Origin of the sequence: Bacillus safensis (genome assembly GCF_039619585.1) — a bacterium.
GTDB lineage: Bacteria > Bacillota > Bacilli > Bacillales > Bacillaceae > Bacillus > Bacillus safensis.
On record NZ_CP154909.1, the window covers coordinates 574,135 to 631,133 of the forward strand.

The window sequence follows — 56,999 nt, forward strand, 5'->3', positions numbered from 1 at the left end:
ATTTTTTTCTTAAGCGTCATAAAATGCCTCAGCCTCATATTGCTGCTGGACACATTTGTTCAAGTTTCCCGCGTGTGACCTTGAATGATGTGAGTGATGGATTAGCGAGTGAGTTGAATGAGATAGCCGAAGCGAGCTGTGTGATGATCGAGATAGAAGCTGATAAGCTTCCAATTCATCCAGATTTACAGGTGCTGCGCAAAGACTGGCTTGAATGGGTTTTGTTTGGAGGAGAAGACTTTGTTTTAACTGGTACGATACCAGAATCTGATTGGGAAAGCTTTGAATCGCAATGTCAAAAAGAAGGCATTCAGATCACACGTATTGGACAAGTCAAAGATGATCAAGCAGCCAGTGTTATGTTAAAAGACAATGATCAACAAACAATGTTAATGAAAAAAGGATATAATCATTTTAAGAAATGAGGTGACATCAACGGTGAAATTAACATGGACGACAAAAGGTGCGGATGAGACGAAACGAATTGCCGCTGCTTTGGCCAAACTTGTGATGCCAGGCGATGTATTGACATTAGAAGGAGATTTAGGTGCAGGCAAAACCACTTTTTCAAAAGGTTTTGCGGAAGGCTTAGGAATTACCCGTATCGTCAACAGCCCCACCTTTACAATTATTAAAGAATATACTGATGGCAGACTGCCACTTTATCATATGGACGTGTATCGCATGGAAGATGCAGATGAAGAGATCGGACTCGAAGAATATTTTGAGGGTGAAGGTATATGCTTGGTTGAATGGGCACATCTTATTGAGCCTCAATTGCCTTCTTCCTATTTAAAAATAGAAATGCTGAGAACAGAACGTGAAGAAGAACGGCATCTCACGTTTGATGCAAAAGGGGAGCGTTATGAGACCCTTTGTAAGGAGATGAAAGAATTTGACCATACTGGCCATTGATACATCAAACCATACACTAGGAATTGCTCTTGTAAGAGATTTCACTGTGATTGGCGAGAGCATTACGTATTTAAAAAAGAACCATTCCGTCCGAGCGATGCCTACTGTTGAAGCATTGATGAAAGAATGTGGTGTATCACCAAGCGAACTAAGCAAAATCGTTGTAGCAAAAGGACCTGGTTCTTACACTGGCGTCAGAATCGGTGTTACCATCGCAAAAACACTTGCGTGGACGCTGTCTATCCCGATATCAGCTGTTTCGAGTTTAGAAACACTTGCGGTAAATGGCCAATATTTTGATGGATATATCTCACCTCTATTTGATGCGAGAAGAGGCCAAGTTTATACCGGACTATATATGTTTGAAAAAGGTAAGATCAAAGAAGTCGAACCAGATCAAAATATCTTGCTCACGGATTGGCTTCATGAACTGAAGCAGACAGGAAAGCCTGTTCTATTTCTTGGACAAGATGTGCATCTTCATGAAGAGAGCATTCGCTCCATTTTAGGAGAAACGGCTGTACTGGCAGAGGGGACATTTCATAACCCAAGACCTGCAGTGCTTGCATTTTTAGGCGCAGATCGTCCTGCTGAAGATGTCCATCAGCTTGTTCCTAACTATATTCGTTTGGCAGAAGCGGAAGTGAAATGGCTTGAAGGACAAAAATAATCTTAACCTAGCAGAGATTCGACAAATGACAGTAACAGACATTCCAGAGGTGTATACGATTGAAGTGCATTCGTTTACAGCACCCTGGAAAAAGGAATCGTTTGTGTATGAGATTCTCCATAACCAATACAGCCATTATTTCCTCATTGAAGAAGATAAGAAGCCTGTTGGGTATTGCGGGGTCTGGATTGTCATGGACGATGCACAAATTACGAACATTGCCATTCTCCCTGAGCATAGAGGAAAAGGCTACGGGGAAGCATTGCTTCGACATGTCATGGAATTTTGCAAAGAAAAAAAGACAGATCATCTTTCTTTAGAGGTGCGGGTTTCGAATACACCAGCACAATCCCTCTATGAAAAGCTCGGTTTCAGACCAGCTTCAATTCGAAAGAATTATTATACGGATAATGGAGAAGATGCATTAGTCATGTGGGTGAATATAAATGAGTGAACAAACAGATCGATTCATATTAGGTATAGAAACAAGCTGCGATGAAACAGCTGCGTCCATTGTCAAAAATGGAAAGGAAATCGTGGCAAATGTGGTGGCCTCGCAAATAGACAGTCATAAACGATTTGGCGGAGTTGTACCCGAAATTGCTTCAAGGCATCACGTGGAGCAAGTCACCATCGTATTAGAAGAAGTGATGGCACAGGCGGGTATGAGCTTTAAGGATTTAGATGCGATTGCTGTCACAGAAGGACCTGGCCTCGTGGGTGCTTTGCTGATTGGTGTCAATGCAGCAAAGGCACTGAGCTTTGCCCATCAAATTCCTCTTGTTGGTGTTCATCATATTGCAGGGCATATTTATGCAAACCAGCTTGTTGATGAATTGGAGTTCCCATGTTTAGCTCTTGTTGTCTCCGGCGGACATACTGAGCTTGTTTTAATGAAGGAGCATGGATCTTTTGAGGTCATCGGAGAAACTTTAGATGATGCAGCTGGAGAAGCGTACGATAAAGTGGCCCGGACGATGGGTCTCCCGTACCCAGGCGGACCTCATATTGATCGGTTAGCACATGAAGGAGAGCCGACAATTAAGCTTCCTCGTGCATGGCTTGAAGAAGGGTCTTATCACTTTAGCTTCAGTGGTTTAAAATCAGCTGTGATCAACACGTTACACAATGCGTCACAAAAGGGAGAAACGATTGCCCCAGAGAATTTGGCCGCAAGTTTTCAAGCAAGCGTCATTGAGGTGCTTGTTGGGAAAACATTGAAAGCGGCTGAAGCCTATGGCGTGAAGCAGGTCGTTCTAGCTGGAGGAGTCGCTGCCAATAAAGGACTAAGAAAAGCTTTAACCTCAGCATTTACGAAGCTGCCAGAAGTGAAAGTCATTATTCCGCCATTATCTCTTTGCACAGACAATGCAGCCATGATCGCTGCCGCTGGAACCATTGCGTTTGAAAAAGGAATCAGAGGCGATATGGCGATGAATGGCCAGCCAGGGCTACCGCTAGTCTCATATGAATGAAAACTCCTGTGGATTACAGGGGTTTTTATTTTTTATGAAAGCGATTTATTCACATGTAAACGTTATATATCCACAATTGTTAGAAAATTTTGTTTTAAAATGAAGAGGATGTGTATAAATATGATCTTTTTTGTGGATATGTGATTAAAACTCTGTGGATAAAGTGGATAAGTCTAATGTATTTAAGAATAATCAAGAAGTTATTGTGGGTATCATTGTGGATAATAAATTTTCTTTGAAAGAAAAAAGAGTACCTTTTAGGGCACTCTTTAAGCTTCTGAAAGCTCTTCCCACTCCGCAAAAAGTGATTCCAGCTCTTGATTGAGCGTATCATTTTCTGTTTGAATGGATTGGACCTTCTCGTGATCTTGAAAAATATTAGGATCACATAGCAGCTGTTCATTTTCACCGAGCTTGTCTTCGACGACAGCAATGCGTTCTTCAATTTCTTCGATTCTGCGCTGCTTTTGTCTTTCTTTCTTTTTCAGTTCTTTTTCTTCCGCATAAGAAAGCTTTGCCTTTTCTGCTGGCTGTGCAGCTTGTTTTTTAAGCGGCTCATTTTCTTGAAGTGCTTCCAGCTCTAATTGTTCATTTTTCTTTTCAAGATAGTAGTCATAATCACCGAGATATTCTCTTGTTTCTGTAGGCGACAGCTCAAATACTTTCGTAGCAAGACGATTGATAAAATAACGATCATGCGAGACAAATAAGATGGTTCCTGGATAATCGATTAGTGCATTCTCTAAAATTTCCTTACTATCTAAGTCCAGATGGTTTGTCGGCTCATCAAGAATAAGAAAATTGGCTTTTTGGAGCATCAGCTTTGCCAGTGCAAGGCGTGCTTTTTCTCCACCGCTTAATGCATGGACAGGCTTTAAAACGTCATCACCGGAAAAAAGGAAGTTTCCTAAACATGTCCGAATTTCTTTTTCATTCATATGAGGATAGTCATCCCAAAGCTCATTGAGCACTTTTTTCGAGGATGTCAGTTTGGCTTGCTCTTGGTCATAGTAGCCGATCGTGACATGAGATCCAAAAGTGATGTCGCCTTTTACTGGTGTTAATGTGTTCGTTAACGTTTTTAAAAGGGTTGATTTCCCGATCCCGTTAGGACCAATGAGTGCCACACTATCCTCGCGTTTAATCTGAAAAGAAAGAGAGGATAGGAGCGGTGTTTTTTCATCATAACGAATATCGAGATCATGTACCTTCAGCACATCATTGCCGCTTTGTCTCGTAATATCAAAATGAAAGTTTGCGGATTTTTCGTCACCTAAAGGCTTATCTAAACGATCCATCCGTTCGAGCTGCTTGCGCCTGCTTTGAGCGCGCTTTGTGGTTGAAGCTCTTGCTAGGTTGCGATCCACGAAATCCTGAAGCTTTGAGATCTCTTCTTGCTGCTTTTCGTATAGTTTCATATCCCGCTCGAGCTGCTCTGCTTTCAGCTCAAGATACTTACTATAGTTCCCTGCAAACTTTTTCATCGAAGTTCTTGAGACTTCATAGACGTGGTTTACGACTTTGTCTAAGAAATAGCGGTCATGGGACACGATGAGAATGGCACCTGTATAATTTTGCAAATACTGCTCCAGCCATGATAAGGTATCAATATCTAAATGGTTGGTCGGCTCATCCAGAATTAAGAGTTCTGGTTTCATTAATAAGAGCTTTCCAAGCGCTAGACGGGTTTTCTGACCGCCGCTTAAGGATTGGACGGTTGTCTCATCTTCAAAATGACTAAAGCCGAGTCCATGTAGAATGGAGCGGACATCTGCTTCATATTGATAGCCGCCTTGATCTTTAAATTCCTGCTGCAGCCTGTCATAGGTTTTCATCAAGACATCCAGCTCAGAACCTGTGGAAGAAGCCATTTTCTCCTCAATGGTTCTCATCTCTTGTTCCATCACTTTTAAATGATCAAAAACCGATAATAATTCGTCCTTTAACGTACGTGTAGACGTCACATCGGTATGCTGTGCTAAATAGCCGATCGATAGGTCTTTTGGTTTGATGATCTCACCTTGCTCGTAAGACATTTGACCGGCAATGATTTTCAAAAGCGTGGATTTGCCTGCGCCGTTACGACCTACAATGGCAATGCGATCCCTTGCTTTGACTTCCAATTTTATATTCGTTAAAACGGTATCAGCGCCAAACGATTTGGACAGCTGATTCACTTGTAGAATCATCATGTAACTTCACCTCTGCTATAATATGTTAAGTGTAGCTTATCAGCAGTAAACCGGCAAATGTTACATACAATCGCCATATTCAAATGAAAGACAGATAGGAAAAAATAGTGTATCATTTGAGTGAGGGAGCGTTGAAAGATGAGTCAATTTAGCCACTTTAACGAACAGGGAAGAGCAAAGATGGTCGACATTAGTGACAAATCGTCTACAGTGAGAACCGCCGTTGCTGTTTCAAGTGTTCGTATGATAAAAGAAGTGTTTCATAAAATAGAGCAACGTGAAATTGGAAAAGGGGATGTGCTGTCTGTTGCACAGGTTGCTGGCATCATGGCAGCAAAGCAAACATCTACCATCATTCCAATGTGTCATCCGCTTGCACTAAAAGGCGTGGATATCTCCTTTCATTGGGAGGAAGACGGAAATGCGCACATCCTGAACATACAAGTGCAGGTAAAAACAAAAGGAAGTACGGGTGTGGAGATGGAAGCGCTCACTTCTGCTTCAGTATGTGCACTGACCGTTTACGACATGTGCAAAGCGATTGATAAAGGCATGATCATCGGTCCTACCTATCTAATTGAAAAGACAGGCGGGAAAAACGGTGATTTTCACAGAGCATCTGATATTTAAGTTGGAGGACCTTATATGAATATAGATCAGTCAAAAATTCCACAAGCGACAGCCAAACGTTTGCCGCTATACTACCGTTTTTTAAAAAATCTGCATGCATCAGGAAAACAAAGGGTGTCATCAGCAGAGCTTAGTGATGCAGTCAAAGTGGATTCTGCTACCATTCGCCGAGATTTTTCGTACTTTGGTGCACTTGGGAAGAAAGGGTACGGCTATAATGTCGATTATCTCTTGACCTTCTTCAGAAAGACCCTTGACCAAGATGAAATGACCAATGTCATGCTCATCGGTGTCGGGAATTTAGGGACTGCCTTTTTACACTATAATTTCATAAAAAATAATAATACAAAAATTTCAATGGCTTTTGACGTCAATGAGAGTAAAATAGGAAGTGAGATAGGCGGCGTGCCTGTCTATGATTTGGATAAGCTTGAAGAGCATGTTCAAGAGGTAGGAGATATCCCTGTTGCGATTTTGACAGTACCTGCCGTAGCAGCTCAATCCATTACAGATCGTTTGATTGCCCTTGGCATCAAAGGAATCCTTAACTTTACGCCGGCTCGATTGAATGTGCCGGAACACATTCGAATTCATCATATAGATTTGGCGGTTGAACTTCAGTCTCTTGTGTATTTCTTAAAGCATTACTCTGTTACGCAGGAGGACTGACGAAAAGGGGTAAAGGGGGTGGAGCAAATGGGTCCGATCGGTCCTGGGAGTTTGATTCTGATTGCGATTGTAGCGCTCATTATTTTTGGGCCGAAAAAGCTTCCTGAATTAGGAAGAGCAGCAGGAGATACATTACGTGAATTCAAAAATGCCACAAAAGGCTTAGCTGATGATCAGGAAGAAAAAAAGAAAAAAGAAGATCAGTAGAATAGGATGAGCTTCATGAATGTCAAAGATATGCCGCTTATGGAGCATATTGTGGAACTGCGAAAACGTTTAGTGATCATTGCGATGTTTTTTGTCGCCTTTATGGTGGCTGGTTTTTTTCTCGCTAAGCCGGTCATTGTGTATTTACAAAATACCGATGAAGCGGCAACACTTACGCTGAACGCATTTAAGCTTACAGATCCACTGTACGTGTTTATGCAGTTCGCATTTGTCATTGCTTTGGTTTTGACGTGTCCCGTTATTTTATATCAGCTGTGGGCGTTTGTGAGTCCAGGCTTATATGAGAAAGAAAGAAAGGTGACACTTGCTTACATTCCGATTGCACTGCTTTTATTTTTGAGCGGTGTGGCTTTCTCTTATTTTATTTTGTTTCCGTTTGTCGTCGACTTTATGATGCGAATGTCGAATGATTTAAATGTAGAGCAAGTCATTGGGATTCATGAGTATTTTACATTTCTGATGCAGTTAACACTTCCATTTGGCTTTTTGTTTCAGATGCCCGTCGTGTTGATGTTTCTCACAAGACTTGGCATCATCACACCGATGTTTTTATCAAAAATACGGAAGTATGCCTATTTTGTCCTCCTTGTCATTGCCGCACTCATTACACCGCCAGAGCTTGTTTCTCACCTCATGGTCACCTTGCCAATGCTCGTTTTATATGAAGTGAGCATTATCATTTCAAGAGTGACCTACCGCAAAATGCAGCAAACAGAGGAGAAAGAAAGTCATTATGTCTCATAAAAAAGCATCATGATCCAATGAGGATCACGATGCTTTTTCTATTGTGAAAGAAATTGATTGATCGCATGAAAGAGGTGCTCATAATAGGCGTGCTCATGCTGGACAAAATCATGAACACCCACTTCGATGCTTTCTTCACGTCGTTCTTCGTTTGCATCAACTTGAAAGCCCTCGATTCGAATTCTTTCACAAGTTCCTGTCAACAGCTGCTGTGCATCAAGCAGCTTGGCTCTGTACAGACCAGCGACTTCTTCTTTCTGTAGATAAACTTCCATGTACTTTTCTTGATACATATAAAGGTACACATGGCAGAACTCACGGTCGATAAACGGAGGCATATGGATTTCATCCTGTATGACACCTGCAAAGGTGAGGTCCTCAAAATGGATGGAAAGACCAAGCTCTTCTTCTACCTCTCTTAAGCCACCAGAAGGCTGTTCATCTGCGAGAAGATGGCCCGCTGCGGTGATATCAAACAGAGAAGGAAAATCCTTTTTTGCGGGACTTCTTAGCTGAAAATAGAGATATACGGTGCCATGCTCTTTTTTAAGAAGCCAGAAATGAAATGTTTCATGCCAAAGACCTTGGGCGTGGACATCTGAACGAGCGGCAGCTCCAATCGTTTCATGTTGATCATTGAAGATGCGAAGTTTTTCATGTTCCATAAAGATACATCCTCCATAAAAAAACCATTTTCCAACCGCGGAAAATGGTTTTTGATTTATTTTTGCTGCTGTTTTTTGAGTTTGACAGAGAAGGCAAACATTTTAAGCGCGATATTGATATTATAGGCCGCAAACACCATCAGCAAAATGCTGTAAAATGACCACATGTCACCTGGGTTTTGAATGGCCATATAGGTGAAAGCGACACCTACGGCAAAATAAATGATGCCCCATACGACTGGGTTTCTCATGAGAAAAAGCCTCCAATAATCATTTGCATGGTTTGAGATTGTTCTTCAATCATTTTTTTCACTGGCTCAATCTGCACAAGAACAACAAGTGAATTCATCAGCATATGAGCGCCGATTGGAACAATGATTCGTTTTGTTTTCGCATATAAAAAGGCAAAGGTAAAGCCCATTGCGGTATAGAGCAAGATATGGGGAAAATCATAGTGTACAGCAGCGAAAACCACTGAACTGGCAAGTGCTCCAATGAAGAAATTCGTTTTTTCATAAATCACACCAAAGATGATTTTACGGAAAATGATTTCCTCTAAGATTGGACCAATCAGGGCGATGACGATCACAAGCCAAGGAACGGCATCCATAATGGATAAAATGGTTTGCGTATTTTCTGACTCACGGCCAATGCCGAATGCATATTGTTCAATCGCCCCCGCAATCGATTGTGCAAAGAGAGAAAGAAAGAAACCGCCAATGATCCATGCGATAGCAGAACCGATTGAAACTGGCGCTTCATTTCGCAGTGAAGCTTTTGGGACGGTTCGAAGGATGAGCAGAATAATGATCAATCCGATACAAAAACTGATGATTGTCCACGTTCCTGATAATTTTGAAAGCTCTGTTTGAGTCATCGGTGATTGAATGAATCCCAGCCATTTCATAATGAGCACATAAGGAAACGCAGAAACCTGCACCAATATATACGTTAAGATGATGTACCAATATTGTTTTTTCAAGTAACGAAAACCCCTTTACTAAAAGAACTAGATTTATTGTAACACAAGTCTCCTTTTTCGATGAAAAGGAAAGAATCTGAGACCAAAAAAGAATCGTGAAAGCGTAAAAATTTTTAAAGGTTTTCACTTGAAATTGCAGAAGACATTCTTTATTATAATAAATGTGTTAGCACTCGCTGGTGATGAGTGCTAAAAAAGACTACATATAAAAATTGAGGAGGTTGTTTCTTATGTTAAAGCCATTAGGCGATCGCGTAATCATTGAACTCGTTGAATCTGAGGAAAAAACCGCTAGCGGTATTGTTTTACCGGATTCTGCAAAAGAAAAACCGCAAGAAGGTAAAATTGTTGCAGCAGGTTCAGGGCGTGTACTTGAAAGTGGTGAGCGCGTTGCGTTAGAAGTAAGCACAGGCGACCGCATTATCTTCTCAAAATATGCAGGCACTGAAGTGAAATATGAAGGCAAAGAATATTTAATCCTTCGTGAGAGCGACATTTTAGCTGTCATTGGTTAATCACATAAAAAACATTGAGATAAATTTTTAAAAAGACTGAGGAGGTTTCGTAATTATGGCAAAAGATATTAAGTTCAGTGAAGAAGCACGTCGCGCGATGTTACGCGGTGTAGATGCACTTGCAGATGCTGTAAAAGTAACTTTAGGACCTAAAGGACGTAACGTGGTTCTTGAGAAAAAATTCGGTTCTCCACTTATCACAAATGATGGTGTAACGATCGCAAAAGAAATCGAATTAGAAGATGCATTTGAAAACATGGGTGCAAAACTTGTGGCTGAAGTTGCAAGCAAAACAAACGACGTAGCTGGTGACGGTACTACGACTGCAACAGTTCTAGCTCAAGCGATGATCCGTGAAGGTCTGAAAAACGTAACAGCTGGTGCAAACCCTGTTGGCGTTCGTAAAGGGATCGAAGAAGCAGTGAAAGTAGCACTTGAAGGCTTGCACGAGATTTCTAAACCAATTGAAGGCAAAGAATCAATTGCTCAAGTTGCAGCTATTTCTGCAGCAGACGAAGAAGTTGGAAGCCTAATCGCAGAAGCAATGGAACGCGTAGGTAACGACGGAGTTATCACAATTGAAGAATCTAAAGGATTCACAACTGAGCTAGAAGTGGTTGAAGGTATGCAATTTGACCGCGGATATGCTTCACCATACATGGTGACTGATTCTGATAAGATGGAAGCAGTTCTTGAAAATCCTTACATCTTAATCACTGATAAAAAAATCACAAACATTCAAGAAATCCTTCCTGTACTTGAGCAAGTTGTACAACAAGGAAAACCATTATTGCTTATTGCTGAAGATGTAGAAGGCGAAGCACTTGCAACTCTTGTTGTGAACAAACTTCGTGGTACATTCAACGCAGTAGCAGTAAAAGCTCCTGGATTCGGTGATCGTCGTAAAGCAATGCTTGAAGACATCTCTGTTCTAACTGGCGGAGAATTAATCACAGAAGACCTAGGACTTGACCTGAAATCAACTGAAATCGGTCAGCTTGGCCGCGCTTCTAAAGTCGTTGTGACAAAAGAAAACACAACAATCGTAGAGGGCTCAGGAGATTCTGCTCAAATCGCAGCACGTGTGAACCAAATCCGTGCTCAAGTAGAAGAAACAACTTCTGAATTCGATAAAGAAAAATTACAAGAACGTCTTGCAAAACTAGCTGGCGGCGTCGCTGTCATCAAAGTTGGTGCTGCAACTGAAACAGAACTTAAAGAGCGTAAACTACGCATCGAGGATGCACTGAACTCAACTCGTGCAGCAGTTGAAGAAGGTATCGTATCTGGTGGTGGTACAGCACTTGTGAATGTATACAACAAAGTCGCTTCAATCGAAGCTGATGGTGACGTTCAAACAGGTGTGAACATCGTTCTACGTTCTCTTGAAGAGCCAATTCGTCAAATTGCTCACAACGCAGGTCTTGAAGGATCCGTTATCGTTGAGCGCTTGAAAAACGAAGAAATTGGCGTAGGCTTCAACGCAGCAACAAACGAATGGGTAAACATGATCGAAAAAGGAATCGTTGACCCAACAAAAGTAACTCGCTCTGCACTTCAAAACGCAGCTTCTGTAGCAGCAATGCTTCTAACAACTGAAGCAGTCGTTGCTGACAAACCAGAAGAAGGCGGCTCAGGCGGCGGAATGCCGGATATGGGCGGCATGGGTGGAATGGGCGGCATGATGTAATCAGGGTTTCAAAACCTTGTTATATCAACGTCTGAAATTAACTATAGGAGAAGGCCTTTCATCAGTTTGCAAAACTGTTGGAAGGCCTTTTCTTCCATATTAACAGTCATTTGAGTATAGATATTCCTCATAGTATGACTAACCTTGTTGATTAAATAGAAACTTTGAACGGGGGAAAATCCGTCTTGATGCTGCATTTGCAAGGACTATAATAGAGAAAAAACCACTGGTTAGTTGCTATCAATGTTTACACAACCTATAGTAATAGGAGCTTTTAAATCTGAGGAAGATATTTTTAGGTATATTAAAGGAATTGATCTTCTATTGCTGATGATGTTGGCTCAAAGGCAATCGATGGGAATGGCAAAAAATAGTGACTGTAGAGAGAATGAAGGAGAGTTCAATTTGTAGAAAGTTTAAAGATTAGCAAGAAAAAGAGTAAACCCTAAAGCGTCTACTCTTTCATGTTTAATCATCTTATGATTAACAATCTTCTGCTTTGCTATGATGAAGAGGTGGTGGAATTAACCATCCTTTTTCTTTGTTAAGTCTAAGGACTTTTGCTCCAAGTGCTGCCTTTTGAATATGAAACTGTCCAAACATCATAGCAATGTCTTCTCGAATTGATTGACCCATAATTGTGCTACACGATACTAATCCTGACGCAATGTTAGCCGAAAGACCAGCGGCTATTTCTGGATCTTGAAAACGTGCCCCTACTGGAATATCGTCTATACAAGCTTTAGGTCGTTCAGGAGGTGTTGGAGGTAAGCCAATTCCATTTTCTTTTAATAAAGTTTCAATTTCTTTGATTTCTTGTTGCCCACCCTGAATAGCTTCTTCAATTAATTTTTGTAAGTCTTCGTCACCTGCATGGTTTAAGTGGGTTTGATAACCAGCAATTAAACCTTTAGCTACCATCAAGTAAGACCATGTACCAAACACTTCACCATAGTGCATAGGTTCATCCGTTGGATTTCCACTTAAAATTCCCATTGTCATCCTCCCTAATTGTAAAATATTCATTAAGCGACCTCCCTTTCTTGACGATTGGTCACCTTTTTATAGTTCCTACATTAAACCAATATATTCATCATTTTAATGATGGTTGTTAAAGGTAAAATTCTAATTTTAAACTATGTGGACTCTAACGAATAATGGCTAATAAAACTGGAGAGGTTATGTTATAAAAAGAGGCAGCTTGCATAAAGGGAAATTATCTTCTAGCAACGAATATATCGTTATTTTTGTAACGATTACCACTATTATAGGAACGAGGGAAATAAAGAAAATGAAAAGAACACTTTCTAAATGAAGGTGTTTTTTTATTGTGTTTACAACAAAAATAAACTATAATGTTGTTGTGTATTATGTTGTAAATGCAATAAAAGGAGTCATGATAAATGAGAGAGATTTTACGAGAGATTGGCGTCATCGCTCGGGCGCTTGATTCTATAAGTAATATTGAATTTAGAGAGTACGATTTAACGAAGGGGCAGTATTTGTATCTTGTGCGTATTTGTGAGGAGCCTGGTATCATTCAGGAAAAGCTGGCGGAAATGATTAAAGTGGATCGAACTACGGCGGCTCGGGCTATCAAAAAATTAGAACTGAATGGGTTTATTGAGAAAAAAGATGATCGTGTGAATAAAAAAATCAAAAAGCTGTTTCCAACTGAAAAAGGGGAAGCGGTCTACCCAATGATTAAACGAGAACATGATTATTCGAATCAAGTGGCGCTGGATGGGTTTTCTAAGGAAGAAGCGGAACAGATTTATGAGTATCTTCTCAGGGTGCGAAAGAATATAGAAAAGGACTGGGAAGGTGTGAAAAAAGGGATAAAGAGAGACTACTAATAAATAAGGAGGGACGACTTTATGACCGTCACTTTCATTCGGTGCAATGAACAACATGTAAAGGAGCTTCAGAAAATTGGAACCGATACATTTATAGAAACCTTTCTGGATCAAAACAAAGTGGAACATATCGAAGCGTACGTGAAGACAGCTTTTCACCTAAACCAGCTGTTAAAGGAATTACAGCACCCTTCTTCACAGTTTTATTTTGTTCAAGTGAATGGGGAAGTAGCTGGTTATTTGAAGATCAATATGGATGATGCCCAATCAGAAGAGATGGGGAGTGAAGCGTTAGAGATTGAAAGAATTTATATCAAGCAGTCCTTTCAAAAGCAAGGATTAGGCAGATATTTAATCGATCAAGCCATTGAAATTGCGAAAAATCATCATAAACAGGATGTTTGGCTTGGGGTGTGGGAGCACAATAAAGCGGCCATCGCTTTCTATCAAAAGCTTGGGTTTGTTCGAACAGGGGTGCACGCCTTTCTCATGGGGGACGAAGAGCAAATGGATTTCATTATGACCAAAACATTGAGCTGATCAAAAAGGAGGAAGGGTACATGCATATCCCATCATTTTTTCGAGTGAAAGATATGGAGAAAATCAAATCATTTATTCAATCTCATTCATTTGCTACAGTTGTGACGACAATGAATGAAAAGCCCATTGCGACACATATTCCAGTGAGTTTTCATCAAGTTGGAGACTCGTATGTGATCTCGGGGCATATGGCGATTGGGAATCCTCAGTGGAAAACGTTTGAAGAGAGCGAGAAGACGCTCGTCATCTTTCAAGGGCCGCATGCCTACATATCTTCTTCATGGTATGAAAAAGAAGCAGTACCAACATGGAATTACCAGGCTGTTCATGTTTATGGAAAGGCGGAACTGCTTGAAAGATCGGAACTGGTTAAGGAATTAACCACAATGCTGGAGACATACGAAAGTCACAGAGAACAGCCGGTGCTATGGGATACGTTGTCTGAGGAACTGTTAGAGAAGCAAATGAAAGGCATTGTAGGCTTTAAGATCATCATTGATGAAGTTCAAGCTGCTTTCAAATTAAGCCAAAATCGCCACGAAAGGGATTATATCCGCATCATTGAACAGCTGGAAGCAGAGGGTGAAGTGGAAATGGCTGAGGAGATGAAAAAGAGTTCCATTTAAGAGACTTCTCGAAAGATTAGTTAATAAAAAGAATGAAACGTTATTTATAAACAAAAACACTTTCTTCTAGGAAAGTGTTTTTTAGTGGTGATAAAAAAGCCCTCATCATTCAAGGGCATGAGTGAAAGTTTATTTTACTTTTACTGTGAAAGTCACGTCTTTACTATTCATGTAATCGTCAGTTGTGACATTTCCAAATTTCAGCTTTAATTCTTTGATGTTTTTGATGTTGATCTCTTTGCCTTCAGGAGCTAAGAATTGAATAACACCATCTTGTTTAACGCCACCTTCAACTTCGCCACCAATATCACCATCAGTCATAAACATATTCGCATCTAATTGCATGCTTCCAGCTACAACTTTACCTTGATCTGGATAGAAGTTTAGAACTTTATCTGTCGTATTTTCGATATTCATTCCAACATTGATTCTATCCTTCATAATTTTAATTTCGCCAAGGTTTACTTTCATTCCTTGAGCAGTTGTTTTGTGTTTGCTCGCATTTATTTTCTTTGAACCATCGTCTTTTTTGTTTTTTGATTGTGTTTTTGTGCTTGTAGACTCTTTTTCTTTAGATGCACCTGTAGACACATCTTCTGTTGAGCCGCAAGCAGCCAGTGTAAATGTTAGCCCTAAAGCTAAAAATAAAGCATAGAATTTCTTCAAAATGAAAATCCCCTTTTGTTTAATTTATATAAGCGCCATGTGCTTATACATTGACCACGACTATTATAATAGGACAAAAGTACTTTCAAATCAACAAAAAATGATAAAAATAGAAAATAATTGTTTTGGAGTGTTTTTTTATAAACCAGTTAGCTTAAAATTACATAAAATCCACTTCTTGTGACTTAAAACGAACTTGAATTTCCTTATAATAGAATTATTATAAGGGATTGGGAGTGATTGAGATGGAAGGTTCGTCAATCAAGACGGTTAATAGAGAGGATCAACATGAATTCTTGTTTCTGAATATATCTTCAAATACAGTTGGAGCTCTTTCAAAGGAATCTGCTGAGAGGATTCTAAGTGATAGGGATACCGATGAAATACACCAATTGATGTATGTTCCTATTGAAAATCATGAAGACCTCAAATGGCTGATTCATTCTTTGCATAAAGCCATCATGGATGAAAAAGATGTACGTGTCGTTCTTGAATTGGCTGATCTACTCTATTTCTTTGTTGTCCCTGCTTACAAAGAAGAATTGATGAGCCAAGAAGATTTGTCACACATGGTGAATGATATATTATTTATGTTGGATCTTTGGACAGATGAAAACATAATAGAGTTAGTTGATGCGATTCAATATGAATTACAAAGAGTAGAGAGAAAAGGCTTGTAGAGCAATCTCTACAAGCTTTATTCTCTATTCTTATGCAGTTGTGTTATTGACGACAGGCTCTTTTCTAAACACGCCCATGCAGCCTGCAATGATGATTAATACAGCTGGAAGGATGAAGAACATAGAAATAGAAATAATGCCGCCTACAGCAGATACTAATAATAAAATTCCACCAAGCTTTGCTTTTTTCTTTACGATGACAGATGCGACAATGGCAAGAATAGAGAAAAGCATTGCTGCCCAGCCTAATCCTGTAATTTCACTCGTACCTGAATCGCTAAATGCTGCATCGATTCCTCCGAAAGCAAGAGCAAACATTGCGCCGAAAAATCCAAAAATACCTCCAATTAAACCTAAAACAAATTCTGTCGTTCTTTTCATCATACTTTCCTCCGATATGTAAATAAGAATTATTGGTACTTAAGAACCAACACAATCTTACTAATCGGCATTCTTTTCATAAAGTTAATAGTTTTGTTAAAAAAAACAAGAAAATCCATAAAGGATTTTCTTGTCCAGTTATTGGGCTCTTTCCCAAGTGATTTTTGTTTCATTTGTTGTTTTCTTTCCTTTTGCTAGTACCTTGCCGTTTTCTTGTTTCACGGTGATGTTTAGGTCATAAAAGGAATAGAGGGCGCCGAGGCTGTCATTTTCCGGTTTATGAAGATTGTTTTCTTTTTCAGTTGATGCTCCAATGGCCAGCGTTTTTGCAAAGTTTAAACCGATGACTTCAGCGTAATCACTATTGGTATCAGAGGAAGCCGTTACGTTTAAAGAAATGACTTTTTTCTTTTGATCCACGGTGATGTCAGTGTTTTTGATGAGCTTAGACTGCTCCATTACTTCTTTTGTTTCTTTTTGAATGCGCTCATTAATCGTAGGAAGTGCCTTAGATTCTGGTTTTTGTTCTTTTGTCGTATTTGAGCAAGCTGCTAGAATGGAGAGACTTGCAACTAGACTCATGAAAACAAGTAGACTTTTTTTCACGTTCGTTCTCCTTTTTTCTTCGAATGATGTATGTTTATGTTACCACGAATCTTTGTTTTGATTAAAAGAGAAGTGTTGATAAGCTGTGAACAATAAAAAGCACCCAATGGAGGGTGCTTTATTTCTTATTGTGCTGAAAGGCTTGTACTTAATGGGATAGAAGAAATGACGGTGAATTTAGGAGCTGCGGCACCGGATTCTAAATTTTTACGTAAAAGTGACGATTTGATTGACCCGTCCCAATTTTTATAGACACTTCCTGATGTATTTGCACGAAGCTGTACATTCGAAAAGCTTGCTTGTGAATAGCTGTTTGTTCCATTATCCTGTACGCCATGTACCATTTTGACAACATCAAGGTTTTTCAGACGGCTAGGGTTGTAAACAGGCTGCTTATAGCGCAGTTTCCCGTTGACATATAGTGACACCGTACCATCACCATTGTTGATGAGCTTTAGGTTGACACGTGCGCCATCTTTAATGCTTGTATCGTATTCGCTGTTCCAGTATTTACTGCCGCCTTGTGAGCCGCTGCCTAGAAACACCTTATAGCCAGAAGACGTTTTTGAAATACCGCTCTCTACTACAGCAGAGCCGAGACCGAGATACCAGTCCGCATAGCCGTTTTTAATGGTGGCTGTTTTCGGCAGGACAATATCAGCAGAGATACCTGACCATTTGGCTTCATCTGTTTGCGTCACAATGGCGCCGTGACGAGGACTAGCCGCTGAGGCAGGAAGACTTGAAAACATCAAAACGAAGGCCAAACTTACAATCAAAACGGTGAAACACTTTTTCATGAAAATTCCCCCTTAAATTTGATTCACTTTTATTATATAAAATGAAAGAGGGGGGCTGCTTACAATGTTCTGACTGTTTTTGGTAGTATTTATGAACTTTATCGGTCATAAAGTGGTCAACTTGTATTTGAATTGTAATGTGTCTGTAAAATAACTGGGTTCATCTTCATGTATAATGAGTGCAGAAACCAAAAACGGAGGATTTCTTAATGAATAAAAAGCTTATCACGACAATCGTAACAGTAGCTAGTTTATTTTTAGCATTCAGTTTCTCACATGGAGCAAGTGCAAAAAAAGTAAGCGGCAATATTACTTGGTATAATGGTGTCGGCAAAAAAGGCGCAGATGGAAAAAAACTCGGTCATTGGGATGCAGCAACTAAAATGGGCTTTGACGTACCGAAAAAAGGTACAAAACTAAGAGTGACAACAAAAGCGAAACCACATAAAGTGATTACAGTATATAAATATGATGTAGGCAGAATGCCAAATGCTGTATTAGACGTAAGTCCAAAAGCATTCAAAGCACTTGGGTATAAAACAAGTAAAGGTGTCGTAAAAGGGCATTACACTTATTAATACATAGGCATGCAAAGAAGCGGGAAAAGTTCATTTTCTGGCTTCTTTTCTTGTAGAGAGGGTCTGAAAGGCAATGAAAAAATCAACATGGTGGATCATCACAGTCATTGGCGTCGCAGTGATTGCGGCAGTTATTTTCTTCATGATGAAGCCTGAGCAAGAGGCGAAACATACAGGAAAAGTCAAAACAAATCAAGATGCAAAAGACGAATTGCTCGTTTCATTTACAGATCAAAAGTTAAACAATACTTATTACTTGCATGATCGGGCGCTTCATACGGAGAAACTGACAGCATATCCTTCGATTGCTTATGATTCTACGAAACAAGTTTTATATTACACGTATACGGATGAAGACACGCAAAAGGTGAGTATTCGGGAATTAAATGTGAAATCTGACGAAGAAAAAACACTGTTTACGAGTGACGATTCTATCGACAGTATGAGGCTGTCTGGTGACGGAAAGAAGTTATTTCTAAGGTATAACAAGGATTCTGGAGAGCAATTTTATGTCGCATCTTTTGATTTGAAAACACACAAAATGAAAGAGCTGTATCCGGAAAAAAGCAAGGATGATACGGTGAGTTCTTTTGCATATGATCCGACTTCAAATGATTTGGCGATCCAGCATTATTCTTTAAAAGAAGATTATCAAAAAACCGATGAAGCGAATGAAAAGGGCAGAGATCCTGAACCAACAACCATGAAAATCACCCTTCAAACAGGTGAGAAGGGAAAACGCATTGCACGTATCTCACAAACGATCAATGATATTTCATTTTCTCCAGATCATAAGAAATTGATTTATACAGAAGTAAAGGTTCGTAAAGAAAAAGAAATATCCTCGATTAAGTTGCTTGATGTAGAAACTGGGAAAACGACGACACTCGTTAAAAACAGCCAGAATGTCCATATTTTAAGTGCTGCACAGCCGCAATTTTCTACGGACGGGTCGTCTGTTTATTTCTTAGGTGTTGCAAAAAACGCAGAAGAATTAAAGGATGACACCGGACGAAAGGCGAAGGTAAGAACGATTTTTGAATACAATATGAAGAAGAAAACGGTGGAAGCCGCTTGGGAGAAGGATGGCGGAATTGTTAACAATTTCACTGTCAATCGATAAAGGAAACGTTCAGTTATTTATATAACTGGACGTTTTTTTATTTTGTCACTTGAAATGCTGGAGAAATGGTGGATTTATAGATGGAAAATCAATTTTTAAGCAGTGATACGAGGGCTATTTTCATATTTTGCTTATGTGACAGAGGAAAAGAAAAAGAGTAATATGAGTGAACATAAAAAAACGAGAGGACTGATGACATCTCGTTTTCTCTGTTTTATTTGTTTTTATCTAATAAGTTTTGAAAGATAAACAGGGCATTAATGGAGTGAGGAAAGCCAGCAACCTTTGTACAGTGTTTAATAATCTCCATAATCTCTATAACAGAAAGTCCGATATGTAATGCTTGTTCAAAATGAGTCTTTAACTCTTCATCACAATTGCCTTTTGTGATGAGGGAAGATAATGTGCTGATGGCCTTTTGTTTTTCATCTAATATGAAGTGATTGAATTCTTTTTGTTCACTGAGTTCAATGGTTAGTTGTTCAATGTTTGACCGAATGCTCTCGTTTTCATAAATTGAAAGCTTCTCTCTGTTACCTGCCGCTGTTTCTTGTTTGACCTGGCAAGTCTCTTTTTCTTCATTCAAATTGAACTCCTCCGTTTTTTATCGCAATTTTCCATTTGTTCGTTCATTATGGCTTATGTGCCTTTTGATAGATGTAATGGGTATATAGTAGTATTATCGGTTGCTGCGTCAACTTTTTAAGTATGGAACGCTCTTCAAAGGAATGATTCATGCGATTTATTTTTCCATGTTGAAATGGATCATAAAAGGGCTAATGACTGGATGTCCGTTAGCCCCTTTGTAATCAGCAGTTTCATACAAGTTATACGCATTTGGCGGAAGAGTGGTTTCATTTTTACTGAATGATATCCATCGGCCTCATCATGTCATAATCTTCATGTTCTAAAATATGACAATGCCACACATACCGGCCGCTGTATGGAACAAAACGAGCAACGATCCGAATGACTTCACCTGCATGCGCCTGAATGGTGTCCTTGTAGCCTTGTTCATGTAAAGGAGGCGCTTCGTTTGGTCCTGTATACACGATTTCTCCTGTCGATTGATAGACTTCTGTATCAAATGGTCTTCTGTCTAAAACCCTAAATTGAACAAGATGCAAATGAATAGGGTGTGTACCCCTGGTTGGATTGACGATAGACCATACCTCTAGACTGCCAAGACGAGGATTTTCAGTGACAGGATCATTCCAAAAATGGTTATCGAGCAATAGGATAGGGCGGCCGTATTTATCCTGTGTGCCGGTAAGTGTGAGTTTACGCTCTCTATCAGCTCGACTTGGCCGAAGCGGTGGCAGCGGTTTGAAAATCGGACGTAATGTCTTAGGTACTCTCCCTTTTAGTGGACGTGTGACTTTGAATTGCATAATGTTCGCATCTGTTTCAGGGTTCACATCCTGTCCGCAGCCGGCTGTATTTTTGAGAGTGATCGTTTTGTTTTCGTAAGCTGAAAAGTCGATGATGACATCGAAACGTTCAGCAGGCGCGATGCTAAAGGATTGATGGCGAACGGGTCTTGGCAAAAAGCCCCCATCGGAACCGATTTGCAAGATTGTAGCGTCGTTATCTAGATGCAGCTCGTAAGTTCTAGTATTGGACGCATTTAAAATACGAAAACGGTATTTTCGCGGCTCTACTTCTAAATACGGCCATACTTTTCCATTGACTAAAATTGTTTCTCCACAAAAAAAGGGCACGATGGATGGGTCTGGTATGTCACTGTCCTCTGGTGTGTCGTTTGGTCTGCTAGGATAAAACAGTGAACCATCTTCCTGAAACGTCCGGTCCATAATCATTAAAGGAATGTCGTAGTCATCTTTCGGCAGCTCTAAAGACTTTTCAAATGCATCTGAGATCAAATAAAACCCAGCTAAACCGGCATACACATTTAGTCGTGTCAATGCCATGGCATGATCGTGATACCACAATGTGCAGGCTTGCTGATGATTTGGGTAGACGTAAGTCTCCCTTTCAAAAAAAGGACCGGTTGCTTCAAAGTCCCGTGAAAACCAGGCCTCTGGGTAGCCGTCACTGCTTGCTGGTGTGACGCCGCCATGCAGATGAACGACTGTTTTCACCTCTGGTTCATCGTGATGACCGGAGTGGATGGTGTGATCGACAGGCAGAAAATGTTTCAATGGCAATTTGTTCATCCATTTCACTTTGACCTTTTCATTTCGATTAGCTTTAATGGTTGGTCCAGGCAAGCTGCCATTATAGGTCCATAGCTTGGTTGGGGGCAGGTCTCTATGAACTTTTAAGAATACCTCCTCCATAGCAATTTCATAATACGTTTGTCTTGGGTTCTTTTTGACGGGCTCCGCGACTTCTGGAATTGGAAGCTCGTCAACAAATTTTTCTAGGTTCATGTTGACTAATCCTCACTTAAATTCAATTTGATACAGTATAAGTGCGGACATCCAAATAGGTGAATAAAATAAAAAAACCCGCTTTTCAGCGGGAGAATTAAGGGTGTTTATTTTCAAGCGCCGCATTTGCAGGCACTTTTTTATTCGGTTTAAAGATGAAATAAGCAGCCAGTACGCCAAAGGTAATGATACTCGTCAAAATGAGCTGTGGCCGCATGGATTCGATAAACAGCATCGATGCCAAGATGGCGCAAATGACCAAAATGGTAAAGTACGTGAGGTATGGGAACAGCCACATTTTGATTTTGAGCTGTTCTGGATTTTCTTTTTCGATTTTGCGTCGCATTCTTAATTGTGAAACGGCAATGACCAAGTAAACAAGAAGGGCAATGGCACCAGATGCGTTGACTAAGAACAAAAAGATGGTTTCAGGATAAAAGTAGTTCATCATGACGGCAATGTAGGAAAAGAAGGTACCTGCGACTGTAGCCGCTACAGGAACACCACGTTTGCTGATTTTCATAAAGCGTTTTGGCGCTTCGCCTCTTTCTGCTAATGAATAAAGCATTCTGGACGTTGTGTACAAGCCGGAGTTTAAACAAGATAGAACAGCTGTTAAGACAATGACGTTCATGACTTGAGCGGCTGATGGAACACCAATGTATTCTAATACCGCAACGAACGGGCTTGTTAAAATACTTGCGGAATTCCAAGGAAGCAAGGTGACAACGACAGCAATTGATCCGACATAGAATACGATAATACGCCATACAACAGAGCGGGTGGCTGTCGTCACAGATTTGACTGGGTCTGCTGATTCACCGGCCGCTATGGCCACAATCTCCGTTCCCATGAAGGAAAAGATGACGACGACGATTCCGAGTAACACAGAGCTGAATCCATTTGGAAGAAAACCGCCGTTCCCTGTTAGATTGGCAAGACCTGAAGTATGATGACCGCCAAAACCAAAGATAAATGCAAAACCAATGAGTAGAAAGAGAATGATGCTGACGACTTTAATTAATGAAAACCAATATTCAAATTCGCCAAAAGATTTAACAGAAAAGATATTTGTTAATGTTAAGAGGATTGTGAGGATAAGGCTTGTGAGCCAAACAGGTGCATCTCCATACCAATATTGAATAATGGCAGCACCGGCAATGGCTTCAATGGCGATGACGATCACCCAGAAGAACCAGTAAAGCCAGCCGATTGTAAACCCGGCCCATGGACCGATGGCATCGCTCGCATATTGTGAGAAAGAACCGCTTGTCGGATAGGCACATGCCATTTCTCCAAGCATTCTCATAATAAAGATCACCAGAAGTCCGGCAAAAGAATAGGAAAGAATGGATCCAGGCCCTGCAGAATGAATGACAGCGCCACTACCAACAAATAGCCCTGCCCCAATGACCCCAGCAATGGAAATCATCGAAATATGTCTTGTTTTAAGGTTTTTTTGAAGACCGTTTGTCATGTTGGACATTTCTTTACCTCCAAACATTTCTCATGAATAGAGAATTTGTTTTTAGAATATTTTAAATTTTATCATACTGAATTGTCATTCAGCATTGGACAGGTTATCAAACTGACATTTCAAACCTCTTAACATGATGTTAAAAAGTAGAAAGGATTTGAGAGATTATGTTCCCTCTTTTCCCTCTGTTTATTTTTAAAAAGAGCATAAAAAAAGAAGGAGGGAAGTTGTGTCTCAAAATAAAATTATTCTGATAATTTACCAGAGAAGAGTGATTTGACGATATGTCCATTTCGAAGAGAATTGGAAAAAGGTTGATGGGAGTAGGTCTTGAGGTCATTTGACCTTGTAAAAATAAGTTTACTTAGGTCAACACATTTCTATTTATCCTATTTTGCTGACATAAGCGAATCATGTTGCTGTAGACCCACACGGGCTTTGCTTTGTAAGATAAATAATAGAAAAGTGATGTGTGAGGAGGCGCGGTTCAACATGGAGCGCTATAACGAATTAAGACAAGGTGAAACAGGTGCTTGGGTCAGCATCATTGCCTATGTGATCTTATCTGCGGTCAAACTCATTATTGGGTATGTGTTTCATTCAGAGGCTCTTTCAGCAGATGGATTGAATAACACGACGGATATTATTGCATCCCTTGCTGTGTTGATTGGGCTGCGTATTTCTCAAAAGCCGCCTGATGAAGATCATCCGTATGGTCATTTTAGAGCGGAAAATATTGCGTCTCTTGTAGCTTCCTTTATCATGATGCTTGTTGGACTTCAGGTTTTGCTGAGTGCAGGCCAGTCGTTCTTCTCATCTGAGCATCAAACGCCGGATATGATCGCGGCTTGGACAGCAGCAGGAAGTGCTGTTGTGATGTACGGTGTGTATATTTATAACCGCAATCTGTCCAAACGAATTAATAGCCAGGCTCTCCATGCGGCAGCTGCTGATAATAAATCAGATGCGTATGTGAGTATTGGAACATTTGTAGGAATTATGGCCTCTCAATTTCAGCTGGCATGGATTGATACGCTAGCAGCCTTTGTCATTGGCTTAATTATTTGTAAAACTGCGTGGGAGATTTTCAGAGATGCCTCTCATTCGTTAACAGACGGTTTTCATATCAAAGATATGTCTAAATATAAAGAGACCATTGAAGCAACACCAGGAGTAGGCGATTTAAAGGATATAAAAGCGCGTTATCTTGGAAGTACAGTCCATGTGGATGTAGTGGTTGAGGTCGAACCTAACTTGAACATAGCAGAAAGCCATGATATTGCAGATGAAATTGAACGAAGAATGAAGCAGGAGCATGATATTTTACACTCTCATGTTCATATGGAGCCAGCAAGTAAGTCAAAAGAAGAGAAGAAGTCTTTCCCATCGTGAGAAGGCTTCTTTTTTATACGTGCTGATGTTATATGCAAATGCGCGTTGTATGGTAAAGTTAGACTATATGAAATTTGACAGAAACGTGATAGGAGGATCAGGATGGCATTTGATGAACCGATGCATTCAGATTTACAAAAAATCGTAGATAACATCAATAAAGTCATGGTTGGGAAAAAAGACATTGCGATATTAAGCCTTGTTGCGATTTTGGCGAAGGGGCATGTGCTGCTCGAGGATGTGCCTGGTGTAGGGAAGACGATGATGGTTCGTGCTTTGGCAAAATCCATTGGCTGTGAGTTTAAGAGAATCCAATTCACTCCTGACCTTTTGCCTTCAGATGTAACAGGCGTGTCGATTTACAATAAAAAGACGAATGAATTTGAATTTAGGCAAGGACCGATCATGGGGCAGATTATTTTAGCTGATGAGATCAACCGGACTTCTCCTAAAACACAATCAGCATTGCTTGAAGCGATGGAGGAAGGCAGTGTCACAGTGGACGGAGAAACGATGCCGCTTGCGGATCCTTTTTTCGTCATGGCGACACAAAACCCAGTGGAATATGAAGGGACGTATCCGCTGCCAGAAGCGCAAATGGACCGGTTTTTATTCAAACTGCAGATGGGATATCCGACCATGCTCGAGGAGCTGGAGGTGCTCAACTTGCAGGAGAAGCAATCCCCGATTGATACGCTCCAAGCTGTCATGACAAAGGAACATATCCATGCGTTGCAGCAGGCTGTTCAGACCATTCATGTGGATGCATCCATTAAAGAATATATTGTTGAAATTGTTCAAGCGACGCGTAAACACTCATCTGTTTATCTAGGTGTGAGTCCAAGGGGATCGATCGCCTTGATGAAAGCGGCACAGGCGTATGCACTTTTGAATCAGCGCGATTATGTGATTCCTGATGATGTACAGTATTTGGCGAATTATACATTACCGCATCGTATGATTTTGACATCAGAAGCGACATATGAAGGGAAGAAGGCGGAGACACTGCTGCGGCAAATGCTTGAGCAAATTGGCGTGCCAGTTCAAAAGTCGATGACTCAATGAAGTCACGTCATCGTGTAGCAATTTCATTATGGTTAAGGGTGATGATGCTCATCATTCTCACTGCGGCAGCCTTTTGTTATGCCATGTTTCAGGGAGGGTTTGTGAGCTGGTTCCTTTTTTATGCATTTTTACCATATGCTTTGTATGCATTGCTGTTTGCACTTATTCCGCTTCGCGCGACAGCCAAGAGGACACTACAGCAAACACGCTTAAAGGCGGGGGATGTGCTGTCCGTTGACCTTGAAATCAAGCGGACACATCCATTTCCGTACGTTTACGTCATGATAGAGGATGCTCCGCCAGATACCTTTCACTTACAGGAACAGATTGAAATGAAGCAAATGCTTTTTCCTTGGTTTCGGAAAACTTGGCGATTTTCCTATCAATTGAATGATGTCATGCGGGGAGAGCATCATTTGACAGCGGTTAGAATCAAAACGGGTGATATGTTTGGGTTTGTTGAAAAAGAAATCATCATTCCGTTAGAGAAAAAGCTGCTTGTCTACCCAAAAGTGCTGGATATCCCGGTAGAGCCTGCTGAGTCAGTGAGTGAAAATGGAGGCAAAGCGGTTCACTCGTGGTTCAATGAACCGGCCCATGTGACAACAGGCGTACGGGAATATCAGCAAGGAGACCGTTTTGCTTGGGTGGACTGGAAGACGACGGCCAGAAGAGGCCAGCTGATGACGAAGGAATTTGAACAGAATCAAGCAAAGGACCTTGTTGTGTTTGCTGATTTTACTGATCAAGCTGTTTTTGAAACAGTCGTTTCTATTGCGGCATCTGTTCTTCAAACGGCTGTGAAAAAAGGAGTGCCGTCAGGTCTTGTCCCTCTAGGAGATCAGCATTCCTTTCGAGTCGATCAAGGAGAACTTCATTTACAGGACATGCTTTATTATTTAACAAGGGTGCAGCATCAGCCTTCCCGCGCACTAGAATATAAACCGTTAGCAGCGAGTGAGTACCAGCACTCAGGAAAATATGTCGTCACGGGTCAGCTGCAGGAGGAGCTTGCGGCAAGTCTCTTTGGAAATCGAAACAGAAAGAACATCACCGTGCTTTTAGTGAAGAAAGCCGTTGACCATTTCACGACAAAAGAAAAACAGCTTGTAGACCGGCTCAAGGCCTCTGGAATACGCATCACCCTTTTATTTGAAGACCGGCTGCACGAAAGAACTGTGAGGTGACAAACATTTATGCTGCATTCACATCTGCGGCAAAGCCGTTTTGAATTGTTCATCTATTATGCTGTAGCTTTTCTGCTGCTATGGGAGTGGCTTCGTCCGCTTCAAGATTTTACAGAGACGAGCCATACGTCTTATTTCATCATTTTTATCGGGCTTACGTGTTTGTTTACGTTCTTTCGTCTGAAGTGGTATGTGACGTTTCCTATTTGTGCTGGACTGATTTTGCTCGCCTTATATTTGATCTTTTATCAATCAGCGCCAGGCTATCCGGCTGCTTTGTTTGCTGATATTAAGGATAATATCACGTTAATGAGCATGGGTATGTGGAGTGACATGTATCCATCTTTCCGCACATTGTTGTTTTATATTTTGCTGTGGCTGCTTGTCTACTTGCTACATTATTGGGTGGTCTATCAGCAGCGTATCTTTTTCTTTTTACTGATGACGATTGTGTATGTCACGATTCTTGATACGTTTACGCCATATGATGCGACTTTTGCAATCGTTCGTATTATGGTATTTGGCTTTTGTTTGCTTGGATTGCTGTATTTTGATCGACTGCGTTCAGCTGAGGGCGTTCGGGTGTCACAGAAAGCACGTCTAAAGTGGTTTTTGCCTATGCTGGCGCTTGTCCTTCTATCAGCGTCACTGGGTGCTTCTTTGCCGAAGTCTGATCCGAAATGGCCCGATCCTGTTCCGTTTTTTAAGGCGGTCACGAATCAAGATGGGACAGCCGGGCAGAATAAAGTGGGATATAGTGCAGATGATTCGGCGCTAGGCGGACCGTTTAGTGAGGACAGCACACCTGTTTTTAAATGGAGCGGAAAGGAGCCATCATACTTTCGTGTAGAAACAAAAAGTATTTACACAGGAAAGGGCTGGGAGGATGCTTCAAATGATACGAAGCCTACTCGGCTAAAGGACGACACTGTGCCGAATCGGTGGTTTACTGAGCGAGTGAAAACAGAGGAGCATGAAACAAGAATTGATATAGAATCGGATTATCGATTTAATCATGCTGTTTATCCTATTGGAACGATCATGCTGACGCCAATGGAAAACGTTCCGCTGCAAATCATGGGCAAAACGGAGAAAATTGTCCCGTCTATGCAAAACCCACCCAAAAATTTAGGGAACTATCAAGTCAGCTTTTTATCTCCTACATTTATCCTGGAGGATTTGCAGAGAATCAAAGTACCGACAAAGAAGCAGGTGAATCAGCAGGTTGGCCGTGAATACTTGCAGCTTCCATCGTCACTTCCAGAGCGTGTGAAAACTTTGGCAAACAGCTTAACGGAAACGAAGGACAATATGTATGATAAAGCGAAAGCCATCGAGGATTATTTAGGATCTGCGAAGTTTTCATATGAAACGCAGAATGTCGCTGTGCCTGGTCGTAATGAAGATTATGTGGATCAATTTTTATTTGATACGATGATCGGCTATTGTGATAATTTTTCAACCTCTATGATTGTGATGCTTCGTTCGATCGGAATTCCGGCGAGATGGGTGAAAGGGTATACGTCTGGCCAGTTATATGAAACACAAATGGATGGAAACAATGTGTATGAAGTGACCAATAACAATGCGCATTCATGGGTAGAGGTTTATTTTCCAAACAGAGGCTGGGTCACCTTTGAACCGACAAAAGGATTTACAAACCCAGAGACTTTTACGAATGAAGCTGTTTCAAGCGATCAAACGGATGATCAAAAGGAAGAAGAAGATCAGTCTAGTTCTGATGCAAGTGAAGAAAAGCAGCAAGACCAGCCGAAGCAGCAGGAGACAGAGCAGCCGGCACAACCAAAGGAACAAACAGCGCAGGCAAAGCCAAATATGGTGCATGTTGGTTGGGTTATAGGTTATGCGGCAGGAGCTATTGTCCTGCTTGGATTCATCAGCTGGATGCTTTATCGATTTAGAACAAGATGGCTGCCATTCTTTATTGTAAGAAAGGTGAAACGTCTGCCAGAGGATGAAGCATTCTTCTATGCGTATGCAGCTCTATTAAAGCAGCTAGGGCGCAGAGGAATCGAGAAAAAGCCAGGTATGACGCTAAGAGAATTCGCTTCGTTGATTGATGAGAAGAATGGAGATCATCATATGTCAGAGCTGACGCAGTTTTATGAACGTGCGCTCTACCGGCGAGAGGATGCCTCGGCGCTTTGGCAACAATCGGCAAAGTTATGGGAAAATTTAATAAACAGGAGATAGTCTTGACCGCGTACCTTCCTGTTGTTAGAATAGGTGAATATTAAAACCTTCTAAAATACATGAAATTGAAGCGTTCGGATGTGAGTCTGGGCGCTTCAAAAGCGTGATTCACACTGAGAGCAGGTTTTCTCCTCTCATTTTTTCTGTGCGTTTATAAAAAACTATATTGGACATAGAGGTGACACCATGACAAATTTAGTAAATGAAATGATTTTGGTTCTCGATTTCGGCAGTCAGTACAATCAGCTGATCACACGCCGTATTCGTGAATTTGGTGTGTACAGTGAGCTTCATCCGCACACTTTAACTGCTGAAGAAATTAAAGAAATGGCACCTAAAGGAATCATCCTTTCTGGTGGACCAAACAGTGTTTATGATGAAGGATCTTTCCGCTGTGATGAAAAGATCTTTGATCTAGACATTCCGGTTCTAGGCATTTGCTACGGCATGCAGCTCATGACTCACTATTTAGGCGGGAAAGTAGAAGCGGCCAGCCAGCGTGAATATGGAAAAGCAGATATTCATATTAACGGAACACCTGCTTTATTCAAAGACCTTCCGACTGATCAAGTCGTTTGGATGAGCCATGGTGACCTCGTTGTTGAAGTACCAGAAGGCTTTACAGTCGATGCAACAAGTGCACATTGTCCAAACTCAGCCATGAGCTTAGCTGAGAAGAATTTCTATGGCGTTCAATTCCATCCAGAGGTTCGTCACTCTGAGTACGGAAATGACCTATTGAAAAACTTTGTCTTCGGCGTGTGTGATTGCGATGGCAAATGGTCAATGGAGAACTTCATTGAAATCGAAATGCAGAAAATTCGTGAAACAGTAGGCGACAAGCAAGTATTGTGCGCACTAAGCGGCGGTGTGGATTCATCTGTTGTGGCGGTATTGATCCACAAAGCCATCGGCGATCAGCTGACATGTATTTTCGTTGACCACGGTCTTCTTCGCAAAGGCGAAGCAGAAGGGGTTATGAAAACATTTAGCGAAGGTTTCAACATGAACGTGATTAAAGTAGATGCGAAAGATCGTTTCTTAAACAAGCTAAAAGGTGTGTCTGATCCTGAGCAAAAACGTAAAATCATCGGTAACGAATTCATCTATGTATTCGATGACGAAGCGGACAAGCTAAAAGGAATCGACTACTTAGCACAAGGAACACTTTACACAGACATCATTGAGAGCGGAACAGCAACGGCACAAACAATCAAATCTCACCACAACGTAGGCGGTCTTCCAGAAGACATGCAGTTCGAATTGATTGAGCCACTCAATACGCTATTCAAGGATGAAGTTCGTGCCCTAGGTTCAGAGCTTGGCATTCCTGATGACATTGTCTGGAGACAGCCATTCCCAGGTCCAGGACTAGGTATCCGTGTACTAGGTGAAATTTCTGAAGAAAAACTAGAAATCGTCCGTGAATCGGATGCGATTCTACGCGAAGAAATTGCCAACTTCGGCCTTGAGCGCGACATCTGGCAATACTTCACGGTTCTCCCAGACATCCGCAGCGTAGGTGTTATGGGTGACGCAAGAACATACGACTACACAATCGGCATCCGTGCTGTTACATCTATCGATGGTATGACGAGTGACTGGGCAAGAATCCCTTGGGACGTGCTTGAAAAGATCTCAACTCGTATCGTCAATGAAGTGAAGCATATTAACCGCGTGGTGTATGATATTACGAGTAAGCCGCCTGCTACGATTGAGTGGGAATAAATGTAAAAGAGCTAAAAACCTTTGTGTATCAAGGGTTTCTAGCTCTTTTTTATTTTTAACTGCACTTTTCCCTTCCGTTTTAATGTGTTAATGAATCATTCCATCCCTTACACACATCAATCCATTGTGAATAACCAGAGTGTTTTTCTAATTGTTTTATTGTGAGTTCAATGGCACTGTTACTGCTCCCGCAGGCTGGATAGACTGTCTCAAAACGTTTGAGTGAAATATCTAAATAAACAGAAACGCCATTCTTTATAGCAAAAGGACATACTCCGCCAATTTCATGACCGACCAAGTCAACGACCTCATGAGGAGAAAGCATTTTAGCTTTTGTTTTAAAATATTCCTTGAATTTTTTGTTATCAACTTTTGCATTGCCAGAGGTCACAATTAAAATAGCTTGTCCATTTACTAGAAAGGAGAGTGTTTTTGCGATTCTTTCAGGTTCGCAGCCCAATGCAGAAGCAGCCAAGTCTACAGTTGCACTAGATACTGAAAATTCTTGAATTCGGGTATCCATATCATATTGTTTAAAGTAATCTTTTACTTTCTTGATCGACATGATGATTTCTCCTTTTTATTTGTATTGATTTGAAATTTTCTCGTTTTTAAAATTGTACTTTTAAAGTACAGTCTCTCCAAGTATTAATACAATAGAGTGATGATGATCATTATTTATTAATTAAACGATATTGATGTGGTGTTAGGTGATACTTTCTCTTAAATAAACGAATGAAATGCTCTACATTTTGATAACCTACGGCTGCCGCAATATGATCTACTTGTGAATTGCTGCCAGTGAGCATTTCGCAGGCTTTTTCCAATCTTATTTCTTGTCGAATCTCACGAAATGATTTGCCAAGCTTACGAGCTATATATTTTGACAGGTAAGACTGTGAAAGGTTAAATTCCTCTGCCATCTCCTGGATGGTGATATGCTCACAACATTGCTGAATATATTGGAGCATTTCAATAATACGTATATCACGATATTGTTTGAACTGATTGACGTTCATATGACTTGGTTTGAATCTTAATAAGAGACATAATAATATCTCAAACAAATTATTCATAATCAACTGGTAACTAGGGAACCGATTATAATTTTCTGTAAATAGTTGAAGAGAGCAGTCTAGCAAATGTTTATCCAAGTGACTATGGAAAATAAGAATATTTTTATTTTCTTTTATATACAATGCATTCAAAAAGAACTCTGAAATGACATTATTTCCTTTTAACATTTTAAAAAACACTTTTTGAAAAGTACTCTTACGGATCATGATTTGCATTGCGATTGTATTCTCCATTACAATTGGCTTGTGTATGGTGTCAGGAGGAATAAAGGCAATATCTCCTGATTTCAAAGTCATTTTTTTATCTTCCACTTCTACATACATCTCATTTTCCAGAACATAGATCATTTCAAAGAAATCATGGATAGCCGACAATTGAGGCATAAAACGGCTATACTTTCTCACTTCGATATCTTTCTCCTGACCTAACCACATGGTATCTTCCTTTTCAAATTCGTTCTGCCCTTTTTGCAAAAATTCTTCTATATATATTTGCTTATGCATTAAATTGTGTTTATCATAATCCTTCAAATAATGCATTACTGATGGCATCTAAACTTCCAGTGCCAGTTCCTTGTATTTCAATTTGTTGATCATCTCTCAGCAAAGTTAAGGTAACTTCCTGCTTCTCTCCTTTATGAAATTGATAATCAAGCAGCTGGAAATGAGGGTGATAATCAACATACTGTTCTTTAAAAACATGATATATTTCTTCGACAGACAATTCCCTACTTGTCTGATCAGATACTTTCTTCGCTTCATAACCCATGGCTTCATTCATTTTATATGGAAGTTGAATGCCATAATTTGTTTCTAGTATATAGCCTATGCCGCCTTTTCCAGACTGGCTGTTGATTCGAATCACATCTGTTTGATAATTCCTTCCCAAGTCAACTGGATCTACTGGGATATAAGGAACGTCCCATTTATCAACATTATTTTCCTTTCTATATTTCATACCTTTAGATATAGCATCTTGATGTGACCCAGAGAATGCGGTGAAAACCATCTCGCCAGAATATGGCTGTCTCTCAGGAACAGTGATTCTTGTTAGTTTTTCATATTTTTTACGAATCGCTTCTAGGTTATTGAAATTCAATTTTGGATCATAACCTTGTGAATACATATTCATCGCCAAGGTAATCAAGTCAACGTTCCCTGTACGTTCACCGATACCAAATAATGTACCTTCGACTCTTTCTGCGCCAGCTAGAACACCAAATTCTGCATCACTCACCCCAGAGCCGCGGTCATTATGAGGATGAACAGATAATGTCACACTGTCTCGGTAAGACAGATTTTTGTGTATATACTCAATCTGACTTGCAAAGATATGAGGCATTGAATATTCAACTGTTGTCGGAATATTGATGATGGCTTTATGAGTTGGTGTCGGTTTCCAAATATCTAAAACACTATTACAAATATCTAACGCATAATCAACTTCTGTTCCTGGAAAGCTTTCTGGACTATATTGAAAATAAATATCACTATTTGTTTTTTCGGCAAGTTCTTTTACTAAAATAGCTCCATCAATGGCAATTTGTTTAATTTCATCTTTTGTTTTCTTAAATACTTGTCTGCGCTGCGCTTCTGAAGTCGAATTATATAAATGAACAATCGCTTTCGGTACTCCCTTAATGGCTTCGAAGGTTCGGCGGATAATATGCTCTCTCGCTTGTGTGATCACCATAATTGTGACATCGTCTGGAATCATATGATGATCAATCAGTGTCCGTAACAGCCTAAACTCCGTATCAGAAGCAGCTGGAAATGCGATCTCAATTTCTTTAAAACCTATCTCTACTAATAACTGAAACATTTCCAATTTTTCTTCTAAGTTCATAGGAATAGGTAATGCTTGATTACCATCCCGCAAGTCCACACTGCACCATATCGGAGCACTTTCTAATGTTTCTTTCTTCACCCAATCATAAGTAAGCTTCGGTGGCAAAAAGTATTTCTTTTCGTATTTTTTGTGGTTAAACATCATCGATTCCTCCTAGAAAATAGAATATAAAAAAAGCCTTTCATCCCCAAGATTTAACTTGGAGACGAAAGACTTCTTCTTACGCGGTACCACCCCTGTTTCATGATAAATAAACATTATCATGCCCTTATTCGGATATAGATTGTTTGATCTTATATCCTTCCCATATAACGGTGGGGTGCCGACCTTAACTACATCAATACTTTTCATTTCACTAAGGCTACTCTAAGGTGAGTTCCCTGCTTTTTTGTTATTGCTTCTCATCAGCCAGCAACTTTCTGAAAACATTTCGGCAAGTACTATTCCTTATCATCGCATTCTCATTTTTCTGATTTTTTCTATTATACCAAGTCTACAAAAAATAGATAGGGATAGGGATATCTTTTTTAATTGATTTTTTTTGTTCTATGGGTGCTTATCTTTAATCCTCTTCACCAAATAAAATTCCGAGGCCACAAATAAAGGTGAGTGAATTCATAGCGAACAATAAAATCGCACCAATTTTTTTCATGGCAATGAACCTCCTCTTAAATTCAGTCTGCTAGCTTTCAAAATTTAAATTCACTGGTTCATCCTCTAAATGATCCACAGTATTTTGTTCTGTCACTGGCACACTTTCATCTACAATTTTAAAACTAAGTTCGTCCATCCAAATGTGACCTTGTCCATGTAGTAATATGCCAAACGCAATGACTTCACTTTTGACTGGAACATCCAATACTACACTAAAATGATTCCAGCCGTTTGTTCCTGTAATGGGGCGGTTCATCATGTTGTCAAACGCAAGAACTTCACCTGAAGAATGGTCAATCCTCATCCATAAACCAGCTGAACCTTTCACATCTTCGCTTTTGACAAAAGCAGAAAATTGAAGGCGTTCTCCACGGTAACGATCAGACTTAATTTGCTGCATCAATGTCGCGAAACCTCGAGCTTTTTCATCCTTGGATTTCAGGTAAGCTGAGGTAGTACCACTGTGTACAATTCTGCCATCCAGACCTGTTTCATAATCAGATGGTGTTTCTCCCGTCATAATCCAGCCAGTAGGTGTGTTCTTATTTGCAGCCATATTCGTTTCCTCCTTATCAATGACATTCCTTAGTAATCTCCGATAACGTGCGGGTGACATATCATATATCTTCTTAAAGGCTCTAGTGAAGGATTCCTGTGAACTAAATCGATACTGCAATGCAATGTCAATCGCCCGTTGATCCGTATGAATTAAATCCTTCGCCGCTTGGGTCATCCGACGTTCCCTTATATAATCGACAACTGACTTCTTAATCACTTTCTTGAATATACGGTGAAAGTGAAACCTAGAATAACCAGCGTGTTTCGCTAGAGTTTGAAGCGGTAAATCATCTTTCAGATGCTGTTCAATATAATTCAATGTTTCTTGAATCGTTTTCTCATGTTCTTGATAGGACAACCGAGCACCTCCTTGCCTTACGAGTTTAGTATAGCGGAAATGCTTTTTAGGAAACTTGACTTTTTGTGCTATGTTGCAATTTTAGAATGGACCTTATAGTCCTAGGTTCAGGACTGGGTATCTGTGTACTGGGTGGAGTTTCTGAAGAAAATCTAGAAATCATCCGGGAATAAGATTTAATTCTACTCGAAGAAATTTCCATCTTAGGCTTTGAGTGAGACATCTGACAATATTTTGAGGTTCTCCCAGACATCCACAACAAAGGTGCCATGGATGACGCCAGAATATACGACTAAACAATTGGTATCGGTGCTATCACTTTGATTAATTACAGTTTCAGCAGAACTGCAAAAAATATTTAATTAGATAAATGTAGGTTGAGGGATATTGAAGGAAAATCAGATGTGAAGGGGATACAATGAATGAACAACTTAAAATTATTATTGATCTCATAATTAAAGCAGATAATACAATTGAAAAGAATATCATATTCGAAAAATTTTTTAATAAATCAGATCATATAAAAATATTCAAATATTAATGAAAGTTTTAAAAATAGGGAAATTAACGGTTATAAAATATTTCTCCTGACTATACAAAAATGTGGATTCTTGATAGTAATTATATTGGAGGGGATTACCGAAAATAAAAGTTGGTAAAGTTGTACATTTTGATTTGAATATTTTGACGTATTTAAACAGGTTATTAAATGATTATAGACAAAATATTCAGAAGAATGAATTTCTCGATTATCTAAATTTTTTTAAAAATAATCAATTCAATTATAATATTACTACTGCATTAATGGAACGCTCAATGTCCGATATAAGTGGTGTTGATAAGAATATTTGGAGGGTACTCTAAAAAAACTGTTGAGCCCATTTTAAATACAGTTTGGGATATTTACCATGTAAGATTAATAGAACAATCTTTTTTTATAGATAATAGTAATAAGGAAGAGATATTTTTATCATAATTTCAGTTCAAGAGATGATGCTTTTAATGAGTTATCTAAAATAAATCAAATAAAGGTTTTTGTAATTAATGATGGAAGACCGCTTGCAATTCGAGATATAGGTATAAAAGATATTTGTAACGACGAATTTTACAATGAGCTTTCATTCTTCATTTTTATTGCTATTTTTGGGCATTCTTCTCTGTTTTGATTTATTAGCCATATCGATCCTACAAATATAGACATCCCAAACATCTTTAAAATAAAACTTGTCAAAAATGTATATCCTTCGATTTCAATACCTAGCATAATTGTGGCTATTATGATTCCTATAAAACCAGCTAAGAAATATAAAATCAAAAATACACCTCCTCTAAAAACATCCTACTAAAACATTGAAAAGAACCCCTAACCAGGAGTTCCTTTCTCTATTCAATATTTTCTTAATGGGATATTTCCAATAAAGTTTTTTAGTGAAATTTTATAATGTTGTTCAATGTCACGTCCAAGGTTTTCATGTAATACCTTCATTTGTTCAATTATATAATTAAGATCGAATACATTATATAACTGTTGAGTTTCCCAAATAGTGGTGAGTCGAGCCTTATTATCAAATGGTATTACTGAAATAATGGGGTCGTCTTCCTCATACTCCATTGTGTAATATCTATACTCTGTAACTTTGTTTTTTTTCTTTATCTTTTTAATCCAGTCGTGCAAAGATGCATAAAATTCTAATAAGGCGATATTTTCTTCAAAATATACTTCGCCATTTATAACTATTTTAAACTCTCCCTCTACTCTTAGAGCTGTTGATGGATCTTTCTTCATGTTCTTTGGAATATCTTTCTCATCAGATGTGAACATATAATCAAATTCTACTTGATTGGATAAGCTGTCCATATTTTACCATCCCAACCTATAACTATTTTTATTTTTGTCTCACCTTTTGTTCCGATTTTCTTTTTCAGATTTGCAGTGATGACAAAGGATAGTTTTTTATTATTGTTTATAGTAAACGAAACATTTTTAGATTGTAAAGCTTCTTTTATCCATTTATTTACTGTGCTCTTGCTTTTGGTATCAAATTTTCTGTATCTACCTTTTGCATTACTAAGATGTTTGTTGCTAACAGAAAACTTAGAAACTTTTTTTATACCTTGTTTAATTACCTGTTTTTTAAAAGTTTTTATTATTAGCTTCTTTCCGTATTTTTTAATAGCATATTGAATACCAAACCTAGAAACAATTCCAACTATTATTGCTGGAACAATTGATGACTGAGCTTCTATGGTGCTAACTTTATACTCTTTTCCTGTTTCATCATCCACAAAGGTTGCTGTAAAATCATTTCCTTCAATCTCTTCAATTAACACGTTGAATTTGTTAGTTTCTTTTTCCCCATTTTCTAACTCTGTAATACCATCAACTGTGATTTCACCTGTCTCATGATTAATTTTCATGTCAGTTTGGACATTCATACTCTCAGCTTCAAGCTGAGTAGATATATTAACTTCATCTAGGCTTTCCTTAACTTCCATTAACATATCTTGTTCTAGCTCTATCCCCAATTCTTTTTCAACATTCACTTCATATTCTTTACTAGCATTCTCTTCTATTCTTAAAGCATCAGAATCAATTTCGCCTGATTTTGCACTTGCAAATTCAGGAACAACTCCACACAAAAACAATGTTAACACAAGAATTTTTATTAAAACCTTTTTCAATCTAATTCTCTCCCTTGTTACAAATAATCATCCCATTGCCATACTCTCTGTCATAACCTAGCTTTCCAAGATCAACTGTATTTTTCTTGAGTGTTTGATGAACATTCTCTTTAGATTTGTATTTTTTAGAATACAAACAGCCTATAGCACCTGTTGCAAACGCAGTTGCAAAGGATGTACCTTTTACCTTTGTATATCCTCCGTGTATATCAGTTGTTTTAATATTTACTCCAGGCGCAGAAAAGTCAATTTTTCCTTTTGCTGAAATTGGATCAATTTTTAGTTTTTCGTTAAGTGAGGATATCGATAAGACGCCTTCATATTTTGCAGGGTATTCAACAGTTAGACCTAATGTATTTCCAGAAGCAGCTGTAATTGTTATATTGTTATCTAAAGCAATTTTTATAACATTTCGTAATTCATCGTAGTCTTTTCCAAATCCGAAACTTATATTAATTATGTCTACCTTTTGCTCAATACACCATTTAATCCCTTTGACAACATCTTCAACTTTTCCTTTGCCATTTTTATTTAGTACCTTGACATCATAAATAATGGGATTCTGTGAAATACCTTTTATTTCTTCACCAGTTGCAGCGATTATTCCGGCAATTGCTGTACCATGACCATAATCATCTTCGATAGATTTTTTTGGTTTAATAGCATTGTACTCATAAAAAGTTAAATCTTTAAACTCTTTATGTGACTTATTAATACCGCTATCAAGGATAGCAATTTTGACATAATTCTTATGATTATTAGGTTTTTCATGACCTATAACTTTATATCCCCATAGCAGGTCTTTTTCCTTCTCTGTCTTGTATGATTTACTATTATCCTCAGAAACATCGCCAGATAGTCCCCAACATAATACAATTGCAAGAATCACTAGGCACGAAACAAATAGTAATAAGGCTTTTGACTTTTTCATTCAAGCTTCCTTCTCACATGCAGTATTTAGAATTAATACAGAATATACCTCCCTTCCCTTTTTATGAAATACAAGAATATATTAACCTATATTTATTTTGATGTAAATGTTATTTAAGGTAATATATCCTTATATATTTAAAATTTCCCATGCGTGTACTACTGTAAATATGCCAGTTCTTCTTCTTGACTCGTTTACTTAATAATTATCTATGATTTTTTGATTAAAAATGTTTTGCCACTGCCAACTATGACCTGATAACACAATGAGTTTATTCATTACTTGTTGTAACCTCACTCCAACTCCACATGTCCAACGTTCTCCAAAATTGAAAGCGAAACAAGTAAACGTAAAAATAATGTCACTAAAATAGATTTTGAAAATGAAAAATCTAAATTAATCAGTGAAATTGCAAATGGACAAAAGCTCTTTTTTTGGAATATGAATTATTCCAACTAAAACAGATTAAAGAATAGGCTATTTTTATTTGAATCTTGTACTTAGAAAAGAAAAGTAAGTGAAATAGTGTAATTACTTAAGTGTGGATCTGCATTTTGTTCAAAAATTTTTACTATTACTGATACTATAATTATAGAAAGGGTGTTGAATATTGCTGGAATTGTAAGTAAATTAGAAGGGTTACCATGCAAAGAAACTCTAGTCATAAACTTGACTAGAGGTTTCTTACTGGGTAATTGTGCAATTTTAATTCATTCACTTTAACGCTTCTGTTTAAAAATCATTCAGTTTATTTGAAATCCCTCTTCAAAATCGAATAAATAAACACATCATCAAACCCATTCTGACCAAGATCATACTCCCTTAATAAACCCTCTCGAACAAAATCAACATTCTCCAATAATTGAACAGAGGACGTATTTGCTGGATCAATAATCGCTTCAATCCGATTCAGATACATTTCCTGAAACCCATATCGTAACACCGCAGCAATTGCTTCGCTCATGATGCCTTTTCTCCAATGATCGTGGTGTAATTCATAGCCGATTTCCGTGCGGCAGTGCTGTTTTTCTAGATTGAGAAAGCCGCAGCTGCCGATGATCGCAGGATCATCTTTTAGAGAAATGCCCCAGCGGATGCCTGTTTGTTCTTTGAAGATGTCGTGATACCACTTGATTTCTCCTTTTGTGTCTTCAATCGTTTCATGAGCATCAATGCCCATGTAGCGGCACACGGTTTCATTGGATAAGTAGATGTGCATATCCTCAGCGTCTTCGATTGTTGCTTGTTTTAAGATTAGTCTTTCGGTATGTATGGTTGGAAATGATTGCGGGAATATCAGTTTATGTCTATACATATTTTTCTCCTCGTGCAATTTTATTTAAATTATACCTGTACTGGTCGATTTTGTGTAATGCTTTGGTATAATATGTGAGAATGTGATTGCGGGGATAATTCACAAACAGAATTCGATTAAAAGCAAAAGAGGATAATTGAAATGGGTATTTTTCTAATTATGATCGTCATCGTGATGATCATCGTATCTTTAGCGATCTATTTGTTTAAAAAGGGAATCATCCATTCTAAAGTGTTAGTGATTGTAGGTTCTGTTTTAGGAGGAACCGCACTATTTGTTTGGGTGGCTATGTTTTTTAATTTTCACTCTGTATCTTTAACAAATGAATCGCTAGGTCATTTTAAGATTGGTGAAAAATTTGAGAGAGATCATACTTTTGTGGAGAATACTCAATTCTCCCATCCTAAACAGAGGGTCTATATGGAAAAAGAAAATCAAGATTTTGTAGTATCAGTTGATCAACATCATCGAGTTACATCTATTTACAATCAGTCAAAACAGAAAAAACTCAAAACATCTAAGGGAATCACTATTGGAGACGATTATTCATCTGTGCTACAAACATATGGAGATCAATTCAAGAAGCTCTGGTTTGTCGAAGGGTATAGCAAAGGTATACAATATCAAGATCAATCAAACGGTATCATTCTGGAGTTCTTTTTCAATGACAATAAACTAGCACTCATTGAACTTCGTAGTAAGCGGAAATAAAAAAGTAGAAAGTAAAAACAAGCATTTCAATTGAAATGCTTGTTTTTATGTTTCTTTTCCATAACATGTCTTACAATAAAAAACCCCTTCATTCCTGAGCCAAGCCTTTACCTCTGTCATTCCTCGTCTCTTTGGATAGACCAGCTTGACGTACACTTCTTCGTTTCCTTCTATCTTTTTCTGACAGCTAGCACACGTGGGTTCTTCAAATAGAAACAATCGACTTACTCCTTTTTGTACATATTTCTTCCATTATATCAAATGTTCGACATGTTCTTTGCGGCTCGTTCTTCACTTTCTCTATTTTTATCCGACATATGCTAAGTAAAAGAAATTTCCATTTGTTGAAACCGTTTGAAAGAAAGCTTGCTCTAACAGGTGTAGGAGGTGTGAGTGTGATGAAGCAAGTGCGTCTAATTAAAAAAGCACAAAAAGGGAATGTCCCGGCATTTGAGAAATTAATGCTGATGTATCAAGAGCGTTTATATAAAACAGCTTTTCTCTACACAAGAAATAAAGAGGATTCGTTAGATGCTGTTCAAGAGACGGTATTTAAAGCGTTTAAGCATCTATCTGGTTTGAAAGAACCGGCTTATTTTTCTAGCTGGCTGACGAGAATTTTGATTCATACAATTTTTGCGATGAAGAAAAAACAGCAAGATGTTGTTCCGTTTGAACAGCAGCACGAAAGCGTTGAGCGTCATGATTTTTTGGAAGACAAGCTCGATTTAAAAAATGCACTTGAAGTGTTAGATGAGCAATACCAGGTGGTCATTCAGTTGTTTTATTTTCAAGATTATTCAATTTCGATGATTTCTGAGCAGATGGGTGTGCCTGAAGGAACGGTTAAAACTCATTTGTATCGAGCAAGAAAGTTATTAAAGCAAACATTGGAGAAGGAGGAGAGTGTCGATGGAACGAAAAGAAATGAAAAAGCTTTATGATGAGATTGATGTACCAACAGTTGAAGTGACCTCTGCGATTCGCCAAGCCATTGGGGATGTGAAAGCGGAACAGAAAAGACAGTGGTTCAAATGGAACTGGAGAACGCCAATATACTCTGCCATTGTTCTCATCGTCCTTTACTTTTCATCAGGTTTCCTTTTTCCTTCTCTTAATACAGCAATGGCACGTGTACCGATTATTGGGCAGTTTTATATGATGTTTCACGATAAAGTAGGAATGTCTCTTTTTCAGAGTGATTTGGTGAAGCATGTCAATGAAGGGGCTGAATCAAGAGGGGTGACTGTGAAAGTAAACAGCGTGTACTATGATGCCGGGCGGCTTGTTTATACGTTCACGGTGGAGAATCTCCATACAAAAGAAGATTCTGTTTCGTTCAGAGTGAATGCTGAAAAAATCGATGGAAACTTCCAACTTAATTATGATAAAACAGAGTTGAAAAAATTAAAAGATGGCCGCTATGTTGGGCAGACGGAAGTCTATACAAATGGACAAACGATCAAACAAGGTCAGCAAGTGCCACTCGTCATTTCAAAAATTGGAGATATTGTAGGGAATTGGCGTTTTGAATTACCTGTAGTGAAGCAAAAAACCACTTTATTAGCGGGACAAAAAGACGTGTCTATTTTAAATGGACGTTATCAAATAAGAAATGTAAAGGTAGAAAATGGAGTGAATGGCTCTGCTATTCAATATGCCATTGATTACAATGGTTTTGCCAAAGATGATAAAGTTAGTATACATGGGATGAAAGATAATTTAGGAAATGAGTATGAGCTTGAGATTGGAACTGTTTTAAGGAAAAAACAACTGACTTCTGATAAAAATAGAAAAGATCATTTGACAATTTTGAATCAGCCGATCAATCCAAAGGCGACTGAATTGACATTTTACACAGATGTGAGCTACGAACGAGAATACAGCCACATCATTCCTCTCAAGACAAAGCTGCCTGTTCAGTTCAAAACAAAACACCATGGCATCGGAATCAAAATCATTAAGATAGAGCAAAAAGACCGTTCTGTGATTGTTGATTATCAATTTACTGGAGTAGATCAAAAAGAATTAGATCAGGATGTGATGGAGAATATAGGTGAATTCATTGGATTAGGCGATGTTGAAAAGATGAAATCATGGCCCGATCCACAAGCAGACTATGAAAGCGGATATTACTTGAAGGGGAACCATGCGAAGGTGACGAATTTAAAGACAGCTTCCATGCAATCCACCTTTGAATTTGATGATAAGAATTTAGAGACTTTATCATTAAACCATTTTTCTTTTAAAGAATATGGGCTTTATCTTGATTTGACTGAACTGAACATGTTGGCACCACAGAAAGCGATAAAGGTAACCATTCCAGTCAAAAAAGAAACTTCAAAAGCTAGTCGATAAATAAGAGAGCGAACATGATTATACATGTTCGCTTTTTGTCTGTTGTACCACCAGTCGATGACGATTAAACGAATACCGAATCAACATCAACGCCACAAAACTAGCTAATCCGCCAATCCAGCTTAAGTTCGTGACATTTGTATACTGTATAATCACACCGCCCATTGACGATCCAAGCATCATGCCGATGTTCATAATCGCTGTATTAAAGCTTAGCACGGTTTCTGATGCTTGTGGTTTAAGGGAGATCAGATAAAATTGCTTCGCTGGTGTTGTTGTCCATGTGGCGATGCCCCAAATAGCGAGTGTGATCAAGACGCTAATTGTAGAGAATTGCGTAAAGAATAAGGCAAAGAGAGCGAACATCTGGATCATGATGCTGATCGAGATGGTTCGGTTTGGTCCCCATTGATCAACGGCGAATCCGCCAAAACGTGAGCCAATAAAAGCAGAAATTCCTAAGACGAGCAAGGCCATGCTTGTCATTTCAAGTGAAAAGCCGGCGGTCTGTCGTAATAAAGGAGAGATATAAGCAAAGACCATCGTATAGCCTAAGATCCAAAAGACGGTTGTCGCTAAGCCGCTGATCACTCTGCGGTCTTGAAGAATGTGTAATTGCTGCTTTAATGGCAGATGAGAATGTCCCTCTATGCGTGGCAGCAATTGATAAAGAAGCAAGAAGAGACAAGCAGTACCTAGTGCAATGATGAGAAAAATATAGTGCCAATCCACGTGACCTGATAGAAATGTTCCAATCGGCACACCAAGTACGAGTGAAACAGTGAATCCAGTGATGACAGTCGCCATTGCGCTTCCCTTTTTTTCTGGCGGGGCGATCTGCGCTGCATAATTCGTGGCGACGACAATATATAAGCCGCCGCTCATGGCCATGATGACACGAGAGAGCAGGAGCAGCACAAAATGATGGCTGAAAAAGGCGAGCATATTGCCTAAAATAAACACAAAAATAGCTGATAACAAAACCTTTTTTCGATTCAGCTTCGACGTTGCCATGACTAAAAAGAGAGCGCCTACTGCATAAAAAAGAGAATAGACGGTGATGAGCTGTCCGGCAGCAGGAATAGAGATGTGTAAATCAACAGCAATGATATCTAGAATGCCTGACACAACGAATTCTGACGTGCCTGTGACAAATGAACCGACAGCTAAAAGAATGATCAATAGCTGATGAGATGTGTTTTTCATTTTGAACCCTTCCTTCATGTTGATACGTTGTCTTTAGTTTAAATTCCGTGCTAACATAAGTAAAATTGATGTTTTTCATGAAGGAGATGAGTAAATACTCATGAGCTTTGTTCGCTTTGATATTATCGCAAAAGTTGTGGAGCTTGGCAGTTTTACAGCAGCAGCTGAAGCATTAAATATGACGCAGTCAGCTGTGAGTCATGCAGTGGCGAATGTAGAGTCAGAGTGGGGTGTGTCTTTATTCATTCGTGACCGAAAAAAGGGTATTATGCTGACGGACATTGGTCAAACTGTTCTCCCGCATATTAGAGAAGTGTTAAATAGAGTGGAGAAAATCCAGCAAGAAATTGCGTTAACGAAAAATATTGAAACAGGTATGATTCGTATCGGCACATTTGCCAGTGCCTCTGCTTGTTTATTGCCTAAACTGCTTGTGAGCTATCAGAAAAAACATCCAAAAATTGAATTTAAATTTTATGAGGGAACGTATGAAGAAATATTGGAGTGGCTGGATTCTGGCATCATTGATGTTGGATTTGTTGTAAAAGGTCATGCGGATGAAGCCTTTGATTTACTGCCGCTTATGAAAGATGAGATGGTCGTCGCCTATCACCCAAATCATCGATATGAACAGCAGCCCATTGTAGATATAACAGATTTGGCAGATGAACCATTTATTATGCCGACTGGCATGTATCAATCACATGTAGAGGACATTTTTTCAGAGGCGCAAATGAAGCCAGCTGTTTTATTTGAAGTTCATGATTGTACGACCATTGCCCGTATGGTCGGGGAAGGACTTGGCGTCACAATAGGTCCGGAGTTGTTTTTAAAAACGCAGCAGCTTGTGCATATTCGCCAGCTGAATGTCTCTCATCATCGTGAGGTTGCGCTCGCCTGTCCGTCGCTCTCTCAAGCTTCGCCGGCAGTGAAAGAGTTTTTCCATGTAGCCGAAGCGGTTTTTGCAAAAGAGAAGGATTTGGGGAAGGGTGTATAAAGAACTACATGTGAATTTCCAAATTCGTGTAATAAGACGAATGAAGCGGACATTTCTTTGAAAAATGTTCGCTTTTCGTATTGTGTTTTAAAAATGAAGTTGGTACAATAGACACAGAAATCAAATAGATAGAAGTCGTATAATCGCGGGAATATGGCCCGCAAGTTTCTACCAAGCTACCGTAAATGGCTTGACTACGTCAATTCACACTCGTTTGATATAAATCATGCATTGTTCTTGTTTTATGTCACAGTCTGAATTCACATATGTAGTCAAGCGTCCCAAAATTGTTGGGGCGTTTTTTATTTGACTAGTGAATGGGGCAGGCTAAAGCAAAAGGACATGAAGGGAGTCAGTTGGCTTGAAACAGTTTTTTCAGTTTGATGAATTAGGTACGAATTACCGCAGAGAGATCATCGGTGGTTTAACCACATTTTTGTCGATGGCTTACATTCTGTTTGTTAATCCGATCACACTTGCATTAGTGTCTGTGCCGGATTTTCCAGATAAATTACGAATTGATCAGGGTGCAGTCTTTACAGCGACGGCGTTAGCTTCTGCTGCAGGGTGTATTCTGATGGGATTGATCGCCAGGTATCCGATTGCGATTGCACCCGGTATGGGTCTGAATGCGTTCTTCGCCTTTTCGGTTGTACTTGGCATGGGCATCAAATGGGAAGCTGCACTTTCAGGTGTGTTTGTTTCAGGTTTGATTTTCGTTGCTCTTTCTTTAACAGGTTTCCGTGAAAAAATCATCAATGCCATTCCGGCTGAGCTGAAGCTGGCAGTTGGTGCAGGTATTGGTTTGTTCATTACGTTTGTTGGTCTTCAAGGCTCTGGCATTATCGCCAATAATGATAATACACTCGTTTCGATTGGAAATATTCATAGTGGTCCGGTTCTGTTAACGGTGTTTGGTATCGTAGTGACTGTTATATTAATGGTTCTTCGTGTGAATTCAGGTGTCTTCATTGGGATGCTTGTGACTGCTATTGCCGGGATGATTTTTGGTCTTATACCAGTACCGTCTCAAATTGTGGGAAGTATTCCAAGCTTGTCTCCAACCTTTGGTCAAGCCTTGATTCACTTACCAGAAATATTCTCCATTCAAATGCTTATTGTGATTTTAACGTTCCTTTTCGTTGGATTCTTTGATACAGCTGGTACGCTTGTGGCTGTGGCAACACAGGCTGGTTTAATGAAAAATAATGAGCTGCCACGTGCAGGAAGAGCACTCTTGGCGGATTCTTCTTCAATCGTTGTAGGTTCTATTCTTGGTACATCTACAACAACGTCTTATGTTGAATCTAGCTCAGGTGTTGCTGCTGGTGCGCGTTCTGGTTTTGCAGCTGTCGTCACAGGGATTTTCTTCTTGCTGGCGATGTTCTTCTCACCGCTTTTATCCATTGTTACACCTAATGTGACAGCACCTGCTTTGATTATTGTTGGTGCGTTGATGGTTGCTCCGCTGGCGAAGATTGCATGGGATCGTTTTGAAATTGCGGTACCAGCTTTCTTAACGATGATTATGATGCCACTGACTTACAGTATTGCAACAGGTATTGCGGTTGGCTTTATTTTCTACCCGATTACGATGATCTTTAAAGGGAAAGCGAAAGAAGTACATCCAATTATGTATGGATTGTTTGTCATCTTTATTCTATATTTTGCTTTCTTAAATCATTAATTGAACATCTGAAACAGCAGCTCATGGAAGCTGCTGTTTTTTTGTTAAAAAAATCAAAACATAGTTGACTTATAGGAATTATGTGTTTATGATAAAAAGACATAATTCGCTGATTGGATCACCAAAGGCGCTTTGATTTCCTTTTTTAATAGAGGGTTTCAGGGTGCCTTTTTTTCTTGCAGACATTCAAAAGGGGAGGAGATGTCTTTTGTCACGCTGGCTTAGACAGGTGATTGAACGAAAAAAGCAGGTGCTGATTCAAAAGCTCCTTTTATGGGGGCATGAAGAAAAGCAGGAAGCGCTCATGCATTATACAATTCATGAGCTGGAAAATGAGGTTCTCTATTTAAAAGAGCGAAAACAAAAATAGGGGGATGAGCGATGGATGAACAAAAGCTGAATTATATTTTATCTGCCTTAAAAGGGATCGACTATGGATCAGTGGTCATCACCATTCATAATGGACATATTACACAGGTTGATACGACCAAGAAGACTCGGTTCCCCGCTCATCAGGAGAATCTCCGGGTCCAGCAAGGAAAGCGGAGTCAATATCGTTGACCATGAATTTCAACATTGATAAAAAGCTGATGGAGGCCGTCAGCTTTTTTGTTTTGTCTTATTTTCTCTCCATTTTAAAACCTCTGCTGCCTTTTATCCGTCTATTCGTATGAACGTCAAGGAATCTTGACTGAATAGAGAGACTCCGCTACTTTAAGAGGAGTCATCCGAACAGTTCATGCACTTTTAGCACTGTAAGGATTGGATAGGAGTTGATATGAGATGTTAGAGAAAGATCAAGATCAGGGGACATCTGAAAAGAAAAACGAAGAGTCATCAATAGATCAAGAAACAAGGCAATCCCGCCTCAGCCGCAGCGCTGCAAAACGAGGAAGAACCTCAAAAACAGCGGATGATGAGCGCCCAGCTATCCAGCGTATACTGCAAGGTGTAGGAGGCGCGTTTAAGCGTTATGGTTCATATGGACTGGCGATGTTAAAATCACCGAGCCAGGCCATTAATCAAGCGGAAACATTGCGTATGAAGTACGCCTGGATCTCGATTGTGTTATTCAGCGTGTTTTTTGCTTTAGGCAACTATGTTCAATTAAAGGCGTCAAAGACCCGTTTATTAGGCTTTGGCATTCATTATTCTTTTGGCGACGCCTTTTTGAGAGTGGCAGTCTTTACACTCATTGTGTTGACATTGATGATGCTTACCGTCTGGCTGCTCGGAAAGTACATGCTAAAAGGCAACATATCACTGAAAGAAGTGATCATGAAGTTTGGTGCTGCGCTTGTGCCGGTTTTGGTTTTATCCATCCTTTGGCTTGTATTTGCCATGCTGAATATTCCATATGTGACCGTCATATTATCCGTGATGATGTTTGTCGGTCTTCAGTTGATTGCGGTCGTGCTCTTTCGCTCGATTCAGTCGGAGCATGATGCCGAACGAGGAGATTTGATGTATGCGGGCTGGGTCTTTTTATTGGTTGAGCTTGTCATTATTGCGCTGCTCTGGGGCATAGTCGGGGAGTATTTGATTCCATCACTTGTTCCTGTTCGATTTGGATAAAAACACACTGAAAACCTCCTTTTTTGAAAAAGGGGGTTTTCATGTTGAGAAGTGAAAAAAACGGGTAAACTCTTGGTAACAAACACCATCCTTGTTGTCGAAAGATATATGTGTTTTGATCGCGTAAATTTGATTGTATCAAGGTATGTTCTCTAGTAGAATATGGGGTGCTTTATTTGATTTTTTAGTGCAGGGGGTTCGAATCGTGCTTCAACAACTTTTATCCAATGCGTTCACCATGGTTTTAATCATTTTAGTGATTAATATTGTTTATGTTTCTTTTTCCACCATGCGTTTAATTTTAACGATGAAAGGCAGACGGTACGCAGCTGCTTTTGCGGGTACGATCGAAATGCTCATTTATGTCATTGGGTTAAGTATCGTTTTAGATAACTTAGATCAAATACAAAATGTCATTGCGTATGCGCTAGGTTATGGGATGGGGATCATTGTCGGGATGAAAATTGAAGAGAAGCTGGCACTTGGCTACACAACTGTTAACGTGATCACAAAAGAATTGGATGTCGATCTCCCAAGACAATTGAGAGAAAAAGGATATGGTGTCACCAGCTGGGTAGCAGGCGGTCTTGAAGGAGACCGGACAGCATTGCAAATTTTAACACCGAGAAAATATGAACTGCAATTATATGAAACGATTAAGACGCTGGATTCAAAGGCGTTTATCATTTCATATGAGCCCAAATCGATTCACGGCGGCTTCTGGGTGAAGGCTGTGAAGAAAAGGAGAATTAAAGAATGACCGCAAAACCAAAGAAGAAAAAATTCTATGTGGAAGACAACATGACGATTGATCAAGTGTTGTCCCAGATGGCAGCGGAAGGCTACTCGCCTGTCCGTCGAATGGAGGAACCGATTTTTCAAGAAAAGAAGGAAAATGGGTCGATTCAGATCATTCCGATTGGGAAAAAAATCGTATTTGAAGGAAAAATAGTCTAAATCCGAACATTAAAACGACGACTTCATAGATTGTTCGATAAATCCGTTGACATCATGAACATCCGTTGTTAAGATAAACATGAAATCAAAACACGAGCCTCATATAATCTTGGGAATATGGCCCATAAGTTTCTACCCAGTTACCGTAAATGACTGGACTATGCAGGATAGTGAACAAAACTGACATGGCGTTTCAAAAGCGAACAGCGCTTACCATGGCCCGGTTTGTGTTGCTTCCTAACATTGCAATACAGACCGGGCCTTTTTGTTCGGCGTTTGACAAGCTGCTTAGGTTTGGGAAGCGTGTCAAACGATACAAAATCGAATAACAGCTTAAAGGTGGGGACAAAATGAAGCCGCTTGTAGGTGTCATCATGGGAAGTACATCTGATTGGGAAACAATGAAAAATGCGTGCGACATCTTAGAGGAATTAAACATTCCGTATGAAAAACAGGTAGTATCCGCACACCGGACACCTGACTTGATGTTTGAATATGCGACTGAAGCAAGAGGTAAAGGACTAAAGGTCATCATTGCCGGTGCTGGAGGCGCAGCACATTTACCGGGGATGGTCGCAGCAAAAACGACACTGCCGGTCATTGGTGTGCCTGTACAATCAAAGGCACTAAACGGGCTGGATTCCTTATTATCCATCGTTCAAATGCCAGGCGGTGTACCAGTTGCTACAGTAGCCATTGGCAAAGCCGGTGCAACAAATGCAGGCCTTCTTGCCGCACAAATGATTTCAGCATTTGATGAAACGATCGCAGCTCGCCTTGAAGAAAGAAGAGAGCAGACAAAACAGACTGTACTAGAAAGCAGTGATCAGCTTGGCTAAGCAGACCATTTTTCCAAACGCAACCATCGGGATCATTGGCGGCGGACAGCTTGGCAGATATATGGCTGTCAGCGCAAAGCAAATGGGGTACCGGGCAGCAGTTCTAGACCCAGTCACACAATCTCCTTGCGGACAGGTTGCCGATAAAGAAATCACAGCCGCATATAGTGACCTTGAAGCGATTCGAAAGCTGGCAGACATCAGCGATGTGGTGACTTATGAGTTTGAAAATATTGATTATGATGCACTCAATCAGCTGAAGGAAGAAGCCTATTTACCACAAGGAAGCGACCTTCTCCTTTTAACTCAAAATCGTGAGACCGAGAAAAAAGGAATTGTAGACGCAGGCTGTGAAGTAGCGCCTTACCGCATCATTCATGATGAAAAAGAGCTGGAAGACGCAGTGGACGTGCTCGGTTTGCCAGCCGTGCTGAAAACATGCAGAGGCGGCTACGACGGAAAAGGACAGTACGTCATGAAAGAAAAAGGACAGCTTCAGGAAGCAGCTGCACTGCTCACACATGGAACTTGTATTTTAGAAAGCTGGGTTCCATTTCAAATGGAGCTCTCGGTGATCGTCACTCGTTCTGTTCATGGAGAGATTTCAGTATTCCCAGTCGCTGAGAACATTCATAAGCATAATATTTTGTTCCAAAGCATTGTGCCTGCAAGGGTAGAGAACCGCATTCAGGAGAAGGCGAAAGAATTGGCAACAACACTAGCTGAAAAGCTGGGGCTGGTTGGTACTCTTGCTGTAGAACTGTTCCTGACAAATGACGGAAAGCTGCTCGTCAATGAACTGGCACCGCGCCCGCATAATTCTGGTCATTATACACTCGATTTATGTGAGACAAGTCAGTTTGAACAGCACGTCCGCGCTATATGTGGTTTGCCGCTTGGCGGTACAGCCCTTTTATCAGAGGGAATGATGGTGAATTTATTAGGCGATGAAGTGGACATTCCAAAAGAGCATCCTGAGCTTCTCAAAGAAGCGAAGCTTTATCTATATGGAAAGCATGAAGTAAAAGCCGGCCGCAAAATGGGGCATATGACGTTTATGAAACAGCTCGATGATGAGTGGATGACAAACATCACAAAGATATGGACTGAAAGAGATGGAGGAAACGGGAAATGATCGAACGTTACGCACGACCAGAAATGTCAGCAATCTGGACAGAGGAAAACAAATTTAATGCATGGCTTGAAGTAGAAATTCTCGCTTGTGAAGCTTGGGCAGAGCTTGGCGTCATTCCGAAAGAAGACGTTGTGACAATGCGCAAAAATGCAAGCTTTGATATTGGACGTATTTTAGAGATTGAACAAGACACGCGCCACGACGTGGTTGCCTTTACGCGTGCTGTCTCTGAATCTCTAGGAGAAGAAAGAAAGTGGGTTCATTACGGATTAACATCGACAGACGTAGTGGATACGGCGCTTTCATATCTATTAAAACAGGCGAACGATATCTTGCTCAAGGACATTGAGAGATTTGTTGACATACTAAAAGAAAAAGCAAAAGAGCACAAATATACGGTCATGATGGGCCGTACACACGGTGTACACGCTGAACCGACAACATTTGGCCTGAAGCTTGCTCTTTGGTACGAAGAAATGAAGCGTAACCTAGAACGTTTTAAACAAGCAAAAGCTGGCATTGAATATGGCAAAATCTCTGGAGCTGTTGGCACATATGCGAACATCGACCCGTTTGTTGAGCAATATGTATGTGAGAAGCTTGGCATCAAAGCTGCACCAATTTCAACCCAAACCTTGCAGCGTGACCGCCATGCAGATTACATGGCTACTCTTGCTTTAGTCGCAACGAGCATTGAGAAATTTGCTGTTGAAATTCGTGGTCTTCAAAAGAGTGAAACACGTGAAGTAGAAGAGTTCTTTGCCAAAGGACAAAAAGGGTCATCAGCGATGCCGCATAAGCGTAACCCAATCGGTTCTGAGAATATGACGGGAATTGCCCGCGTGATCCGTGGATATATGCTGACAGCTTATGAAAATGTACCGCTTTGGCATGAGCGTGATATTTCTCATTCATCTGCTGAGCGCATCATTTTACCAGATGCAACGATTGCACTGAACTATATGCTCAACCGTTTCTCAAACATCGTGAAAAACTTAACGGTTTTCCCTGAGAACATGAAACGCAACATGGACCGCACCCTTGGCTTAATTTACTCACAGCGCGTTCTTCTTGCATTAATCGATACAGGTATGGCACGTGAAGAGGCATATGACACGGTTCAGCCAAAGGCGATGGAAGCGTGGGAGAAGCAAGTGCCGTTCCGTTCATTAGTAGAAGCAGAAGAAAAAATCACGTCACGTTTAACACCGGAACAAATCGCTGACTGCTTCGATTACAACTATCATTTGAAAAATGTCGATATGATTTTCGAACGTCTAGGTCTTGCGTAAGAAATGGGCCGCCTGCTTGCCAGGCGCCTAATCCTGAAAATTGCCAACATTCAAATTAGGAGGCCAACCTGAATGACTGTGAAACAAGAACTTCTCTACGAAGGCAAAGCGAAAAAAATCTATCAGACCGATGACGAGCATATTTTATATGTCGAATATAAAGACTCAGCTACAGCATTTAACGGCGAAAAGAAAGCCGAAATCGAAGGCAAAGGCAGACTGAACAACGAAATTTCGAGCTTAATCTTTCAAATGCTGCATGATAAGGGGATCAACAATCACTTTGTGAAACGTCTTTCTGAAACAGAGCAGCTCATTCAAAAGGTGCAGATTGTTCCGCTTGAAGTGGTTGTACGAAATGTAGTGGCAGGCAGTATGTCAAAACGCCTCGGCATTCCAGAGGGAACGAAACTGGACACACCTTTGATTGAGTTTTACTACAAAGATGATGCGCTCGGTGATCCGCTCATTACAGAAGATCATATCCGCATTTTAGATGCAGCGACACCAGAGCAGGTCGAGGAAATGAAACAAATCACAAGACAAGTGAATGAAGAGTTAAAGCAAATCTTCTCAGACTGTCATGTGAATTTAATTGATTTCAAGCTTGAATTCGGAATAGATCACGAGAATCGTATTTTGCTAGCTGATGAGATTTCACCTGATACGTGCAGGCTTTGGGACAAAGATACAAACGAAAAGCTTGATAAAGACGTGTTCAGACGAAACCTGGGCGGCTTAACGAATGCATACGAAGAAATTTTCAAAAGACTTGGAGGCCATAAACATGTATAAAGTGAAAATTTTTGTCAGCTTAAAAGAGAGCGTTCTTGATCCACAAGGAAGTGCCGTGCAGCACGCTTTGCACAGCATGTCTTATCAGGAAGTAAAGGATGTCCGTATCGGGAAATACATGGAGCTTGTCATTGAAAAATCAGATCGTGATTTAGACACAGTCGTCAAAGAAATGTGCGAAAAATTACTTGCCAACACGGTGATTGAAGATTACCGCTATGAGGTGGAGGAGGTTGTCGCACAGTGAAGTTTGCAGTGATCGTCTTGCCTGGCTCTAACTGTGATATCGATATGTACCATGCGATTCAAGATGAGTTAGGTGAACAAGTTGAATATGTATGGCACGACGAAACGAGTCTTGACGGATTTGACGGTGTACTCGTACCAGGCGGTTTCTCTTATGGGGATTACTTAAGATGTGGTGCGATCGCCCGCTTCTCAAACATCATGCCGGCGGTGAAAAAAGCAGCTGAGGAAGGAAAACCTGTTCTTGGTGTTTGTAACGGGTTCCAAATTCTTCAGGAGCTAGGCATTCTTCCGGGTGCGATGAGACGAAATAAAGACTTGAAATTTATCTGTCGTCCAGTTGAACTCATTGTAGAAAACAACGAAACGCAATTTACAAGCGGTTATCAAAAAGGCGAATCCATTACGATTCCTGTAGCGCACGGTGAAGGCAACTTCTACTGTGATGAAGACACTTTAGCGAAGCTCATTGAACGCGGCCAAATCGCTTTCACTTACGGAGACGATATTAACGGCAGTGTGAATCGTATTGCAGGTGTAACGAATGAAGAGGGCAATGTACTCGGCATGATGCCGCACCCTGAGCGCGCGGTTGATTCATTACTAGGCAGCGCAGACGGACTTAAATTGTTTCAATCTATCGTGAAAAATTGGAGGGACACTCATGTCACTACTGCTTGAACCAAGTCACAAGCAAATTAAAGAAGAGAAATTGTATCAGCAAATGGGATTGAGTGATGAAGAATTCGCTTTAATCGAATCCATTATTGGCAGGCTGCCAAACTACACAGAAACGGGCATTTTTTCTGTCATGTGGTCAGAGCATTGCAGTTATAAAAACTCAAAGCCTGTTTTAAGCAAATTCCCGACAAAAGGAGAGCACGTCCTTCAAGGTCCTGGGGAAGGCGCTGGGATCGTTGATATTGGAGACAACCAAGCGGTTGTATTTAAAATCGAATCACATAACCATCCATCTGCGATTGAACCGTATCAAGGAGCGGCGACAGGTGTCGGCGGAATTATCCGTGATGTATTCTCCATGGGTGCGCGTCCAATTGCTGTATTAAACTCTCTTCGTTTTGGTGAACTGACTTCACCTCGCGTGAAGTACTTGTTTGAAGAAGTAGTGGCAGGGATCGCAGGCTATGGAAACTGTATCGGAATTCCAACAGTCGGCGGAGAGGTTCATTTCGATCAAAGCTATGAAGGCAACCCGCTCGTAAATGCAATGTGTGTTGGATTAATCAACCATGAAGACATCAAAAAAGGGCAGGCCAAAGGTGTCGGCAACACGGTCATGTACGTTGGTGCTAAAACGGGACGTGACGGAATTCACGGTGCAACATTTGCATCTGAGGAATTTTCTGATGAATCAGAAGAAAAACGCTCAGCAGTTCAAGTCGGTGATCCGTTCATGGAAAAACTGCTGCTTGAAGCGTGCCTTGAAGTCATCAAAAACGATGCACTCGTTGGAATTCAGGATATGGGAGCGGCTGGCTTGACAAGCTCAAGTGCGGAAATGGCGAGTAAAGCAGGTTCTGGTATCGAGATGAATCTAGATCTTATCCCGCAGCGTGAAACAGGCATGTCAGCATACGAAATGATGCTGTCTGAATCTCAAGAGAGAATGCTTCTGGTCATTGAAAAAGGCCGTGAACAAGAAATCATTGATATTTTTGAAAAATACGATCTTGAAGCGGTATCAGTCGGTCATGTGACAGACGATAAAATGCTTCGTTTACTTCATCAAGGTGAAGTAGTATGTGAGCTTCCTGTTGATGCACTTGCAGAAGAAGCGCCGGTTTATCACAAGCCATCAAGTGAGCCTGCATACTATCGTGAGTTTTTAGAAACAAAAGTTGAAGCACCTGCTATCAAAGATGCAGCCGAAACGTTAAAGCAGCTCCTCCAGCAGCCGACAATTGCAAGTAAAGAATGGGTTTATGACCAATATGACTACATGGTTCGGACAAATACAGTCGTTGCACCAGGCTCTGATGCGGGCGTTTTAAGAATCCGCGGAACGAAAAAAGCCCTTGCGATGACAACCGATTGTAACGCACGTTATCTGTACCTTGATCCAGAGGTCGGCGGGAAAATCGCAGTCGCAGAAGCAGCACGTAACATTGTGTGCTCAGGCGCTCGTCCGCTTGCAGTAACAGATAACCTGAACTTCGGTAACCCAGAAAAACCAGAAATTTTCTGGCAAATTGAAAAATCTGCTGACGGTATTAGCGAAGCGTGCCGCAAGCTAAGCACACCAGTTATCGGTGGTAACGTCTCTTTATATAACGAATCAAATGGAACAGCCATTTACCCAACACCAGTCATTGGGATGGTTGGTTTGGTGGAAGATACAGCTCATATTACGACGCAGTCGTTCCAGCAGGCTGGCGATGTGATTTTCGTCATTGGTGAGACGAAGGAAGAATTCGCAGGCAGTGAGCTTCAAAAGATGACAGAAGGCCGTATTTACGGAAAAGCACCAGAAATTGATTTGGATGTAGAGCTCACTCGTCAGGAAGCCCTTCTTGCTGCGATTCAAAACGGACTTGTTCAATCAGCACACGATGTGTCTGAAGGCGGTCTTGGTGTTGCACTTGCTGAAAGTACATTTGGAACAGATGGTCTTGGCGCTCATATCCAAATTGATCTAAACAGCGAAGCTTCATTATTCAGTGAAACACAGTCACGTTTTGTCGTCACAGTGAAACCAGAGCATCGCGAAGCGTTTGCTGCGGCTGTCAAAGATGCGATAGAAGTTGGAACGGTCACAAATGATGGGGTATTCACTGTCAAAAATCAAGAAGGACAACAATGGATTCATGCAGCGGTCAACGAGCTTGAACGCGCATGGAAAGGAGCGATCCCATGCTTGCTGAAATCAGAGGCTTAAACGAAGAGTGTGGCGTCTTTGGGGTTTGGGGACACGAAGAAGCCCCGCAAATCACATATTACGGATTGCATAGTCTTCAGCACCGAGGACAAGAGGGTGCGGGAATCATTGCAACAGATGGTGAAAACCTGACGGCACATAAAGGCCTTGGACTGATTACGGAAGTCTTTCAAAACGGTGAGCTAAAGGATTTGA

The 56,999-nt window shown here is 40.1% G+C and carries 63 protein-coding genes, 1 pseudogene, 2 riboswitches and 1 other annotated feature (2 of these 67 only partly in view); of the genes and pseudogenes, 41 read left to right on the forward strand and 23 right to left on the reverse strand.

Annotated elements, in window-relative coordinates; translation table 11 throughout:
• The 5 genes in view from thiL to tsaD are tightly spaced (at most 25 nt apart) and all read left to right on the forward strand, a layout consistent with a single transcriptional unit that may run on beyond the window.
• Positions 1-425, forward strand: the 3' portion of a protein-coding gene (gene thiL / locus AAYR28_RS02845) for a thiamine-phosphate kinase (protein ID WP_041115977.1). It extends 553 nt beyond the left edge of the window; 425 of the gene's 978 nt are visible here — the last part of the coding sequence; the start codon falls outside the window, past its left edge; its stop codon occupies positions 423-425.
• Positions 426-438: 13 nt separating this feature from the next.
• Positions 439-915 (forward strand): tRNA (adenosine(37)-N6)-threonylcarbamoyltransferase complex ATPase subunit type 1 TsaE, encoded by a 477-nt coding sequence (tsaE, locus tag AAYR28_RS02850; RefSeq protein WP_034283027.1) that lies wholly within the window; start codon positions 439-441, stop codon positions 913-915.
• Positions 896-1,585 (forward strand): tRNA (adenosine(37)-N6)-threonylcarbamoyltransferase complex dimerization subunit type 1 TsaB, encoded by a 690-nt coding sequence (gene tsaB / locus AAYR28_RS02855; RefSeq protein WP_120208733.1) that lies wholly within the window; start codon positions 896-898, stop codon positions 1,583-1,585. Before tsaE ends, tsaB begins: the two co-directional genes overlap by 20 nt.
• A gap of 25 nt (positions 1,586-1,610) precedes the next feature.
• Positions 1,611-2,039: a ribosomal protein S18-alanine N-acetyltransferase gene (rimI, locus tag AAYR28_RS02860; RefSeq protein WP_120208735.1), complete on the forward strand. Its 429-nt coding sequence runs from the start codon at positions 1,611-1,613 to the stop codon at positions 2,037-2,039.
• Entirely contained in the window at positions 2,032-3,060 is a 1,029-nt protein-coding gene (tsaD, locus tag AAYR28_RS02865) for a tRNA (adenosine(37)-N6)-threonylcarbamoyltransferase complex transferase subunit TsaD (protein WP_024426735.1), read from the forward strand. The genes rimI and tsaD overlap by 8 nt, the downstream gene beginning before the upstream one ends.
• A gap of 269 nt (positions 3,061-3,329) precedes the next feature.
• Here the strand turns inward: tsaD and AAYR28_RS02870 are convergent, their stop codons facing one another.
• Positions 3,330-5,252 (reverse strand): ABC-F family ATP-binding cassette domain-containing protein, encoded by a 1,923-nt coding sequence (locus AAYR28_RS02870; protein ID WP_056767476.1) that lies wholly within the window; start codon positions 5,250-5,252, stop codon positions 3,330-3,332.
• A 138-nt stretch (positions 5,253-5,390) separates the two neighbouring features.
• Between AAYR28_RS02870 and moaC the strand changes: the two genes are divergently transcribed.
• From moaC to tatC, 4 genes are read left to right on the forward strand one after another with little or no spacing between them, the layout of a single operon-like run.
• On the forward strand, positions 5,391-5,882 hold the full coding sequence (gene moaC, locus AAYR28_RS02875) for a cyclic pyranopterin monophosphate synthase MoaC (RefSeq protein ID WP_024424463.1): 492 nt from the start codon (positions 5,391-5,393) through the stop codon (positions 5,880-5,882).
• A 15-nt stretch (positions 5,883-5,897) separates the two neighbouring features.
• Positions 5,898-6,551, forward strand: coding sequence for a redox-sensing transcriptional repressor Rex (locus AAYR28_RS02880; protein ID WP_008355687.1), 654 nt, complete (start codon positions 5,898-5,900; stop codon positions 6,549-6,551).
• Between the two features lie 27 nt (positions 6,552-6,578).
• Positions 6,579-6,758 (forward strand): twin-arginine translocase TatA/TatE family subunit, encoded by a 180-nt coding sequence (locus tag AAYR28_RS02885; protein WP_008355689.1) that lies wholly within the window; start codon positions 6,579-6,581, stop codon positions 6,756-6,758.
• A gap of 6 nt (positions 6,759-6,764) precedes the next feature.
• Positions 6,765-7,523 carry a twin-arginine translocase subunit TatC gene (gene tatC, locus AAYR28_RS02890; protein WP_073204051.1) on the forward strand — a complete coding sequence of 253 codons (759 nt, stop codon included), beginning with the start codon at positions 6,765-6,767 and terminating at the stop codon, positions 7,521-7,523.
• A gap of 38 nt (positions 7,524-7,561) precedes the next feature.
• Here tatC and AAYR28_RS02895 read toward each other — a convergent pair whose 3' ends face one another.
• From AAYR28_RS02895 to AAYR28_RS02905, 3 genes are read right to left on the reverse strand one after another with little or no spacing between them, the layout of a single operon-like run.
• Positions 7,562-8,188, reverse strand: a complete 627-nt coding sequence (locus tag AAYR28_RS02895) for an NUDIX hydrolase (protein WP_056767479.1) — start codon at positions 8,186-8,188, stop codon at positions 7,562-7,564.
• 56 nt (positions 8,189-8,244) lie between these two features.
• Positions 8,245-8,439, reverse strand: a complete 195-nt coding sequence (locus tag AAYR28_RS02900; RefSeq protein ID WP_003213897.1) for a YdiK family protein — start codon at positions 8,437-8,439, stop codon at positions 8,245-8,247.
• Positions 8,436-9,170 carry a CPBP family intramembrane glutamic endopeptidase gene (locus tag AAYR28_RS02905; protein ID WP_024424466.1) on the reverse strand — a complete coding sequence of 245 codons (735 nt, stop codon included), beginning with the start codon at positions 9,168-9,170 and terminating at the stop codon, positions 8,436-8,438. The genes AAYR28_RS02900 and AAYR28_RS02905 overlap by 4 nt, the downstream gene beginning before the upstream one ends.
• 230 nt (positions 9,171-9,400) lie before the next feature.
• On the opposite strand from AAYR28_RS02905, the gene groES reads away from it, so the two are divergent.
• Both groES and groL read left to right on the forward strand, forming a co-directional pair.
• Positions 9,401-9,685 carry a co-chaperone GroES gene (groES, locus tag AAYR28_RS02910; protein ID WP_024426730.1) on the forward strand — a complete coding sequence of 95 codons (285 nt, stop codon included), beginning with the start codon at positions 9,401-9,403 and terminating at the stop codon, positions 9,683-9,685.
• Positions 9,686-9,740: 55 nt separating this feature from the next.
• Complete coding sequence (groL, locus tag AAYR28_RS02915) at positions 9,741-11,375, forward strand: chaperonin GroEL (RefSeq protein WP_024424467.1); 1,635 nt, start codon at positions 9,741-9,743, stop codon at positions 11,373-11,375.
• A gap of 483 nt (positions 11,376-11,858) precedes the next feature.
• On the opposite strand, the gene AAYR28_RS02920 is transcribed toward groL, so the two are convergent.
• A complete protein-coding gene (locus AAYR28_RS02920) occupies positions 11,859-12,371 on the reverse strand; it encodes a DUF3231 family protein (protein WP_025092756.1) in 513 nt (170 codons plus the stop codon).
• Between the two features lie 407 nt (positions 12,372-12,778).
• On the opposite strand from AAYR28_RS02920, the gene AAYR28_RS02925 reads away from it, so the two are divergent.
• Genes AAYR28_RS02925 through AAYR28_RS02935 form a run of 3 tightly spaced genes read left to right on the forward strand, consistent with a single transcriptional unit; the run spans position 12,779 to position 14,397 of the window.
• Entirely contained in the window at positions 12,779-13,231 is a 453-nt protein-coding gene (locus AAYR28_RS02925) for a MarR family winged helix-turn-helix transcriptional regulator (RefSeq protein ID WP_025092755.1), read from the forward strand.
• A 21-nt stretch (positions 13,232-13,252) separates the two neighbouring features.
• Complete coding sequence (locus AAYR28_RS02930; RefSeq protein WP_120208731.1) at positions 13,253-13,771, forward strand: GNAT family N-acetyltransferase; 519 nt, start codon at positions 13,253-13,255, stop codon at positions 13,769-13,771.
• A 20-nt stretch (positions 13,772-13,791) separates the two neighbouring features.
• A complete protein-coding gene (locus AAYR28_RS02935) occupies positions 13,792-14,397 on the forward strand; it encodes an FMN-binding negative transcriptional regulator (RefSeq protein WP_120208729.1) in 606 nt (201 codons plus the stop codon).
• 129 nt (positions 14,398-14,526) lie between these two features.
• On the opposite strand, the gene AAYR28_RS02940 is transcribed toward AAYR28_RS02935, so the two are convergent.
• Positions 14,527-15,063: an LptM family lipoprotein gene (locus AAYR28_RS02940; RefSeq protein WP_024426726.1), complete on the reverse strand. Its 537-nt coding sequence runs from the start codon at positions 15,061-15,063 to the stop codon at positions 14,527-14,529.
• A 245-nt stretch (positions 15,064-15,308) separates the two neighbouring features.
• Between AAYR28_RS02940 and AAYR28_RS02945 the strand changes: the two genes are divergently transcribed.
• Entirely contained in the window at positions 15,309-15,743 is a 435-nt protein-coding gene (locus AAYR28_RS02945) for a hypothetical protein (RefSeq protein WP_034622185.1), read from the forward strand.
• A gap of 30 nt (positions 15,744-15,773) precedes the next feature.
• On the opposite strand, the gene AAYR28_RS02950 is transcribed toward AAYR28_RS02945, so the two are convergent.
• From AAYR28_RS02950 to AAYR28_RS02960, 3 genes are all read right to left on the reverse strand, one after another.
• Positions 15,774-16,124: a DUF4064 domain-containing protein gene (locus tag AAYR28_RS02950; RefSeq protein ID WP_024424475.1), complete on the reverse strand. Its 351-nt coding sequence runs from the start codon at positions 16,122-16,124 to the stop codon at positions 15,774-15,776.
• A 138-nt stretch (positions 16,125-16,262) separates the two neighbouring features.
• On the reverse strand, positions 16,263-16,730 hold the full coding sequence (locus AAYR28_RS02955; protein ID WP_120208726.1) for a hypothetical protein: 468 nt from the start codon (positions 16,728-16,730) through the stop codon (positions 16,263-16,265).
• A 125-nt stretch (positions 16,731-16,855) separates the two neighbouring features.
• Positions 16,856-17,530, reverse strand: a complete 675-nt coding sequence (locus tag AAYR28_RS02960) for a hypothetical protein (protein WP_024424477.1) — start codon at positions 17,528-17,530, stop codon at positions 16,856-16,858.
• A gap of 209 nt (positions 17,531-17,739) precedes the next feature.
• Between AAYR28_RS02960 and AAYR28_RS02965 the strand changes: the two genes are divergently transcribed.
• Both AAYR28_RS02965 and AAYR28_RS02970 read left to right on the forward strand, forming a co-directional pair.
• Positions 17,740-18,108 carry an RlpA-like double-psi beta-barrel domain-containing protein gene (locus tag AAYR28_RS02965; RefSeq protein ID WP_024424478.1) on the forward strand — a complete coding sequence of 123 codons (369 nt, stop codon included), beginning with the start codon at positions 17,740-17,742 and terminating at the stop codon, positions 18,106-18,108.
• Between the two features lie 73 nt (positions 18,109-18,181).
• On the forward strand, positions 18,182-19,231 hold the full coding sequence (locus AAYR28_RS02970) for a hypothetical protein (RefSeq protein WP_120208724.1): 1,050 nt from the start codon (positions 18,182-18,184) through the stop codon (positions 19,229-19,231).
• A 214-nt stretch (positions 19,232-19,445) separates the two neighbouring features.
• On the opposite strand, the gene AAYR28_RS02975 is transcribed toward AAYR28_RS02970, so the two are convergent.
• The 3 genes from AAYR28_RS02975 to gabP all read right to left on the reverse strand — a co-directional run bounded on the left by AAYR28_RS02975 (position 19,446) and on the right by gabP (position 23,110).
• A complete protein-coding gene (locus AAYR28_RS02975; protein WP_034622193.1) occupies positions 19,446-19,817 on the reverse strand; it encodes a carboxymuconolactone decarboxylase family protein in 372 nt (123 codons plus the stop codon).
• Positions 19,818-20,091: 274 nt separating this feature from the next.
• Positions 20,092-21,624, reverse strand: a complete 1,533-nt coding sequence (locus AAYR28_RS02980) for a multicopper oxidase family protein (RefSeq protein ID WP_024426720.1) — start codon at positions 21,622-21,624, stop codon at positions 20,092-20,094.
• A gap of 97 nt (positions 21,625-21,721) precedes the next feature.
• Entirely contained in the window at positions 21,722-23,110 is a 1,389-nt protein-coding gene (gabP, locus tag AAYR28_RS02985; protein ID WP_024424482.1) for a GABA permease, read from the reverse strand.
• Between the two features lie 483 nt (positions 23,111-23,593).
• Between gabP and AAYR28_RS02990 the strand changes: the two genes are divergently transcribed.
• The 5 genes from AAYR28_RS02990 to guaA all read left to right on the forward strand — a co-directional run bounded on the left by AAYR28_RS02990 (position 23,594) and on the right by guaA (position 30,687).
• Positions 23,594-24,493, forward strand: a complete 900-nt coding sequence (locus AAYR28_RS02990) for a cation diffusion facilitator family transporter (protein WP_024426719.1) — start codon at positions 23,594-23,596, stop codon at positions 24,491-24,493.
• 102 nt (positions 24,494-24,595) lie between these two features.
• Positions 24,596-25,558 carry an AAA family ATPase gene (locus tag AAYR28_RS02995; RefSeq protein ID WP_120208721.1) on the forward strand — a complete coding sequence of 321 codons (963 nt, stop codon included), beginning with the start codon at positions 24,596-24,598 and terminating at the stop codon, positions 25,556-25,558.
• On the forward strand, positions 25,555-26,745 hold the full coding sequence (locus tag AAYR28_RS03000; RefSeq protein WP_120208719.1) for a DUF58 domain-containing protein: 1,191 nt from the start codon (positions 25,555-25,557) through the stop codon (positions 26,743-26,745). Before AAYR28_RS02995 ends, AAYR28_RS03000 begins: the two co-directional genes overlap by 4 nt.
• A 9-nt stretch (positions 26,746-26,754) precedes the next feature.
• On the forward strand, positions 26,755-28,959 hold the full coding sequence (locus AAYR28_RS03005; protein WP_120208716.1) for a DUF4129 domain-containing transglutaminase family protein: 2,205 nt from the start codon (positions 26,755-26,757) through the stop codon (positions 28,957-28,959).
• 186 nt (positions 28,960-29,145) lie between these two features.
• Complete coding sequence (guaA, locus tag AAYR28_RS03010) at positions 29,146-30,687, forward strand: glutamine-hydrolyzing GMP synthase (protein WP_024424487.1); 1,542 nt, start codon at positions 29,146-29,148, stop codon at positions 30,685-30,687.
• Between the two features lie 79 nt (positions 30,688-30,766).
• Here the strand turns inward: guaA and AAYR28_RS03015 are convergent, their stop codons facing one another.
• From AAYR28_RS03015 to AAYR28_RS03030, 4 genes are all read right to left on the reverse strand, one after another.
• Entirely contained in the window at positions 30,767-31,252 is a 486-nt protein-coding gene (locus AAYR28_RS03015) for a YbaK/EbsC family protein (protein WP_120208714.1), read from the reverse strand.
• 109 nt (positions 31,253-31,361) lie between these two features.
• Entirely contained in the window at positions 31,362-32,315 is a 954-nt protein-coding gene (locus AAYR28_RS03020) for an AraC family transcriptional regulator (RefSeq protein WP_259455957.1), read from the reverse strand.
• A complete protein-coding gene (locus tag AAYR28_RS03025) occupies positions 32,281-33,753 on the reverse strand; it encodes a 2-isopropylmalate synthase (RefSeq protein WP_259455956.1) in 1,473 nt (490 codons plus the stop codon). The genes AAYR28_RS03020 and AAYR28_RS03025 overlap by 35 nt, the downstream gene beginning before the upstream one ends.
• A 57-nt stretch (positions 33,754-33,810) precedes the next feature.
• Positions 33,811-34,075: a binding site (T-box leader), on the reverse strand.
• Positions 34,076-34,294: 219 nt separating this feature from the next.
• A complete protein-coding gene (locus AAYR28_RS03030) occupies positions 34,295-35,182 on the reverse strand; it encodes a helix-turn-helix domain-containing protein (RefSeq protein WP_120208711.1) in 888 nt (295 codons plus the stop codon).
• A gap of 104 nt (positions 35,183-35,286) precedes the next feature.
• Here AAYR28_RS03030 and AAYR28_RS03035 point away from each other — a divergent pair.
• Positions 35,287-35,478: pseudogene (locus AAYR28_RS03035) on the forward strand (glutamine-hydrolyzing GMP synthase); the annotation flags it as partial.
• Between the two features lie 809 nt (positions 35,479-36,287).
• On the opposite strand, the gene AAYR28_RS03040 reads toward AAYR28_RS03035, so the two are convergent.
• The 5 genes from AAYR28_RS03040 to AAYR28_RS03060 form a co-directional block, all read right to left on the reverse strand.
• Positions 36,288-36,497, reverse strand: coding sequence for a hypothetical protein (locus AAYR28_RS03040; RefSeq protein WP_024424492.1), 210 nt, complete (start codon positions 36,495-36,497; stop codon positions 36,288-36,290).
• Between the two features lie 72 nt (positions 36,498-36,569).
• Positions 36,570-37,040 carry a hypothetical protein gene (locus AAYR28_RS03045; RefSeq protein ID WP_024424493.1) on the reverse strand — a complete coding sequence of 157 codons (471 nt, stop codon included), beginning with the start codon at positions 37,038-37,040 and terminating at the stop codon, positions 36,570-36,572.
• Positions 37,016-37,864 (reverse strand): SAR2788 family putative toxin, encoded by an 849-nt coding sequence (locus AAYR28_RS03050; RefSeq protein WP_024424494.1) that lies wholly within the window; start codon positions 37,862-37,864, stop codon positions 37,016-37,018. The genes AAYR28_RS03045 and AAYR28_RS03050 overlap by 25 nt, the downstream gene beginning before the upstream one ends.
• A 1-nt stretch (position 37,865) precedes the next feature.
• Entirely contained in the window at positions 37,866-38,795 is a 930-nt protein-coding gene (locus tag AAYR28_RS03055) for a S8 family peptidase (RefSeq protein ID WP_024424495.1), read from the reverse strand.
• A 748-nt stretch (positions 38,796-39,543) separates the two neighbouring features.
• Entirely contained in the window at positions 39,544-40,110 is a 567-nt protein-coding gene (locus tag AAYR28_RS03060; protein WP_029707591.1) for a GNAT family N-acetyltransferase, read from the reverse strand.
• A gap of 141 nt (positions 40,111-40,251) precedes the next feature.
• Between AAYR28_RS03060 and AAYR28_RS03065 the strand changes: the two genes are divergently transcribed.
• Positions 40,252-40,821 (forward strand): hypothetical protein, encoded by a 570-nt coding sequence (locus AAYR28_RS03065; protein ID WP_024426710.1) that lies wholly within the window; start codon positions 40,252-40,254, stop codon positions 40,819-40,821.
• Between the two features lie 45 nt (positions 40,822-40,866).
• Here the strand turns inward: AAYR28_RS03065 and AAYR28_RS03070 are convergent, their stop codons facing one another.
• On the reverse strand, positions 40,867-41,040 hold the full coding sequence (locus AAYR28_RS03070; RefSeq protein WP_041116052.1) for a hypothetical protein: 174 nt from the start codon (positions 41,038-41,040) through the stop codon (positions 40,867-40,869).
• 179 nt (positions 41,041-41,219) lie between these two features.
• Here AAYR28_RS03070 and AAYR28_RS03075 point away from each other — a divergent pair, with 179 nt between their 5' ends.
• Both AAYR28_RS03075 and AAYR28_RS03080 read left to right on the forward strand, forming a co-directional pair.
• On the forward strand, positions 41,220-41,765 hold the full coding sequence (locus tag AAYR28_RS03075) for a sigma-70 family RNA polymerase sigma factor (protein WP_025092615.1): 546 nt from the start codon (positions 41,220-41,222) through the stop codon (positions 41,763-41,765).
• Entirely contained in the window at positions 41,734-43,179 is a 1,446-nt protein-coding gene (locus AAYR28_RS03080; RefSeq protein ID WP_120208708.1) for a DUF4179 domain-containing protein, read from the forward strand. The genes AAYR28_RS03075 and AAYR28_RS03080 overlap by 32 nt, the downstream gene beginning before the upstream one ends.
• Before the next feature lie 18 nt (positions 43,180-43,197).
• On the opposite strand, the gene AAYR28_RS03085 is transcribed toward AAYR28_RS03080, so the two are convergent.
• Positions 43,198-44,385 carry an MFS transporter gene (locus tag AAYR28_RS03085; RefSeq protein WP_120208706.1) on the reverse strand — a complete coding sequence of 396 codons (1,188 nt, stop codon included), beginning with the start codon at positions 44,383-44,385 and terminating at the stop codon, positions 43,198-43,200.
• Positions 44,386-44,485: 100 nt separating this feature from the next.
• Here AAYR28_RS03085 and AAYR28_RS03090 point away from each other — a divergent pair, with 100 nt between their 5' ends.
• From AAYR28_RS03090 to purF, 15 genes are all read left to right on the forward strand, one after another.
• Entirely contained in the window at positions 44,486-45,382 is an 897-nt protein-coding gene (locus AAYR28_RS03090; RefSeq protein ID WP_345808927.1) for a LysR family transcriptional regulator, read from the forward strand.
• Positions 45,383-45,497: 115 nt separating this feature from the next.
• Positions 45,498-45,599, forward strand: a riboswitch (purine riboswitch).
• A 144-nt stretch (positions 45,600-45,743) separates the two neighbouring features.
• A complete protein-coding gene (locus tag AAYR28_RS03095) occupies positions 45,744-47,069 on the forward strand; it encodes an NCS2 family permease (RefSeq protein ID WP_056767517.1) in 1,326 nt (441 codons plus the stop codon).
• A gap of 208 nt (positions 47,070-47,277) precedes the next feature.
• Positions 47,278-47,439, forward strand: coding sequence for a hypothetical protein (locus AAYR28_RS03100; RefSeq protein WP_166644707.1), 162 nt, complete (start codon positions 47,278-47,280; stop codon positions 47,437-47,439).
• Positions 47,440-47,450: 11 nt separating this feature from the next.
• The gene (locus AAYR28_RS03105; RefSeq protein ID WP_024424503.1) at positions 47,451-47,630 is read left to right on the forward strand and encodes a YezD family protein; all 180 of its coding nucleotides are present in this window, start codon (positions 47,451-47,453) and stop codon (positions 47,628-47,630) included.
• 222 nt (positions 47,631-47,852) lie between these two features.
• Positions 47,853-48,644, forward strand: a complete 792-nt coding sequence (locus AAYR28_RS03110) for a hypothetical protein (RefSeq protein ID WP_120208701.1) — start codon at positions 47,853-47,855, stop codon at positions 48,642-48,644.
• A 205-nt stretch (positions 48,645-48,849) separates the two neighbouring features.
• Positions 48,850-49,404: a DUF2179 domain-containing protein gene (locus AAYR28_RS03115; RefSeq protein WP_024424505.1), complete on the forward strand. Its 555-nt coding sequence runs from the start codon at positions 48,850-48,852 to the stop codon at positions 49,402-49,404.
• Positions 49,401-49,601 carry an NETI motif-containing protein gene (locus tag AAYR28_RS03120; RefSeq protein WP_012009137.1) on the forward strand — a complete coding sequence of 67 codons (201 nt, stop codon included), beginning with the start codon at positions 49,401-49,403 and terminating at the stop codon, positions 49,599-49,601. The genes AAYR28_RS03115 and AAYR28_RS03120 overlap by 4 nt, the downstream gene beginning before the upstream one ends.
• Positions 49,602-49,680: 79 nt before the next feature.
• Positions 49,681-49,782: riboswitch (purine riboswitch) on the forward strand.
• 169 nt (positions 49,783-49,951) lie between these two features.
• On the forward strand, positions 49,952-50,440 hold the full coding sequence (purE, locus tag AAYR28_RS03125; RefSeq protein WP_039183007.1) for a 5-(carboxyamino)imidazole ribonucleotide mutase: 489 nt from the start codon (positions 49,952-49,954) through the stop codon (positions 50,438-50,440).
• Positions 50,433-51,575 carry a 5-(carboxyamino)imidazole ribonucleotide synthase gene (gene purK, locus AAYR28_RS03130; protein WP_345808928.1) on the forward strand — a complete coding sequence of 381 codons (1,143 nt, stop codon included), beginning with the start codon at positions 50,433-50,435 and terminating at the stop codon, positions 51,573-51,575. Before purE ends, purK begins: the two co-directional genes overlap by 8 nt.
• Positions 51,572-52,867 (forward strand): adenylosuccinate lyase, encoded by a 1,296-nt coding sequence (gene purB / locus AAYR28_RS03135; protein ID WP_008355754.1) that lies wholly within the window; start codon positions 51,572-51,574, stop codon positions 52,865-52,867. Before purK ends, purB begins: the two co-directional genes overlap by 4 nt.
• A 72-nt stretch (positions 52,868-52,939) precedes the next feature.
• Positions 52,940-53,662: a phosphoribosylaminoimidazolesuccinocarboxamide synthase gene (purC, locus tag AAYR28_RS03140; protein WP_025092620.1), complete on the forward strand. Its 723-nt coding sequence runs from the start codon at positions 52,940-52,942 to the stop codon at positions 53,660-53,662.
• Positions 53,655-53,909: a phosphoribosylformylglycinamidine synthase subunit PurS gene (gene purS, locus AAYR28_RS03145; protein WP_003214349.1), complete on the forward strand. Its 255-nt coding sequence runs from the start codon at positions 53,655-53,657 to the stop codon at positions 53,907-53,909. Before purC ends, purS begins: the two co-directional genes overlap by 8 nt.
• Positions 53,906-54,589, forward strand: coding sequence for a phosphoribosylformylglycinamidine synthase subunit PurQ (purQ, locus tag AAYR28_RS03150; protein WP_024424510.1), 684 nt, complete (start codon positions 53,906-53,908; stop codon positions 54,587-54,589). The genes purS and purQ overlap by 4 nt, the downstream gene beginning before the upstream one ends.
• The gene (purL, locus tag AAYR28_RS03155; protein ID WP_120208697.1) at positions 54,573-56,804 is read left to right on the forward strand and encodes a phosphoribosylformylglycinamidine synthase subunit PurL; all 2,232 of its coding nucleotides are present in this window, start codon (positions 54,573-54,575) and stop codon (positions 56,802-56,804) included. Before purQ ends, purL begins: the two co-directional genes overlap by 17 nt.
• Positions 56,780-56,999, forward strand: partial view of an amidophosphoribosyltransferase gene (gene purF, locus AAYR28_RS03160; RefSeq protein WP_024424615.1) — the start only. It continues 1,211 nt past the right edge of the window; only the first 220 of its 1,431 coding nucleotides appear in the window; its start codon is at positions 56,780-56,782; its stop codon lies off the right edge, out of view. Before purL ends, purF begins: the two co-directional genes overlap by 25 nt.

Bases quoted from the DNA above. Each gene is read 5' to 3' on its own strand.
- AAYR28_RS03120 (WP_012009137.1), top strand. From the start codon at position 49,401: ATGACCGCAAAACCAAAGAAGAAAAAATTCTATGTGGAAGACAACATG.
- AAYR28_RS02925 (WP_025092755.1), top strand. From the start codon at position 12,779: ATGAGAGAGATTTTACGAGAGATTGGCGTCATCGCTCGGGCGCTTGAT.
- AAYR28_RS02995 (WP_120208721.1), top strand. From the start codon at position 24,596: ATGGCATTTGATGAACCGATGCATTCAGATTTACAAAAAATCGTAGAT.
- rimI (WP_120208735.1), top strand. From the start codon at position 1,611: ATGACAGTAACAGACATTCCAGAGGTGTATACGATTGAAGTGCATTCG.
- purE (WP_039183007.1), top strand. From the start codon at position 49,952: ATGAAGCCGCTTGTAGGTGTCATCATGGGAAGTACATCTGATTGGGAA.
- purC (WP_025092620.1), top strand. From the start codon at position 52,940: ATGACTGTGAAACAAGAACTTCTCTACGAAGGCAAAGCGAAAAAAATC.
- groL (WP_024424467.1), top strand. From the start codon at position 9,741: ATGGCAAAAGATATTAAGTTCAGTGAAGAAGCACGTCGCGCGATGTTA.
- purS (WP_003214349.1), top strand. From the start codon at position 53,655: ATGTATAAAGTGAAAATTTTTGTCAGCTTAAAAGAGAGCGTTCTTGAT.
- AAYR28_RS03005 (WP_120208716.1), top strand. From the start codon at position 26,755: ATGCTGCATTCACATCTGCGGCAAAGCCGTTTTGAATTGTTCATCTAT.
- AAYR28_RS02930 (WP_120208731.1), top strand. From the start codon at position 13,253: ATGACCGTCACTTTCATTCGGTGCAATGAACAACATGTAAAGGAGCTT.
- AAYR28_RS03110 (WP_120208701.1), top strand. From the start codon at position 47,853: ATGTTAGAGAAAGATCAAGATCAGGGGACATCTGAAAAGAAAAACGAA.
- AAYR28_RS03085 (WP_120208706.1), bottom strand. From the start codon at position 44,385: ATGAAAAACACATCTCATCAGCTATTGATCATTCTTTTAGCTGTCGGT.
- AAYR28_RS02960 (WP_024424477.1), bottom strand. From the start codon at position 17,530: ATGAAAAAGTGTTTCACCGTTTTGATTGTAAGTTTGGCCTTCGTTTTG.
- AAYR28_RS02870 (WP_056767476.1), bottom strand. From the start codon at position 5,252: ATGATGATTCTACAAGTGAATCAGCTGTCCAAATCGTTTGGCGCTGAT.
- AAYR28_RS02970 (WP_120208724.1), top strand. From the start codon at position 18,182: ATGAAAAAATCAACATGGTGGATCATCACAGTCATTGGCGTCGCAGTG.
- AAYR28_RS02990 (WP_024426719.1), top strand. From the start codon at position 23,594: ATGGAGCGCTATAACGAATTAAGACAAGGTGAAACAGGTGCTTGGGTC.
- AAYR28_RS03080 (WP_120208708.1), top strand. From the start codon at position 41,734: ATGGAACGAAAAGAAATGAAAAAGCTTTATGATGAGATTGATGTACCA.
- purL (WP_120208697.1), top strand. From the start codon at position 54,573: ATGTCACTACTGCTTGAACCAAGTCACAAGCAAATTAAAGAAGAGAAA.
- moaC (WP_024424463.1), top strand. From the start codon at position 5,391: ATGAGTCAATTTAGCCACTTTAACGAACAGGGAAGAGCAAAGATGGTC.
- AAYR28_RS03055 (WP_024424495.1), bottom strand. From the start codon at position 38,795: ATGAAAAAGTCAAAAGCCTTATTACTATTTGTTTCGTGCCTAGTGATT.
- AAYR28_RS02895 (WP_056767479.1), bottom strand. From the start codon at position 8,188: ATGGAACATGAAAAACTTCGCATCTTCAATGATCAACATGAAACGATT.
- tatC (WP_073204051.1), top strand. From the start codon at position 6,765: ATGAGCTTCATGAATGTCAAAGATATGCCGCTTATGGAGCATATTGTG.
- AAYR28_RS03020 (WP_259455957.1), bottom strand. From the start codon at position 32,315: ATGCCATCAGTAATGCATTATTTGAAGGATTATGATAAACACAATTTA.
- AAYR28_RS02880 (WP_008355687.1), top strand. From the start codon at position 5,898: ATGAATATAGATCAGTCAAAAATTCCACAAGCGACAGCCAAACGTTTG.
- AAYR28_RS02885 (WP_008355689.1), top strand. From the start codon at position 6,579: ATGGGTCCGATCGGTCCTGGGAGTTTGATTCTGATTGCGATTGTAGCG.
- groES (WP_024426730.1), top strand. From the start codon at position 9,401: ATGTTAAAGCCATTAGGCGATCGCGTAATCATTGAACTCGTTGAATCT.
- AAYR28_RS03000 (WP_120208719.1), top strand. From the start codon at position 25,555: ATGAAGTCACGTCATCGTGTAGCAATTTCATTATGGTTAAGGGTGATG.
- AAYR28_RS03065 (WP_024426710.1), top strand. From the start codon at position 40,252: ATGGGTATTTTTCTAATTATGATCGTCATCGTGATGATCATCGTATCT.
- AAYR28_RS02920 (WP_025092756.1), bottom strand. From the start codon at position 12,371: ATGGGAATTTTAAGTGGAAATCCAACGGATGAACCTATGCACTATGGT.
- AAYR28_RS03015 (WP_120208714.1), bottom strand. From the start codon at position 31,252: ATGTCGATCAAGAAAGTAAAAGATTACTTTAAACAATATGATATGGAT.
- AAYR28_RS02950 (WP_024424475.1), bottom strand. From the start codon at position 16,124: ATGAAAAGAACGACAGAATTTGTTTTAGGTTTAATTGGAGGTATTTTT.
- AAYR28_RS02900 (WP_003213897.1), bottom strand. From the start codon at position 8,439: ATGAGAAACCCAGTCGTATGGGGCATCATTTATTTTGCCGTAGGTGTC.
- AAYR28_RS03075 (WP_025092615.1), top strand. From the start codon at position 41,220: ATGAAGCAAGTGCGTCTAATTAAAAAAGCACAAAAAGGGAATGTCCCG.
- tsaD (WP_024426735.1), top strand. From the start codon at position 2,032: ATGAGTGAACAAACAGATCGATTCATATTAGGTATAGAAACAAGCTGC.
- AAYR28_RS02965 (WP_024424478.1), top strand. From the start codon at position 17,740: ATGAATAAAAAGCTTATCACGACAATCGTAACAGTAGCTAGTTTATTT.
- purB (WP_008355754.1), top strand. From the start codon at position 51,572: ATGATCGAACGTTACGCACGACCAGAAATGTCAGCAATCTGGACAGAG.
- AAYR28_RS03105 (WP_024424503.1), top strand. From the start codon at position 47,451: ATGGATGAACAAAAGCTGAATTATATTTTATCTGCCTTAAAAGGGATC.
- AAYR28_RS03090 (WP_345808927.1), top strand. From the start codon at position 44,486: ATGAGCTTTGTTCGCTTTGATATTATCGCAAAAGTTGTGGAGCTTGGC.
- AAYR28_RS03025 (WP_259455956.1), bottom strand. From the start codon at position 33,753: ATGTTTAACCACAAAAAATACGAAAAGAAATACTTTTTGCCACCGAAG.
- AAYR28_RS02935 (WP_120208729.1), top strand. From the start codon at position 13,792: ATGCATATCCCATCATTTTTTCGAGTGAAAGATATGGAGAAAATCAAA.
- guaA (WP_024424487.1), top strand. From the start codon at position 29,146: ATGACAAATTTAGTAAATGAAATGATTTTGGTTCTCGATTTCGGCAGT.
- AAYR28_RS03060 (WP_029707591.1), bottom strand. From the start codon at position 40,110: ATGTATAGACATAAACTGATATTCCCGCAATCATTTCCAACCATACAT.
- AAYR28_RS02980 (WP_024426720.1), bottom strand. From the start codon at position 21,624: ATGAACCTAGAAAAATTTGTTGACGAGCTTCCAATTCCAGAAGTCGCG.
- AAYR28_RS03045 (WP_024424493.1), bottom strand. From the start codon at position 37,040: ATGGACAGCTTATCCAATCAAGTAGAATTTGATTATATGTTCACATCT.
- AAYR28_RS02945 (WP_034622185.1), top strand. From the start codon at position 15,309: ATGGAAGGTTCGTCAATCAAGACGGTTAATAGAGAGGATCAACATGAA.
- gabP (WP_024424482.1), bottom strand. From the start codon at position 23,110: ATGTCCAACATGACAAACGGTCTTCAAAAAAACCTTAAAACAAGACAT.